Origin of the sequence: Haladaptatus litoreus (assembly GCF_900156425.1) — an archaeon.
In the GTDB taxonomy this organism is placed as follows: Archaea; Halobacteriota; Halobacteria; order Halobacteriales; family Haladaptataceae; genus Haladaptatus; species Haladaptatus litoreus.
The window spans coordinates 2000902-2055125 of record NZ_FTNO01000001.1 but is presented as its reverse complement, the minus strand read 5'-3'; the positions used below and the strand labels follow the sequence as shown (position 1 = coordinate 2055125).

Annotated in this window: 58 protein-coding genes and 2 pseudogenes (2 of these 60 only partly in view); 24 read left to right on the top strand and 36 right to left on the bottom strand. The window is 59.3% G+C overall.

Translation table 11 applies throughout. The annotated features are described in order from the left end of the window. Together BW974_RS10850 and BW974_RS10845 are read right to left on the bottom strand one after the other, a co-directional pair. Positions 1-176, bottom strand: the 5' portion of a protein-coding gene (locus tag BW974_RS10850; RefSeq protein ID WP_076430126.1) for a DUF7979 domain-containing protein. The gene continues 34 nt to the left of window position 1, outside the view; 176 of the gene's 210 nt are visible here — the first part of the coding sequence; it begins with the start codon at positions 174-176; the stop codon falls past the left edge of the window. 233 nt (positions 177-409) lie between these two features. Beyond that, on the bottom strand, positions 410-1657 hold the full coding sequence (locus tag BW974_RS10845; protein ID WP_076430125.1) for an NAD(P)/FAD-dependent oxidoreductase: 1248 nt from the start codon (positions 1655-1657) through the stop codon (positions 410-412). Positions 1658-1828: 171 nt separating this feature from the next. Here BW974_RS10845 and BW974_RS10840 point away from each other — a divergent pair, with 171 nt between their 5' ends. Next, the gene (locus BW974_RS10840) at positions 1829-2413 is read left to right on the top strand and encodes a DUF6149 family protein (RefSeq protein ID WP_076430124.1); all 585 of its coding nucleotides are present in this window, start codon (positions 1829-1831) and stop codon (positions 2411-2413) included. Between the two features lie 3 nt (positions 2414-2416). Here the strand turns inward: BW974_RS10840 and BW974_RS10835 are convergent, their stop codons facing one another. The 6 genes from BW974_RS10835 to BW974_RS10810 form a co-directional block, all read right to left on the bottom strand. Then, entirely contained in the window at positions 2417-2884 is a 468-nt protein-coding gene (locus BW974_RS10835) for a universal stress protein (protein WP_076430123.1), read from the bottom strand. A 92-nt stretch (positions 2885-2976) separates the two neighbouring features. Beyond that, complete coding sequence (locus tag BW974_RS10830; RefSeq protein ID WP_076430122.1) at positions 2977-3648, bottom strand: DUF5828 family protein; 672 nt, start codon at positions 3646-3648, stop codon at positions 2977-2979. 120 nt (positions 3649-3768) lie between these two features. Further along, the gene (locus BW974_RS10825; protein WP_076430121.1) at positions 3769-4938 is read right to left on the bottom strand and encodes an inorganic phosphate transporter; all 1170 of its coding nucleotides are present in this window, start codon (positions 4936-4938) and stop codon (positions 3769-3771) included. Positions 4939-5116: 178 nt separating this feature from the next. After that, positions 5117-6523 (bottom strand): NAD(P)/FAD-dependent oxidoreductase, encoded by a 1407-nt coding sequence (locus BW974_RS10820; protein ID WP_076430120.1) that lies wholly within the window; start codon positions 6521-6523, stop codon positions 5117-5119. A gap of 364 nt (positions 6524-6887) precedes the next feature. Then, positions 6888-7829: a GTP cyclohydrolase MptA gene (gene mptA / locus BW974_RS10815; protein WP_076430119.1), complete on the bottom strand. Its 942-nt coding sequence runs from the start codon at positions 7827-7829 to the stop codon at positions 6888-6890. Positions 7830-7877: 48 nt separating this feature from the next. Further along, the gene (locus BW974_RS10810; protein WP_076430118.1) at positions 7878-8702 is read right to left on the bottom strand and encodes an NAD(+)/NADH kinase; all 825 of its coding nucleotides are present in this window, start codon (positions 8700-8702) and stop codon (positions 7878-7880) included. A 173-nt stretch (positions 8703-8875) separates the two neighbouring features. On the opposite strand from BW974_RS10810, the pseudogene BW974_RS10805 reads away from it, so the two are divergent. Beyond that, positions 8876-10008 (top strand): annotated as a pseudogene (locus BW974_RS10805) (KaiC domain-containing protein). Positions 10009-10402: 394 nt separating this feature from the next. Here BW974_RS10805 and BW974_RS10800 read toward each other — a convergent pair. Further along, a complete protein-coding gene (locus BW974_RS10800) occupies positions 10403-10831 on the bottom strand; it encodes a universal stress protein (RefSeq protein WP_076430117.1) in 429 nt (142 codons plus the stop codon). A gap of 108 nt (positions 10832-10939) precedes the next feature. On the opposite strand from BW974_RS10800, the gene BW974_RS10795 reads away from it, so the two are divergent. Continuing rightward, positions 10940-11644, top strand: a complete 705-nt coding sequence (locus BW974_RS10795) for a DUF7504 family protein (protein ID WP_076430116.1) — start codon at positions 10940-10942, stop codon at positions 11642-11644. Positions 11645-11648: 4 nt separating this feature from the next. Continuing rightward, positions 11649-13721: a lyase family protein gene (locus BW974_RS10790; protein ID WP_076430115.1), complete on the top strand. Its 2073-nt coding sequence runs from the start codon at positions 11649-11651 to the stop codon at positions 13719-13721. Here the strand turns inward: BW974_RS10790 and BW974_RS26965 are convergent. Together BW974_RS26965 and BW974_RS10785 are read right to left on the bottom strand one after the other, a co-directional pair. Then, positions 13718-13852, bottom strand: a complete 135-nt coding sequence (locus BW974_RS26965) for a DUF7503 family protein (RefSeq protein WP_281247676.1) — start codon at positions 13850-13852, stop codon at positions 13718-13720. The two genes, BW974_RS10790 and BW974_RS26965, sit on opposite strands and share 4 nt — an antisense overlap. A gap of 163 nt (positions 13853-14015) precedes the next feature. Further along, a complete protein-coding gene (locus BW974_RS10785) occupies positions 14016-15833 on the bottom strand; it encodes an ATP-binding protein (protein ID WP_076430114.1) in 1818 nt (605 codons plus the stop codon). A gap of 230 nt (positions 15834-16063) precedes the next feature. Here BW974_RS10785 and BW974_RS10780 point away from each other — a divergent pair, with 230 nt between their 5' ends. Continuing rightward, complete coding sequence (locus tag BW974_RS10780; protein WP_076430113.1) at positions 16064-16399, top strand: DUF7113 family protein; 336 nt, start codon at positions 16064-16066, stop codon at positions 16397-16399. On the opposite strand, the gene BW974_RS10775 is transcribed toward BW974_RS10780, so the two are convergent. Further along, a complete protein-coding gene (locus BW974_RS10775; protein ID WP_076430112.1) occupies positions 16393-17646 on the bottom strand; it encodes a DNA double-strand break repair nuclease NurA in 1254 nt (417 codons plus the stop codon). The genes BW974_RS10780 and BW974_RS10775 overlap by 7 nt on opposite strands. 64 nt (positions 17647-17710) lie before the next feature. After that, positions 17711-18013, bottom strand: a complete 303-nt coding sequence (locus BW974_RS10770) for a hypothetical protein (protein ID WP_076430111.1) — start codon at positions 18011-18013, stop codon at positions 17711-17713. A 151-nt stretch (positions 18014-18164) separates the two neighbouring features. On the opposite strand from BW974_RS10770, the gene gpmI reads away from it, so the two are divergent. Continuing rightward, the gene (gpmI, locus tag BW974_RS10765; protein ID WP_076430110.1) at positions 18165-19682 is read left to right on the top strand and encodes a 2,3-bisphosphoglycerate-independent phosphoglycerate mutase; all 1518 of its coding nucleotides are present in this window, start codon (positions 18165-18167) and stop codon (positions 19680-19682) included. Here gpmI and BW974_RS10760 read toward each other — a convergent pair. From BW974_RS10760 to BW974_RS10740, 5 genes are all read right to left on the bottom strand, one after another. Then, entirely contained in the window at positions 19679-19879 is a 201-nt protein-coding gene (locus tag BW974_RS10760) for an HVO_0649 family zinc finger protein (RefSeq protein ID WP_076430109.1), read from the bottom strand. The genes gpmI and BW974_RS10760 overlap by 4 nt on opposite strands. Before the next feature lie 210 nt (positions 19880-20089). Next, positions 20090-20521, bottom strand: coding sequence for an ester cyclase (locus BW974_RS10755; protein WP_076430108.1), 432 nt, complete (start codon positions 20519-20521; stop codon positions 20090-20092). Positions 20522-20654: 133 nt separating this feature from the next. Continuing rightward, entirely contained in the window at positions 20655-21407 is a 753-nt protein-coding gene (locus tag BW974_RS10750; protein ID WP_076430107.1) for an inositol monophosphatase family protein, read from the bottom strand. 80 nt (positions 21408-21487) lie between these two features. Beyond that, positions 21488-21670 (bottom strand): DUF8143 family protein, encoded by a 183-nt coding sequence (locus BW974_RS10745; RefSeq protein ID WP_076430106.1) that lies wholly within the window; start codon positions 21668-21670, stop codon positions 21488-21490. Between the two features lie 25 nt (positions 21671-21695). Further along, positions 21696-23228: an amidohydrolase gene (locus tag BW974_RS10740; RefSeq protein WP_076430347.1), complete on the bottom strand. Its 1533-nt coding sequence runs from the start codon at positions 23226-23228 to the stop codon at positions 21696-21698. An 82-nt stretch (positions 23229-23310) separates the two neighbouring features. On the opposite strand from BW974_RS10740, the gene BW974_RS10735 reads away from it, so the two are divergent. Beyond that, the gene (locus BW974_RS10735) at positions 23311-23793 is read left to right on the top strand and encodes a hypothetical protein (RefSeq protein ID WP_076430105.1); all 483 of its coding nucleotides are present in this window, start codon (positions 23311-23313) and stop codon (positions 23791-23793) included. 48 nt (positions 23794-23841) lie between these two features. Here the strand turns inward: BW974_RS10735 and BW974_RS10730 are convergent, their stop codons facing one another. Continuing rightward, positions 23842-24075: a hypothetical protein gene (locus BW974_RS10730; protein WP_076430104.1), complete on the bottom strand. Its 234-nt coding sequence runs from the start codon at positions 24073-24075 to the stop codon at positions 23842-23844. A 48-nt stretch (positions 24076-24123) separates the two neighbouring features. After that, positions 24124-24627 carry a GNAT family N-acetyltransferase gene (locus BW974_RS10725; RefSeq protein ID WP_076430103.1) on the bottom strand — a complete coding sequence of 168 codons (504 nt, stop codon included), beginning with the start codon at positions 24625-24627 and terminating at the stop codon, positions 24124-24126. A gap of 85 nt (positions 24628-24712) precedes the next feature. Between BW974_RS10725 and hmgA the strand changes: the two genes are divergently transcribed. Together hmgA and BW974_RS25615 are read left to right on the top strand one after the other, a co-directional pair. After that, positions 24713-25924 carry a hydroxymethylglutaryl-CoA reductase (NADPH) gene (gene hmgA / locus BW974_RS10720; RefSeq protein WP_076430102.1) on the top strand — a complete coding sequence of 404 codons (1212 nt, stop codon included), beginning with the start codon at positions 24713-24715 and terminating at the stop codon, positions 25922-25924. A 127-nt stretch (positions 25925-26051) separates the two neighbouring features. Further along, the gene (locus tag BW974_RS25615) at positions 26052-26192 is read left to right on the top strand and encodes a hypothetical protein (protein ID WP_175609665.1); all 141 of its coding nucleotides are present in this window, start codon (positions 26052-26054) and stop codon (positions 26190-26192) included. A 23-nt stretch (positions 26193-26215) separates the two neighbouring features. Here the strand turns inward: BW974_RS25615 and BW974_RS10715 are convergent, their stop codons facing one another. Beyond that, on the bottom strand, positions 26216-26737 hold the full coding sequence (locus tag BW974_RS10715; RefSeq protein ID WP_076430101.1) for a DUF5817 domain-containing protein: 522 nt from the start codon (positions 26735-26737) through the stop codon (positions 26216-26218). Between the two features lie 136 nt (positions 26738-26873). Between BW974_RS10715 and BW974_RS10710 the strand changes: the two genes are divergently transcribed. After that, on the top strand, positions 26874-27209 hold the full coding sequence (locus tag BW974_RS10710) for a cupin domain-containing protein (RefSeq protein ID WP_076430100.1): 336 nt from the start codon (positions 26874-26876) through the stop codon (positions 27207-27209). 152 nt (positions 27210-27361) lie between these two features. On the opposite strand, the gene icd is transcribed toward BW974_RS10710, so the two are convergent. The 4 genes and pseudogenes from icd to BW974_RS25610 form a co-directional block, all read right to left on the bottom strand. Next, the gene (gene icd, locus BW974_RS10705) at positions 27362-28627 is read right to left on the bottom strand and encodes an isocitrate dehydrogenase (NADP(+)) (RefSeq protein WP_076430099.1); all 1266 of its coding nucleotides are present in this window, start codon (positions 28625-28627) and stop codon (positions 27362-27364) included. 110 nt (positions 28628-28737) lie between these two features. Next, positions 28738-29247: an outer membrane protein assembly factor BamB family protein gene (locus tag BW974_RS10700; RefSeq protein WP_076430098.1), complete on the bottom strand. Its 510-nt coding sequence runs from the start codon at positions 29245-29247 to the stop codon at positions 28738-28740. Positions 29248-29267: 20 nt separating this feature from the next. Continuing rightward, a pseudogene (locus BW974_RS27150) lies at positions 29268-29882 on the bottom strand (outer membrane protein assembly factor BamB family protein); the annotation flags it as partial. 86 nt (positions 29883-29968) lie between these two features. After that, positions 29969-30106: a hypothetical protein gene (locus BW974_RS25610; protein WP_175609664.1), complete on the bottom strand. Its 138-nt coding sequence runs from the start codon at positions 30104-30106 to the stop codon at positions 29969-29971. Between the two features lie 164 nt (positions 30107-30270). Here BW974_RS25610 and BW974_RS10690 point away from each other — a divergent pair, with 164 nt between their 5' ends. After that, a complete protein-coding gene (locus BW974_RS10690; RefSeq protein ID WP_076430097.1) occupies positions 30271-31119 on the top strand; it encodes an isoaspartyl peptidase/L-asparaginase in 849 nt (282 codons plus the stop codon). A gap of 84 nt (positions 31120-31203) precedes the next feature. Beyond that, the gene (gene map / locus BW974_RS10685) at positions 31204-32100 is read left to right on the top strand and encodes a type II methionyl aminopeptidase (RefSeq protein ID WP_076430096.1); all 897 of its coding nucleotides are present in this window, start codon (positions 31204-31206) and stop codon (positions 32098-32100) included. A gap of 89 nt (positions 32101-32189) precedes the next feature. On the opposite strand, the gene BW974_RS10680 is transcribed toward map, so the two are convergent. From BW974_RS10680 to BW974_RS10670, 3 genes are all read right to left on the bottom strand, one after another. Then, complete coding sequence (locus BW974_RS10680) at positions 32190-32390, bottom strand: DUF7835 family putative zinc beta-ribbon protein (protein WP_076430346.1); 201 nt, start codon at positions 32388-32390, stop codon at positions 32190-32192. A gap of 205 nt (positions 32391-32595) precedes the next feature. Further along, complete coding sequence (locus BW974_RS10675) at positions 32596-34269, bottom strand: TrkH family potassium uptake protein (protein ID WP_076430095.1); 1674 nt, start codon at positions 34267-34269, stop codon at positions 32596-32598. A 1-nt stretch (position 34270) separates the two neighbouring features. After that, positions 34271-34948, bottom strand: a complete 678-nt coding sequence (locus BW974_RS10670; RefSeq protein WP_076430094.1) for a potassium channel family protein — start codon at positions 34946-34948, stop codon at positions 34271-34273. Positions 34949-35419: 471 nt separating this feature from the next. On the opposite strand from BW974_RS10670, the gene BW974_RS10665 reads away from it, so the two are divergent. The 6 genes from BW974_RS10665 (at position 35420) to BW974_RS10640 (ending at position 40552) form a co-directional block, all read left to right on the top strand. After that, positions 35420-35956: an HIT family protein gene (locus BW974_RS10665; protein WP_076430093.1), complete on the top strand. Its 537-nt coding sequence runs from the start codon at positions 35420-35422 to the stop codon at positions 35954-35956. Between the two features lie 57 nt (positions 35957-36013). Further along, positions 36014-36949 (top strand): cation diffusion facilitator family transporter, encoded by a 936-nt coding sequence (locus BW974_RS10660; protein ID WP_076430092.1) that lies wholly within the window; start codon positions 36014-36016, stop codon positions 36947-36949. Between the two features lie 76 nt (positions 36950-37025). Then, the gene (locus BW974_RS10655) at positions 37026-37817 is read left to right on the top strand and encodes a plastocyanin/azurin family copper-binding protein (protein WP_076430345.1); all 792 of its coding nucleotides are present in this window, start codon (positions 37026-37028) and stop codon (positions 37815-37817) included. A gap of 224 nt (positions 37818-38041) precedes the next feature. Further along, a complete protein-coding gene (locus tag BW974_RS10650) occupies positions 38042-38776 on the top strand; it encodes a bacteriorhodopsin (RefSeq protein WP_076430091.1) in 735 nt (244 codons plus the stop codon). Positions 38777-38828: 52 nt separating this feature from the next. Beyond that, the gene (locus BW974_RS10645) at positions 38829-39539 is read left to right on the top strand and encodes a lycopene cyclase domain-containing protein (RefSeq protein ID WP_076430090.1); all 711 of its coding nucleotides are present in this window, start codon (positions 38829-38831) and stop codon (positions 39537-39539) included. After that, positions 39536-40552 (top strand): Brp/Blh family beta-carotene 15,15'-dioxygenase, encoded by a 1017-nt coding sequence (locus tag BW974_RS10640; RefSeq protein WP_076430089.1) that lies wholly within the window; start codon positions 39536-39538, stop codon positions 40550-40552. Before BW974_RS10645 ends, BW974_RS10640 begins: the two co-directional genes overlap by 4 nt. A gap of 64 nt (positions 40553-40616) precedes the next feature. Here the strand turns inward: BW974_RS10640 and BW974_RS10635 are convergent, their stop codons facing one another. Further along, entirely contained in the window at positions 40617-41870 is a 1254-nt protein-coding gene (locus BW974_RS10635; protein WP_076430088.1) for a tRNA (N(6)-L-threonylcarbamoyladenosine(37)-C(2))-methylthiotransferase, read from the bottom strand. 443 nt (positions 41871-42313) lie between these two features. Between BW974_RS10635 and BW974_RS10625 the strand changes: the two genes are divergently transcribed. Next, positions 42314-43057 carry a mechanosensitive ion channel family protein gene (locus BW974_RS10625; protein ID WP_076430086.1) on the top strand — a complete coding sequence of 248 codons (744 nt, stop codon included), beginning with the start codon at positions 42314-42316 and terminating at the stop codon, positions 43055-43057. Between the two features lie 24 nt (positions 43058-43081). On the opposite strand, the gene deoC is transcribed toward BW974_RS10625, so the two are convergent. Further along, positions 43082-43717 carry a deoxyribose-phosphate aldolase gene (deoC, locus tag BW974_RS10620; RefSeq protein ID WP_076430085.1) on the bottom strand — a complete coding sequence of 212 codons (636 nt, stop codon included), beginning with the start codon at positions 43715-43717 and terminating at the stop codon, positions 43082-43084. Positions 43718-43866: 149 nt separating this feature from the next. Between deoC and BW974_RS10615 the strand changes: the two genes are divergently transcribed. From BW974_RS10615 to BW974_RS10605, 3 genes are all read left to right on the top strand, one after another. Continuing rightward, positions 43867-44820 carry a ribose 1,5-bisphosphate isomerase gene (locus BW974_RS10615; protein ID WP_076430084.1) on the top strand — a complete coding sequence of 318 codons (954 nt, stop codon included), beginning with the start codon at positions 43867-43869 and terminating at the stop codon, positions 44818-44820. 91 nt (positions 44821-44911) lie between these two features. Beyond that, positions 44912-45724 carry a DUF63 family protein gene (locus BW974_RS10610; protein ID WP_076430083.1) on the top strand — a complete coding sequence of 271 codons (813 nt, stop codon included), beginning with the start codon at positions 44912-44914 and terminating at the stop codon, positions 45722-45724. A gap of 93 nt (positions 45725-45817) precedes the next feature. Next, positions 45818-46726: an ATP-dependent ribose-1-phosphate kinase gene (locus tag BW974_RS10605; protein ID WP_076430082.1), complete on the top strand. Its 909-nt coding sequence runs from the start codon at positions 45818-45820 to the stop codon at positions 46724-46726. Here the strand turns inward: BW974_RS10605 and BW974_RS10600 are convergent. Further along, the gene (locus BW974_RS10600) at positions 46723-47064 is read right to left on the bottom strand and encodes a DUF7968 family protein (RefSeq protein ID WP_076430081.1); all 342 of its coding nucleotides are present in this window, start codon (positions 47062-47064) and stop codon (positions 46723-46725) included. The genes BW974_RS10605 and BW974_RS10600 overlap by 4 nt on opposite strands. Before the next feature lie 168 nt (positions 47065-47232). Between BW974_RS10600 and secF the strand changes: the two genes are divergently transcribed. Continuing rightward, positions 47233-48087 carry a protein translocase subunit SecF gene (gene secF / locus BW974_RS10595; RefSeq protein ID WP_076430080.1) on the top strand — a complete coding sequence of 285 codons (855 nt, stop codon included), beginning with the start codon at positions 47233-47235 and terminating at the stop codon, positions 48085-48087. Further along, on the top strand, positions 48084-49649 hold the full coding sequence (locus BW974_RS10590; RefSeq protein WP_076430079.1) for a preprotein translocase subunit SecD: 1566 nt from the start codon (positions 48084-48086) through the stop codon (positions 49647-49649). Before secF ends, BW974_RS10590 begins: the two co-directional genes overlap by 4 nt. A gap of 93 nt (positions 49650-49742) precedes the next feature. Here the strand turns inward: BW974_RS10590 and rnhB are convergent, their stop codons facing one another. The 5 genes from rnhB to BW974_RS10570 all read right to left on the bottom strand — a co-directional run. Then, complete coding sequence (rnhB, locus tag BW974_RS10585) at positions 49743-50384, bottom strand: ribonuclease HII (RefSeq protein WP_076430078.1); 642 nt, start codon at positions 50382-50384, stop codon at positions 49743-49745. Positions 50385-50585: 201 nt separating this feature from the next. Then, positions 50586-50885, bottom strand: a complete 300-nt coding sequence (locus BW974_RS24635; RefSeq protein ID WP_139328850.1) for a hypothetical protein — start codon at positions 50883-50885, stop codon at positions 50586-50588. A gap of 81 nt (positions 50886-50966) precedes the next feature. Further along, complete coding sequence (gene tgtA / locus BW974_RS10580; RefSeq protein ID WP_076430077.1) at positions 50967-52439, bottom strand: tRNA guanosine(15) transglycosylase TgtA; 1473 nt, start codon at positions 52437-52439, stop codon at positions 50967-50969. Between the two features lie 41 nt (positions 52440-52480). Continuing rightward, a complete protein-coding gene (locus tag BW974_RS10575; RefSeq protein WP_076430076.1) occupies positions 52481-53854 on the bottom strand; it encodes a GntP family permease in 1374 nt (457 codons plus the stop codon). Positions 53855-54019: 165 nt separating this feature from the next. Next, a protein-coding gene (locus BW974_RS10570; protein WP_076430075.1) for an NUDIX hydrolase crosses the window boundary here: on the bottom strand, positions 54020-54224 show its 3' portion. It continues 362 nt past the right edge of the window; the window shows 205 of its 567 coding nt (coding positions 363-567); its start codon lies beyond the right edge, outside the window — the gene reads right to left on this strand; the stop codon is at positions 54020-54022.

Here is a 54224-nt window from a genome sequence, read left to right as displayed (position 1 = left end):
TTGACGAACTCGCCGTCGCTGAACTGGAGTGCGGTTTTCGCGTCGAGGGCTCGTTCGCCACGCTCGACTACGCTGGGAAACTGCTGTTTGGCACTTCCGTCGAGTTCGTCGTACTGTCTGACGTGCGCGTCGTCCGGAATCGTCTTCGTCGGTTTGACTGTTATCGTTGGGTTCACGATATCACTAGACTGGTGTGGTCTTTGATAACAATTAGCGGGTTACTGCTTAAATCTTCACTCCGTGACAACTATTACTATCAGAAATTCACAACGAAGTAGTAACTACTGTAATCGTTTGCTCGCCCGCAAAACGACTCACTCGGAACTGGTTTCCAACCGACAATCTCGAAACTGACCGACTCGAATCTACCGTTTCGACGCCTGACCGACTCGAATCTACCGTTTCGACGCTACTGTTCCTGCGGGAGTGCGAGCTTTTCCGGGTCGAACTCCTTTTCGAGCAGGATGTCTTTCTGGTCTGCGACCTCGACCTCGTTCCGGATGAGGTCTTTGTACTTGCCCTGCGGGGCGATGTCGCCGATGAGAACGCCGCCGATGAGTTTGCCGTCTTTGAACGAGAGACGCCGCCATTCGGTGTCGCTGTACTTCTCCTCGCATTCGTCGTCGCCCATCGTCGGGAAGCCGAAGGAGAGGAACGGGAAGTCGAAGTGTGTGATAGAGTAGGAGGACACCCAGCGGAACTCCTCTTTTTCCTCGTCGGAATCTGCGACCATGTTCTTGCCAGCGACGGCACCCTGCTGTTTCGCACTGCCCCACGACCCATTCTGGGCGTACTCGTCCAGAATCACGTCGTAGTAGCGCGTAATGTCGCCAGCGGCGTAGATATCTTCGACGTTGGTCTGCATATACTGGTCGACGACGACGCCGTTGTCCGTTTCCACACCGCTCCCTTGGAGGTATTCGGTGTTGAAGTTGAGACCGATTGCGATGCCGACGAACTCGCTGTCGTACTCGTTGTCGTCCGCGTCCAGCGTGGCGACCACGTTACCGTCGTCGTCCGTCTTGAACCCGTTGACGCCGCTTTCGAGAACCGGCGTGACGCCCTTCTCTTCGAGCGCGTCGTGGATGATTTCCGCACCGTCTACGCTCAGGCCGTAGCGCCACCAGCGATTACCGCGCATGATGTAGTGGGCGTCAACGTCCTGCTCGCCACAAATCGCGGCGAGGTCGATGCCGAGCAGACCGGCACCGACGACGACGCCGGTCTCTGCCTGTTCCGCGTTCTCTGCGATTGCTCGGGCGTCTTGGAACGTCCAAAAGTGGTGGATGCCGTCTGCGTCGCTGTTGTCCACCGGCAGTTGGGTTGGCGTCCCGCCTGTGGCCACGAGCAGTTTGTCGTATTCGAAGGTGCCGCTGTCGTGGGTGTGGACTTCGTGTGCGTCCGCGTCGATGTTCGTGACGAACGTGTTCAGTTCGAGGTCGATGTCTCGCTCGTCGTACCACTCGGGTTCGTGGATGGAAATCGGTGCTTCGGGGAGTTTGCCTTTGGCGAACTCCTTGATGAGAATCCGGTTGTAGAGGGCTTCGCCCTCGTCGGTAATGATGGCAACGTCAGCGTCGGGTTTGGCTTCGCGGATGGTCTCCGCCGCGGAACTGCCCGCGATACCGTCGCCGATGATTACGTACGATTCGCTCATGTGGGAGAAGTTCTGCGTCAGGGTTAAAGTGGATTGCTATCTCGATATTGGTGCCAAACGCCAACACGCTCATTTTCGTCGCGGAACGATGTCTCGATTCCACACAATCTCACTCGCCACCCCGACGAGTGTGCCGGGACGTTTTAGACGCTCGCGTTCCAAGCCTCGTCCATGAAAATCCGTCAGAACGCACGTCACTTCGCGTCGAGAAAGGCGCTCGAACTCCCCGTCGTGAGCGACGTGGTGAAGTCGAAACTGGTTGACCTGCACACGAAAATCTTTCTGAAGAAGGCCGCCCCCGAGCATCAAGAAGAACGCAGGGAACGCCTCGATGCCTTCTTCGGTGCGACGATGGACTCCTATCTCGCCGCACTTCAGGAAGGTGCCCCGGAGGCGGAAGCCCGCGAAATCACGCACATTCAGGCCAACTTCGACTTCTACAACCACGGCTGGACGGAGATGATGGAGTTCCCCGGCGACGAACTCGAAGACCACTACGAACGCTACGAGACGTTCTTCGAGCGCCACGGAATCACCATCGCCGACCCGCTCGGTGAGTTCGAACCGGAGGAGATGCCCGAAGCACCATCGACGCCGGAAAAATTGGATAACCCCGAACACCCTCACGCCGAAGGTGGCTTCGCGGACGACGTGTACGTCGAAGGCGACGACGGCGAGGTCAGAATCGGCGGCCAAGACGAACCCGACGACGTGGACATCTCGGATGCGGTCGGCGTAGACGAAGGAGAGGCGTAGAAATCAGTTTTCGTCTCCGTTCCCGCGTTCCCCGACCTCTTCCCCTTTCCCGAGTCGAACACAGACCACGGGAACCATCGCCCGCCGGACCACTTTTTCTGTGACGCTGCGGCGAAGCGGATACCGGATACCGCCGCGACCGTGCGTCCCCATGACGATGAGGTCGATGTCCCGGATGTCGGCGTAGTCGAGAATCGCCCGGTGTGGTTTTCCCTCGGCAATCGAACCGGCAGTCGTTCGGATGTTGCGCTCTTCCGCCCGCTGAATCACGTCTTCGACCATCTCCTGCGATTGGGCTTCGAACTCGTCGAACATCGCTTCACGCGCTTCGTTCTCGTCCGCTTCGTCCGTGTCCACGACGGAGACGGTGTACAGGCCTGCACCGTAGGTTTCGGCCAAATCGAGTGCGTGTGGAATCGCGTTTTCCGCCGCTTCACTCCCGTCGATTGGGATGAGTATTCGTTCGTACATCGGTATTCATTCGTCACTGTCTCGCATAGAATTGTTGTGTATTTGAACAGACTACAGCGGGTTTGAACCAACTCTTGTCGTTGTTTGGACAACTAATTCCCCGATTCGGGCGATTCGGGCGATTCGGTTCCTTCCGCGGCCTCCACCGATTCGGTTTCTTTTTCGGCCTCGCCGCGCCATCGCTTTTGCTCTTCGTACTCTTCGAGACGGTCGCGGACGCGGTCTTTGAGGTCATCCTGATTGACGTTCACCTCGAAGACGTATCGTTGGTCTGTGTCCCGCGTTCGCTCGACGTTAGCGCTAATGAGTTCGTTGTCGAAGTACACGGGCGAAACCTTCGTCATGACGTGTTTGTACACCGTTTCCTCGACCGCTCGCAGTGCTTTGCGCCCCGCCGTGTCTACCGCCCGAGTCGCACGCTCGACTGATTCTTGGCCCTCTTTCACTGCGTTTTCTACGTCCCCGTCCGCGAGTTCCGACATCGAATCTTTGAGTTCGTCTCCTGCAGCATCCACGTCCTCACTCGGGGATTTTCCCGCCTTCTCGCCCTCCCCTTCCGATGGACTCGCCTGCTCCGCAGTTTTCTCTTTTACGTCCTCTCGAAGGCGTTCGTGAACTTTCGGCCGCCAGTCGTTCCATTCTTCGAAGTCCGAGTCGGAGTCTTCGACGCCTTCCTCGGTTAGGGCTTCCGTGATTCGTTCGCCGTGTTCGACGATGGTGACCCAATCTCCCTGTTCTTTGAACCCCGCGACACTCTCCTCCATACTACGTGAAACGCTACCAACTGTCATCTACATTTCTGACACTGAATCGAACACTGCCGATTGATGCAAACCGAGAATACTGCGAAAGTAGTGGTTGGTGGTCGTCGTCCGAAAAATCGGTTACAGCATCTCCACAACCGTCAACAGCCCGAACGCCAACACGAACGAGAGGAGCAGTGAGACGACCCATCCGAAAACCGTGTAGAGGATTTTGCCGGTGCTCGTTTTCTCCCCGCCGACGGCGTAGCCGCTTCCGATGACTGCGCTCACGATGATTTCGTTGAACGAGACGGGAATCCCGAACAACACCGCGGTCTGGGCGATGGCGAACGCCGGAATCAGCGCGGCAGTGGCCCGTCGTGGACCGAGTGACGAGAAATCCCGTGCGAGCGCCTTTATCATCCTCGGTGCGCCCATCCACGCGCCGAACATGACACCCAACCCGCCGAAGACGAGGACGACGAGGATAGGCAGTTCGAGCGGAGTGAGCATCGGAACGAGCGGTCCAACCGCGAGGCCGACCTGACTGCCGCCCGCGGAAAACGAGACGAGCGCGCCGATGCCGAACAGCAGATGTCGCTGGCCTCGTCTGACGCTCGACCGGACTTCCAACAGGAGGATTCCGCCGAGAACGAGGCCGACGAGCAAGGTCACCACAGCAAGGCCAAGCAGTGGCGAAAGCGGCAGTTCCTCGGAGAGAACTGCCGCAACCGACGCCCCACCCTGCTCGGGCGCGAGCATGGTAAACGGCGAGTTTGCGAGGATGAGTCCCACCAAGCCACCGAACAGCGGAATTGTGTACTCGTCGGGCACGTCGTCACGACGAATCAGGCGGGCGAGTCCGTAGGCGGTGCCGCCGCAGAGAAACGGCGTCAGCACCCACAGCAGGAGAATTTGCTGATATTTCGCGTAGGCTGGCTGTCCCCCCAGTGCAAGTCCGACGCCGATAACCGCCCCTGTCGCGGTAAACGCAGTCGCCAGTGGATAGCCCGCGAAGACGCCGATTGCGACCAATCCCGCGGCGACAGTGAGCGCGATGACCGCCCCAATCGGCGAGATAGACACACCCTCGATGAGTCCGGCGGCCATCGCCTCCGTGACGTTCGCTCCTTGCAACACCGCCCCTGCGATGCCGAACAGTCCCGTGAAGAAAGCTGCGCGCATAATCGTCATCGTTCGCGCGCCGACGCTGGGTGCGTAGGGTGTCCACCCCGCCCCGACTGTCCACGCCATAAAGAAACTCGCTACCGCGCCCACGCTCAAAACCGCTATCTGTTCGACCCCCACCATGATAGGTCACCCTAGCGACGGACGGGCAAAAGTTCACGCATAGTTTCATATCTGCGTGATGATGATCGTGTTTGTGTAGTGGGCAACAGCGTGCGAAAAATCGTCCGGAGAAAATCGAGGGCGATGCCATGACCATGGCATCGCCCAACCGAGGCGGAAACGTCTCGTTGCCAGTAGTTTATTGCGGACTGATAACCTGTTTCTTGCCCGCGATTCTGTCGGCGCATTCGTAGCCAGCGACGATGCCGCCGTTCAGACTGCGTTCGGGGTACTGGGCCTTGCTCGCCATTCCGGCGTAGTAGATGCCCTCTGCGATGTCGTCGCCGAGGTCGTAGGGAACCACCAAGTCGAGATACCCGCGTTCGTACACCGGTGCGGCGCGCGGGTTGCGCGCGAGGCGGAACTGCTTCACCGAATCGCGGTTCCAGTCGGGGAACATCTCCGCGATGTGAGAGAGCCACAACTCCTCGATTTCCTCGTCGTCCATCTGCCACAGGTCTTCCTCGTAGTCCTGAATGTAGCTCGCGACGTAGAGCAGATGGTCGCCGCCGTACCGCTCCGACGGGATGTAGTTCGTGTGCTCGATGAGTGCGCCGAACGGTGCCTCGTGGCCGATGTTGAGCCAGTAGGTGTCGGTCAGCGATTCGTCCATCGTCACGAGCGCACAGACCGCGCCTTGGAAGTCGATGTCGCATTCGTAGCCCGTGAGTCCTTCGAGGACGTTGGGCATCGCCGCGACGACCACGCCGTCAACGTCGTGCGTTTCGGTGACGGTTTCCTCGTTTTCGCCATTCGTGGTTCCGTCGTCCACTGTTCCACCATCTGCGGTGGCAGTCGCTTCGACGGCTTGTGTCGCTTCGGTCGTGAGCGACCGAACTTCCCCGCCTTCCGTGTCGATGTCGCTGACGCGCACGCCGGTCGTGATGTTCTCCTCGCCGACTTCCTCGATGAGGGCGTCGATGAGGCGACCGAACCCGTCCCGGAGGTAGCCCAGCGGTTCGCCCCGAAGCAGGTCGCGCTCGCCGCGGAATTTGATTCGTCCGAGGAGCCACGCCGCGCTCACGTCTTCCTTTCTGCTCCCGAATTTCGCGTCCAGAAGCGGCCCGAAGAAGTTCTCGTAAACTCCTCGGGAGGTGTGTTCGATAAGGAACTCGTCTATCGGCACGTCCTCGAAATCCTCCAGTCGCTCGTAGGTGTCGAACTTCGGAATCCCGCCCCGAACGTCGATTTCCTGCGTGAGCAGGGCCAACCGGAACTTGTCGTAGGCGCTCATGTGCGGGTAGGCGAGGATTTCCCACGGCTTGTCGAGCGGGTGGACGACGCCATCGACGTAGTAGGCGTTCTTCCCGATGGGCCACTCCAAATCGTCGCCCAGTCCGAGTTCGTCCATGAGGTCGATGATGGTTTCCTCGGACGCGGAGAGGTGGTGGTAAAATTTCTCGATTCTGTCCCCGTTCGTCTCGTAGGTCGCGGCGAGTCCGCCGAGGTCGTCGCTCGCTTCGAACACCTGCACATCGTAGTCGTGCTGCTGGAGGCGGTAGGCGGCGGCCAATCCGGCGATTCCCCCACCGACGATACCTATCATGACAGTCAGGTTCGTCGGCCCGTGGAATACGTGTTACGACCGCGCGTTCTGATACCTTCGGACTGTTGAACTGGTCTAGCTTGCAACAGCAGAGCGGGAAATAGACCGCGAAACCGCTAGCAGTTTCGCGATTAGACTGAATGTGTAGATTTCGAAAACAGCAGACCGACCAACCCACGGGACGCGCCGACTGGACGCCGAGCCAGCGGTCGGCGCACTCGTCCGCATGCAGTGGCGGTCGTTTATTGTCGTGATTTCAGTTTCGGTAGATCTGGAACCAGTAGTTACGCTAGAACAGTACTAGACACCATCCAACATAACGACCGAATCCAATTAGAAACAGGGACTGAAATTTCCGATGTCGCTACTCGTCGCGTGATTCGGCGACTTCCTCGCGCAACATCCCAACCTCCGCAACACGCTCCGCGTGGGCGTTGTGCTGGTGAATGGACTCGTCGTTGCTCTGTTTCATCGTTACGACTGCGTCGTCCGGCAGGTCGGGGAACTGTTCGACCACGCCGTGGGCCATGTCGCGCACGCAGTCTTCCACGAACTTCGCGTCGGCGTGCGCCTGAAACGTCATGTGGTCTTCGTCGGGGCGCTTTGCGAGGTTGTAGATTCGGGCGCTCATGGAATCCCGCGCGACTTCGATGAGTTCGTGGAGGTCAACCTCTGGTGCACCTGCACTTTCGACGGTGAGGGTGGCGTGTCCGCGCTGGGAGTGGCCCGCCTGCGGGATTTCGCGCAGGAACTCCTTGACTTCTTGTTCGCCGACGCCGAGGTCGAGGAGTTTCTTTTTTGCCCGCCCGCTCATCATACCCTGCGAGCAAGGACAGACGGTCATGCCGGTTACGCGCGCGCCGATTTCCTCTTTCGTTTCTTCTTCCTCGGTCGCTGTCGCGCTGGCGATGATGTCCACGGTTGCCTGCGTCGGGCGACCGCTTTCGGGTGTCGTATCGCGCACCATGAACTCCGCTTCCATGCTGACCTCGGCCTTCGTCGTGTAGTCGTGTTTTTCGAGCAATCGCTCCGCGGCGTCGCCACAGACGTCCTCGACGCGGTAGGTCGGTTCGCTGACGGCGTCTTCGAGGACTTCGTCTACGACCTCCATGTTTCGGCTCATGTCCGCGCCTTTGCGCCAACTTGGCAGGTCAACGAGCACGTCGAACTCGGCGGTCAGCACGTAGGGTCGTTTGTCGGGACGAGCGATTTCGACCAGTTTTTCCACACCGGTCACGCCGACTCGGTTCAACCCGACCGTCACGTCGGGTGCCGTAGCCTGCACGTCGGGGAGTTGCTGTTTCATTGTCCCTCTGTTGTGAGCAACAGAATTAGAGGCTTCCGCTTCCGGCAGTCAATCTAATTTCGAGAGCGCCCCGAAGAAGTTCGTGGACGGCCCGGCGATGTGGGCCGGTTCCGGCGCGAGCGACACCGTAATCGTCTCCGGCGGTTCGATTCGAACCTGTGTCCCGTCGCTTCCGACGACTGCGAACGGTGCGTTTTCGACCCGAATCACGACATCGTGGTCGGGGTCGAAAACGAGCGGCGGCATGGGATTGTCGGCGCACATTTCGGTAAACACCAGTCCATCGACGCCGGGATGCACCAACGGGCCACCCTCGCTCAGGTTGTAGGCCGTACTTCCCGTGGGCGTCGAAACCAGCACGCCGTCGGCGTGGCCCTCGCCGTACTCCACGCCGTCGATGTGGACTTCGTAATCGAGTCCCTGTCCGTGGCCGCGCTGTGCGCCCTGAATCACGATTTCGTTCAGCGCCGGGTGAACCGACCAGTCACCCTCTCCGCTCGCGCGAAGGCGGGGTACTGCTCGAGACGGGATTTCTCCGAATTCGTGGTACTCTGCAACGACTGCGCGAACCTCGTCCACTGCCTCTTCCGGCGCGACGGCGTTGAGAAAGCCGACCTCTCCCAGATTCACGCCCAGAATCGGCGTCCCGCCTGCTCCACTGGCGGCGAACAGGAAGGTGCCGTCGCCGCCGATGCTCACGACGAGGTCGTTTTCCGCCATCCGTGAAACATCGACTCCGTCGATTCCTAACTGCTCGGCGGTCGCGGCGTCGATTCGAACTGTGACGTTCTCCTCGGCAAGCGTCTCTTGCAATCGCCCTGCGAGTGTCGCGGCCCGTTCGTTTCCCCTCTGCGCGACGATACCGACGTTCATCACGACTCCGTTCTCGCCGGGCGCTCAAAAAGCCGCCGACACGAACATTAATTTGCGTCGGGTGCCAGTGACAGGATGATGAGAACTCTCGCTCGAACTCCGTTTTCGGTGCGCACGAGCGAAGTGAGTGCGAACCGGACTCCACGCCTTCGAATCTTGAAGGCGGTGATAGCGTGACCGAGGAAGACGACTGGTTCGAGGCCGCACTTCGTGACGACGATGAGGAGGCAGACAGTACTGACGACGATCCGACAAATGGGTCGGATTCGCCCGACTTCCCCGACGCGCCCGATTCGTCGGAACTCTCGACCGAAGAATCCGAAGATGCCCCCGCGGGCAAGCCGGGATTCGGCGCTGACGAGATGGCGACACCCAGTGCTGAACGAGATACGAAACCCCCCGAAACGCCGGACGAGTCGAATCCGGACGAATCGAACAGCGACTCTCTGTCGACGACGATTTCGCTTCCGCGTTTTCGAACGCACCCGGCGCAGGTTCCGGCGGCGAATCGGATTTCGGTGGCGGGTTCGGCGGCGATAGCGACGGTTTTGATGCTGGCGGCGGGTTCGACACCGGCGGCTTCGACGACGAGGAGTTCGAATCGGACATCCCCCGAACCGACATCGGCATCGACGGCCTCGACAGCATGATTCAGGGCGGCGTCCCCGAACGAACCCTAATGGTTGCAATCGGTAACGCCGGAACCGGGAAAACCACCTTCGGACTCCAGTTTTTAGACCACGCACTGTCGCGCGGCGAAAGCGCCGTTTACGTCACGCTGGAGGAGAGCCACGAGCGAATCGTCAACAGTGCGACGGAGAAGGGGTGGCCCTACGACGAGTACGTCGAAGACGACCTACTCGCAATCGTGGATTTAGACCCAATCGAGATGGCCAACTCGCTGTCGAGCATCCAGAGCGAACTCCCCGGCCTCGTCCGCGATTTCGGCGCGACTCGTCTCGTTCTCGACTCCGTCTCCCTGCTCGAAATGATGTACGAAGCGCAGTCGTCGCGTCGAAACGAGATTTACGACTTCACCCGAAGTTTGAAAGAAGCGGGCGTGACGACCATGCTGACGAGCGAGGCCAGCGACGAGAACCCCTACGCCTCCCGTCACGGTATCATCGAATATCTCACCGACGCCGTGTTCGTCCTCCAGTACGTCCGAAGCACGGACGATTTCCGCGAAACCCGACTCGCCGTCGAAATCCAGAAGATTCGAGACGCGAACCACTCCCGCGAAATCAAACCCTACGACATCACTGAGGAAGGAATCAGCGTTTATCAGCAGGCCAATCTGTTCTAAACCACCACCTTTTACGACGGTCGCAGGCAGGAACGACGACCGCCGTCGTTCCTGCTGGCTTCTTCACGGGCGAGGCCCGTGAAGGAACGAGATAGCTTCGCTATCTCGCATTCCCTGTAAAAGCTGGACCAAAAGCACTCCTCCCTCGCTTCACTGCGTTCCGCTCGGTCGTCGGCCCGCTCACTCGTCACTGCGTTCCTCATTCGCGGTAAACTGGTGGCCGCTCGCGGTTGTGTAGATTGCTCGTTTCTGGCGGTTGCGTAAATTCTCGTTTCCGGCGGTTGTGTCAATAGCTGACTCTGGCGGTTGCGTCGAACGCCTATCGCTCCCGACGAACGACTCGCGTCGCTCGTCTTCGCCGGTCGCTGTCCGAAAAATCGTGGTCGGATTCTGATTATCGAACGACCGTCACGGGCATCGGCGAGCGCCGAACGACGGTTTCAGCGACGCTTCCCAAGAGGATTCGGGAGACGCCGGAGCGACCGTGACTGCCCATCACGATGTGGTCGAAATCGTTATCCTTGGCGTAGTCCACGACGACCTGCGACGGGCGTCCGACTTCCGTCGCCGTCGAGAGGGTCGCACCGTGTTCGTCCGCGGTTTCGCGCGCCTCCGTGAACAGTGCTTCCGCGCGCGCTTTCGAATCTTCGTACCACTCCTCGGAATAGCCGGGCATCCCGACCGTCGAACTGTAGCCCACGTCGATGGGGTCGATGACGTTGATGACGGTGGTTTCGGCGTCGGGAAACTCGGTCAGTACGTAGTCGAGTGCTTTCGTGGACTGCTCCGACCCGTCGATTGGAACGAGAATCCGCTTTCCCATGCGACTACCCACGAGTGGCGTTGTCATAGTATTTCACCCGTGGGGTGGTTTCGCGACACCATCACAACCCGAGTATTTTTATCTTATTACTATCATCAGTAGGGTAAAATGGGGTTCGACGGTATCGAGTTCCGCGGCGACGAAAGCGTCCCCGGATTCTCGAATCTGCTCGCGGAACTCAAAACGGGCGGATGTAACCTCCTCGTCACCGGGCAGGTGTCCGAACGTGTCAGTGCCCGAGCGACACGAACGCTTCTCGGCGACCCCGCGGCCGACCGCAAACGAATCGTGGCGCTGACCGATTCGACGACGCGACACGTGGAACCGTGTCTGCCGACCGGGGTTCGACTCGACAGCTCCGACGTCTGGGTTATCGACCAGCGAAACGGCGAGCGGTCGACACCGACCAGCGCCAGCGTTTCAGACGTCGAACTTCCGACCCGGCAGGATGGCCAAAACGAACTGTGGAACCTCGCCGAGGAAATCGTTCTCGCCATCGGCTTTTTCGACACGACGACGGACGGACTGGAACCGGCTGGACTCCGTCTGTCGGTCGATTCGTTGAGTTTTCTGGCCGAACAGCACTCCCGCACGGAGTTCGAGTGTTTCCTGCGAATGCTCACCGCGATTATCCGCGGCGTGCGAGCGATGGGTCACTACCACCTGCCGATAGCGGACGACGACCCGCTCGTAACGGAACTGTCGCCCCTGTTCGACGCGCGTATCGAACTCCGCCAGCGCGACGGACTGGTGCCGGAACAACGATGGCACGTGCCCACCTACGAACGAAGCACGAACTGGGTACGACTCTGAGACGATGCAACCAGCATTCGAACCACCACCGACCCGACCGGGATTGCTCATCAACGACCCCATCGAGAGTGTCAGGTTCGCCCTGTACACGCCCGACCAGTCGCCGATTTGTCCTACTAATCCGGAAGAGTTTCATTTTCCGGTCGATGCCGCCGTCGAATTTGAAACCAAGAAAATAGAAATCCCGAGGCTGACGGGGGTGTACGTCCGAACACAGGACGGCGACCTCACGGCGAGCTACAGCGTCACGGACGACGAAACGACAGTTTCGGCTGGCGCGTACAATCTCGAACTCAACACGGCACCGATGAAGCTGTACCTCGCCGTCGAAAGCGGGGTGTGCATCGAAAAACGAGACCAATCGGTCGTTCTCGACTTCGACGAACGGATTCCGGTCAGAGTCGGCGCACGCTCGTTTCACGAGCAACCGGCGGGAACTATCACGGTTACGGACGACATCGAAGATTCGATGCGGGCGATTTCTCTGTTCGGGTCAGCACTGAAAACCACGAGTCCGGAACGCTCGTTTCCGACGCTGCGGGGCCATCCGCCGCTCATCGAACGAGGTGACGAATTTTCCGCCCCTGACGGTATCGAGCGTCCCGAAACGGGCGTCGAACTCGTCGTGCCGCGAGAGCGTGCCGCCGTTTATACGGCGACGCCGCTCGCGTACTACCTCGGTGCGGAAGTCGTCCCCGGCGAGTCGCCGCACCTCGCCGCGAGCGGATTCGAACAGTCGCTTGCGAGTTCCGATAGCTTCGGCAACACGGTCGCAAATACGCTCCAGCAGGTGTTTTTCCTCGACTGTCTCGTCCGAACGGAGGGTTACTACCGAGTCGATTTACACGAGCGCCAGCAGGTAGAACCGCTGGTCGATTTGGACTTCGCTGCGCTCTACGACGCATCGCTCGCGGAGCGACTGGCGGCGTATCTCTCGGTGCCGTTCGAGACGCTCGAACCGCACCTTCCGGACTGGCATCTCACGACGGACGTGGTGCCGACGGCGGACAATGCCGAGAGTCTCCCGTTCGTGGCGAACGACCTGTCACTGGTTCGGTGTCCACCGAATCCGACCACGCGGACGGTTCGGTCACAGCCCAAACCGCTGACGGAGTTCTATCGAGCCGACTTCGTTCGGAGTACCGGCGACACCGCGTCGGTGAACGACATCGTGCAACCCGACCCCTCGAACTCGGTCGAACACGCGTGGATAGGGGACGGCTACCCGCTCGGAAGCAACAAAACGACCGTCAAATCCTGTCGCCGTCGAATCGAAGGGACAGCGCCGGACGATTCAAACATCGAGATTCACGTCGTCTGTAACGACGAACGGATGAAAGAGGAGGGCGTCGTCAACGAGTTCTACGGCTTCCGCGACCTGCTTGAGTTCGACGTGGACATCTCCTACGATTTGACGACGGACGAACTCGCGGAACTGTTCGCCCGTCCGCTCGATTTCGTCCACTACATCGGCCACGTCGATGACCAAGGGATGCAGTGTTCCGACGGCTATCTCGACGTGAGAACCCTCGATGTCGTTCGCACGAAGGCGTTTTTGCTCAACGCTTGTCGTTCATACGAGCAGGGAATGGCGCTGGTCGAGAAGGGAAGCCGAGGCGGCGTCGTCACGCTGTCGGAAATCGCGAACGTCAGCGCGACGAAAGTCGGGCGGGCGCTCGCTCGTCTGCTCAACATCGGGTTTTCGCTTCGAACTGGACTCGAAATAGCGAAAAACGAGATTTTGACCGGTTACCGGTACATCACGGTCGGAGATGGTGGGCTTGCGCTGGTGCAGTGTGAAAGCGGGTGCCCGATGCACCTCCGAGTGAAGCGTGAGAGTGGGGATTCCTTCGAAGTCGATATCATGGTGTACCCCTCGCAAACCCGCCGTATCGGGGCTTTATTTCGGCCGCATCTCAATGACGAGGATACGCAGTATCTCAACTCGGGAGTGCTCGACAGTTGGGTCGTGTCCGAAGCGGAACTCGATGAGTATCTCAACTGTGGCGTGTTGCCGGTCACCTTCGAAAACGAACTGTATTGGAGCGACGAAATAACTGCGGCTGACCTCCGTTAGGGACCGTTTGTCGTGTCACCACAGCACGCAAGAACTGTTCCGGCCTGCATCAACAGCAAACTCGCCGAGAACAGGACGCCAATCATTCGGGGATGCGATTCGAGGTATTCCGCCAGTGCTGTTTGGTTCATAGTACAGTAAATATTATCTGTTACAGTTATTTTAATTTATCTAAAAAATACTAATATGAAACAAATTACAGCAACGATATTACGAGTAAAGAAATTGGTACTGCGCTGTGATAACTACTTGCAGAACTGGTTGAAACCGATAAAATATCAGTATTTCGATTATTCAATCCCGTCCGTGGCGGGTGACGCATTTCGGCAAACCGATGAGCTCGACCGGTTCCGAGTTGTCCGGGGAGTAAACGACCATCTGGCCTTTCTCCATGTACGGCACTTTCTTCTCCAAATTCGGCGGGATGTTTACGCTCTTGATTGCGTCCTCGTCGCCCAGATTCAACACCACGGTCGTGTTTATCTGTTTGAACACCGAATCCGCGATGTCCTGTGGGTCTTGCGTGATGAGGAACAAGCCGAGTCGTTCCTTTCGTCCCTGTTTCGCTGCGTCGGTGAACTTCCCGATGACCTTCTGGGCCTGCACGCTTTCGGCATCCGAGAGGAAGTTATGGGCTTCGTCCATCCCGACGACCAGCGGCGTTTCCTTGATTGCCGGGTGGTCTGGTGAGTTCGACAGCTTTTCATCGACCAGCAGACTCGACACCGCGAGGACGACCATCTCCTTCGCTCGACTCGTCGGCAGGTGGTACGTCGGAACCACCGACAACCGCCCCGAGCGAACGAATCGCGGGACGAGGTCGGTAATCGGTTCGGCCGACTGGTCGAACACGCTGCTCGGAACCGACCGAACGCGACGTTTGACGGCATCGAACGTCGCCTCGTGAACCCTACCGCTTTCGTCCAACTCCTCGCGCAGCGCCGGGTCGTCCAGATAGGAGAGGAACTCCTGATAGGTTCCGTTATCTCCGCGACTGCGGAAGAATCGCTTGAGCAGGTAGGTGAGCGCGCCGTACTGGTTGTCGTTGAGTTTCGCACCCGCGACGAGCCACGGATTGTCGCCCACCATCGAAAACGGAATCGTGAACTCGATCTGCTCCGCGTTGTGGTGGCTGGCGGAGTACGAGACACCGCTCACCTTCGGCACGAACGCCTTCGTCTCGGTATGCCCACCGTGGGCGACTCCCTCGCGTTCCCACTTGCGCTCGTCTTCCGTTTCCACCTCGGGGTTGTCGTCGTGCATCTGGGCGTACTCGTCCTGCGGATCGAACTGCACGACTGCCATTCGGGCGTCGCGCCCGTCCTCCATCGGATAGGTTCGCTCCTCGGAGAGATACTGCCGGAGCATGTTCTTCGCGCCGTGAGTCTTCCCCGACCCGGTTCCGCCCGCGACGAGCGTATGCCGGAAAACCAATGGGTCGCCCGACTCGTAATCGTCTTTCACTCGGTAGTCGATGGTCGGCGGCTCGGCCGCGGTTCTGACCTTCTCGCCACCGACCGAGAGGTGGCCGAGGAAGACGCCGTCTTCCGGAATCTTCAGCCCGGTTTTGATGTCGCGCTTGTCGCGAGCCTGTCGGACGACGGTTTCGGGCTTCGGAACCCGGTCGGTCATCCGCCGCTTCAGGTCGCCGTCGTCTTCAAACAGAACAGCAATCGGCTCCAACGTCGCCATAAATTTGTAATCGGCCTCGTCTATCGGCCCGCTTCGCATAGCCCGGCGCGCGTGAATTTCGGTGGCGTCGTCGCTGTGGAACTCTTGTGCGTATTCGAGGGTCGTAATCCGACAGAACAGCTTTTCGCCGTCGGGATACGGAACGAGCAGATACTTTCCGATTCGCACGTCGGCCCGGTTCGGCGCGGTCACGTAGGCTCGGAGTCGTGTATCGTCTTCGTCTTCACCGATTGCCAACCCCTCAGACACGGCGAGACTTCCGATTCCGTGGTCGTCGCCGACCGGATCGAGTTCCATCTCGCTAAAATCGTCGTTGCCGGTTTTCGTCTCGCTCGATTCCGTCTCCGCGGCGGACGAATCGTCTCCCGATTCGTCGCCCGAATCGAAACCCTGCTCTGAAAAATCCCCGAGTTCGCTCATGGGCCTGTCATCTCAAGCCCGCGTAAAACGTGTTTCGCACGCCGCTTTCGAGACTTCCCAAATCCGGCATCCGAAATCCGGCACCGGACTACTGGATTCCCGAAGAGACGGATAAGAATTCGCTTGCGAATCGAAACTCAACGACACTACTACCGAGTTTTCCATACGACAGTGGTTGTCACACTCACGTCCCCGCGTTCCTTTTATGTTCACACGTCGTATTTCAGCCTATGTTACTCGTTCGCGGTGAAGCAGGGGGGACTACCCTCACTGGGTCGTTGTACGAACGCGGCGAGCGTGCTCCCACGTTCAAGGGCGCACCAGACGAAGACGCTCCCTACGTGTGGGTGTGCGACGAGTTCTATCAGGTCGAAAGCGGCGGCACCGCGCAAGTCGTCTCCGGCAAGGAGGTTCACGTCGCTTTCGAGACGCCGATGCCCCGTGGGTTCGACACCCGCGAGCAGGCGATAGACGCCGCGGAAGAGCACATCCGGACACAGTTCGCCCGTATCGGCGTCGATATCGACGACGTAGAAATCTCCGTCGAAAAGAACGACCCTCAGTAGTTTCGGCCCCAGCGAACCGCGTTGTAGTTCGCGTCCAACTCACTGTCGAACGACCGCTCGAAACTCCGTATCAGTGACCCCGTGCTCTGCTGTCCGATTTTGGCGAGCGAATCCGCTTTCGAAATGGCGACCGGCGGGCCGTTTGCAATGGCGACTTCTTTCAGAATCTGGTGCTCGACTTTTTCGCGGCAGGTTTCGTCCTCGGTGAAAACCCGCGGTGCTTCGATTTTATACAGCAAATCCCGTCGCGGGTCGTAGATGACGCAGAACGTCACTTCGTACTGTTCCGGCGCGAACTCGCGTTCGACGTAGCGGTCTGCTTCCCTGCTTCCGAAAAAGGAATCAGACCCCGCTCGGGAGACGAACCAGTTCGTCAGGGTTAGGTCGTCCGTGTGTCGCTCGTACTCGCCGTTTCCGTACTCTCCACGTTCGAGAACCTGCGAGAAAAATGCCGCGTCGTGCGCCCACGGCGCATTTACGCCGTCTTTTTTCCGAAGCGTTCGGATTATCGACTTCGCGGAGATGTTCTTGACGAATCCCGCGAGGGGAACCTCGCGCTCCGCGAATCGTTCCACTAGTTTGACGTAGTTTTGGAGGATTTTCTCAACTTCTCCGGAGTTCTCGAACAGGTCGGGAAGTACGGAACCGCGGTCACGCCATCGAAGAATTCCCTTGGGGTACATCGGCCCGTCTAGCAGGAGGAAATCCGATACGTCGTCCGCGTGGTCGAGCGCGTGGCGACTCTCGGCGCGGTACAGTGCCAGCGCGTGAACGATGTCCTCCTCGAAGTCGTCGCGGCGCGGTACGTGAACGATTTTTCGTTTGCTGCCTTCGTTGTAGGTTTCCCAGTTCTTGTCGAAATTGCGCTCCACGTCGTTCGTGTGAACTGCCTTGACGACCGTGCGCGAATCGTGGAGGTCGAGGTCGGAGGGCGACGAACTCATCGCGGCGTGTGCCACGTCCACCACTAGTCCATTTTTGAACGGCAGTGGGTTGGTCGTTCCCGAGTCGAGTCCGTGCATCGTCTCGAATCGGTCGCTTTCGAGCGCGAGGTCTTGCATGTTCGCCCGCCGCCGTTTCAGCGTTCCGAGCGGTTCGAGCACTTTCGTCCCCTCGTGATACAGCGGGTCGAGGTAGTTTTCCCAGACGTTTCGGGCGAGTTCCTGATGATTGCGTTCTTCGCCCTCGTACTCTATCTCGTCCGCCAACGTGGCGATGCCATCGAAGTGGACGGGGTCTAAGGTCATGCACGCCCCATCCCGTCGCACCCGGAAAAAAGGTCACCTTTCGAAACCGCGAGCAGTGAGTGTGCTATTCGGTCTGCATCGCGCGTTCCGCTCGCTTTCGGTGGATGATGACGCCGCGCGCGAACGAGAGTATCGCAATTCCGACACAGCCGATGACGAGCGCGTTCGGAACGAAACTGTCCGGAAACATTCCCTGTGCCATGCCGAACTCGACACCGCCAGCGGCGCAGACGAAGACGCCGCTGAGGAACTGGTGATTAATCCGGCCACTGGTCCGGTACTGCCAGATGAGGGACACCGCGAGCACCGACGCAATACCGAACCAGAGCGCAATCCAGAGCACGCCGGTATCGAAGGGAACTGCCATCGTCTTCCGATTCGCCACCGAAACCAAAATAGATTGTGCGGGGAGCGATTGCGTGACTGAATTTCCTTCCGGTAGGATGTTTTTCGAAAATCACCTCCATCGCCGCCGTTCGGGCGAAGGGTAATTACCCCACGACGACGACGATTCGCCCATGCAAGCGGGACTCATCGTTCTCGACGGGTGGGGACTTGGAAGCGAAGACGGCGGGCGAAACGCTATCGAGGCGGCCGACACGCCGAATTTCGACCGACTCGCGGGAGCAGGTGCATACGGAACGCTCACCGTGTCGGGTCGCAGAGTCGGCCTTCCCAAGGGACAGATGGGCAACAGCGAAGTCGGCCACCTCAACATCGGCGCGGGCCGGGTCGTCAGACAGGAGTACACCCGAATCAGCGACGCAATCGAAGCGGGCGAACTCGGCGAGAACGAAGCCATCAGCGACGCCTTCGACTACGCGAACGACCACGGCGGGCGCGTTCATTTCGTGGGATTGGTCAGCGAAGGCGGAGTTCACTCCGCACAGGAACACCTCTACTCGCTCATCGAACTCGCTGGAGACAGGGGCGTCGAGGCTGTTACCCACGCCTTTACCGACGGGCGTGACACGCCGCCGAAAAGCGGGGCCGGATTTCTCGCGGACTTGCAAGATGTCATTGAGGAGAATGGAACGGGACACGTCTCGACAGTCACGGGGCGCTACTACGCGATGGATCGCGACCAGAACTGGGAGCGCACGAGACGCGCTTACGACGCCATCGTGAACCGGGAAACCGAGTTCGTCGCCGAAACCGCAGTCGATGCTGTCCGAGAGTCTTACGAGCGCGGCGAGACGGACGAGTTCGTGGAGCCGACGCTGATTTCCGGTGGAAAAGCACTCGACGACGGCGACGCAGTCGTGTTCTTCAACTTCCGCTCCGACCGTGCCCGGCAACTGACGCGGATGCTTTGTGACATCGACCCCGTCTGGGTGTTCGAAACGAATCCGCCGGAAATCGACTTCGTGATGATGACGCAGTACGACGCGGAGTTCGACCTGCCGGTCGCCTTCCCGCCGAATCAGCCGAAGGATACGCTCGGCGAAGTGCTCGCAAACCACGGCAAGACACAACTTCGACTCGCGGAATCGGAGAAGTACGCCCACGTCACCTACTTCTTGAACGGCGGGCGCGAGGTCGAATTCGACGGCGAAATCCGGCGCATCGTGGAGAGTCCGAACGTGCCGACCTACGACCAACAACCCGAGATGAGTGCGGAGGAAGTGACCGACACGGCCATCTCGGTCATCGAATCCGACGACCCGGACGTGCTCGTGCTGAATTACGCGAACCCGGACATGGTCGGCCACACCGGGGATTTCGACGCTGCGGTCGCCGCCGTGGAAGCGGTGGACGAACAACTCGGACGACTCGTGGAAACCCTCCGAAATCACGGCGCGCACGTCTTCATCACGGCAGACCACGGCAACGCTGACGACATGGGAACGCCGGACGACCCGCACACGGCCCACACCTACAACGAGGTTCCGCTCGTCTACCTGTCGCCCGAAGGTGACGATGGCAAGAAGAAAATCCGAGAAGGTGGGTCGCTCTGTGACCTCGCGCCGTCGCTGTTGTCGGTCATCGGGGTAGAACAACCCGAAGCGATGACGGGCGAGTCACTGCTTCGCTAGCGCCCGTACCGAAGCACTCGCGTGTCGATAGCATCGCAACGCGGACAGATGTGCTGGAAATGCAACTCCCCGCCGCGCGCGGTGACGCGCCACTCTCCCTCGTCGTCCACGAACCCGCATTTCGAACACCGTCGTTCCGTTTTTTCGTAATGTTTCCGGAGTCTATCGAACGGTGAACGACTCTGTTTAGTTGCCATGTGATACCATATGGCACAATACGCAATAATTGTAACGATTGTTCAGGAATTTTGAGTTGGTCGTTTGATGTGACGGCTCGTTCTCGCCCGATCGGCGACTCCCAGCGCTGAAGAACCAACGAGCCAACGAGGAGGCTCGAAAACAGTAGTAGTTCGTGGCGTCAGGTCGGAAACCGTTCCCGTCGTACAGCGCTACCAACTGCGGGCGGATTATTCGGCGACTTGTCTGGGAATCGCGTCGAGTTGCTGGAGCATCCCCAGCGCGTCGAAGTTCCCCCACATTTCCGTGATTTTACCGTCTTCGAGGCGCATCTCCACCATCCCCGTAATATCGACCTCGTTTCCGGTCGGTTCGACGCCCATTATTTCACCCTCCTGCGTTCCGTGCATCGTCCAGCGATACATCACGGTATCGTCTTCATCGACGATACTCTCGATGGTTTCGTGGTAGTCAGGGAACGCAGTTCGGTTCATCTCGACGAAATTCTTGTATCCATCACGTCCACGAACGTCCTCTGCGGCCGGGTCGTGGCGGACGAAATCCTCGGCGACATACTCATCGACCGCGTCGAGATTCCCGTTGTTGAACGCTTGCTCGACGAACTGTCGAACGATTTCGCTGTTTTTGACTGTTTGTGACATTCTCCTCCCCCAAGCCGTAGAGTCGATGTGTGTCTGCATAAATGAAACTGAATCAGAATGTTCAGGTCTATTATTTGGACTATAGGATGTCACGAGACGGCGGTCTACCTCTCCAGATAGTCAGATAACTCCGTCAGAACAGCGATTCGAGTTCCGCGAACACCTCGTCGTTCGCAGCCGCGACGAACAGGTCACCCTCGTTTGCCAATCGCGCGTCGCTTTCTTCAGCGAGCAACCAACCGGCGTGCTGTTCGACAGCGTCCGGATGGAAGCAGACGACTGCTTCGAGTTTCCCGCGCGCCAGCAGTCCCCAGTCGAGAACCGGTGCCCAACTCTTCCAGATGCGCTTTCCGTACCCCGACAGGTTCGATTCGAGTTCGTCACCCCGCGCCTTCAACTCCTCGTCCCGGAGCACGTCGATGCCGATGACGTAGGCAATCGTCGCGTGGTCGCTCGTCACCGAACTTTCGGCGCGAATGGGTTCGCCGTTCAGTGTCGCTCCCTCGCCGCGCCTTGCGACGTAGGTGTCGTCGTGAAGCGGGTCGTGAATCACCGACAGAATCGGTTCGTTTTCGTGGAGAAGCGCGGCCGCGACTCCGAAGTACGGAATCCCCGAACAGAAGTTGTTGGTTCCGTCCAGCGGGTCTACCACCCAGCGATAGTCGCTTTCGCCGTCTTGTTTTCCCGACTCCTCCGCGAAAATCCCGTGGTCGGGATAGGCGGTCGTGAGCACGTCGAGAATCCGTCGCTCGGAACCGCGGTCTGCGACCGCCTTCACGTCGTCTGGCCCGTAGTCGGCGTCGAGCGATTCGCGTTCGAACTCCGAGACGAGGTACTCGCCTGCGACTCGACACGCCTCCACTGCCGTCTTCTCGAACGAGTCCATACGACTACGTTTCACTCTGCTGTATAATTCTTCTCGGTTCTGCCGGTTCGAAGCGGTCGGCGAAACCGTCCAGTCGGGTATCATTTCTCATGCGTGTCGCGCCGAGCATTCCGCTCGGCGCTCTCCCAGTCGGCATGTTGGGTTTGCTCTCGGTCGCTTTCCGAGTCAACCAGTAGCCACAGAACGAGCGGCGCACCGACCGCAAACAGCAAAAACAGCACGAAGACGCCGCCGAATGCCGTGCTGAGGATGGTCGAATACATGACAAATAAATATCAGACGAGATGCTTAGTCGTTTCGCCCGTCGAACACGACTTTCCCGTCTACGACCGTCATCGCCACGTCGATAGTTTCGATGTCGTCTGACTTCTCCCACGGGGAACTGTCGAGGACGACGAAATCCGCCTTCTTCCCCTTCTCGACGGTTCCCAGCCGATTTTCGTCGAATCCGGCGTAGGCCCCCCCGTGCGTATACGCGCGGAGAGCTTCGGTAACGCTCAACTGCTGTGCTTCGACCGGCGCGTTGACGGTCTGATGAATCCCGAGCAGTGGGTCGAGGGGCATGCAGTCGCTTCCGAACGCGAGGTGTGCCCCGGAATCGAGCAGGGTTCGGAAACGATTCGTCTGCTTTCGTCGTTCCTCGCCCAGTCGGGCGTCGTACAGGCCGTCCTCCTGTGCCCACTTCAAGAAATTCGGTTGGACGGACGCGACGATGCCGGTTTCTGCAAATCGTTCTATCTGCTCGTCCGTCACGAGTTCGACGTGTTCGACGCGGTGACGCATCGCGCCGGGGTCGTCGGTTTCCTCAAAGGCGTCGAGTGTCTCCTCGATTGCCTCGTCGCCGATGGCGTGAACCGTGACCTGCAATCCGGCGTCGTCCGCTCGCCCGACGATTTCGTTCAGTTCCTCCGGGGGAACGACCCACTGACCGGTTCCGTCGCCGTCAGCGTAGGATTCGGTGAGCTTTGCGGTTCGTCCGCCGAAACTCCCATCGGTAAAGGATTTTATCGCACCGGTTCGGACGAACTCGCTTCCGTGGTTCGTCTGGAGACCGATTTCCTCGACTGCGTCGAGATGGTCGCTCCAGTAGTTGATGCGCACGCGCAGGTCGAGGTCGCCGTCGAGTTCGAGCGACCGGTACACTTCAGGTGCCCGCGAGCGCCGAACCATGTCGTGAACGCCAGTAATTCCCTTTTCGTGGGCGTCTCCTTGTGCCGCTAACAGGAGTTCGCGCATCGTCTCGGCGTCGGGTTCGATTGCTTCGTAGATTGCATCGACGGCTTCCTCCACGATGACGCCGGTTGGTTCGCCGCCCTCGGTTTCGACGTCCTCGTCCGGCATTTCGTCGCGGAGTCGGGAGAGAGCCTCACTGTTGACCGAAGCCGTGTGCATGTCTTCGCGAAACGCGACCACGGGTCGCGTTTCGCTCACCGAATCGAGGTCGTCGCGGGTGAGATAGCGCGATTCTTCCCACGTGCTTTCGTCGAATCCGTAGCCCAAAATCCAGTCGCGGTCGTCGTCCAACTCCGCGAGCAGTTCCACGCAGTCGTCGGGCGAATCGGCGACGGAGAGGTTGGCGTTGACGAGATAGCTCCCGACCATCATCAGGTGGGTGTGGGCGTCGATGAATCCCGGTAGGAGAACTCGCCCGCCGAGGTCAACCACCTCGGTTTCGACGCCCTCCAAGAAATCCACTTCGTAGGCGTTGTCCACACGAACGATTTCCCCGTCGCGGACGGCGACCGCGTCCGCCGTCTCGTCGGGTTCTGCGAGGGTGTGTACCTCGGCGTTCGTGAAAATCACATCCGCTGGCGCTGTCATGCTTTCGTGGTGTCGTCCGACGGCGATAACTGTTCGGGGAGCGGCAGAACACATTTGATAGTTCGCTGTGATTACACGAACGATGCCCTCGAAACTCCCCGTCCTCACACTCTTCGTCGCCACGCTCGTCCTCCTCGCTGGGTGTTCAGACGCCGGGTTCCTCGGTGGAAAGACCGATGTCGTCACCGAGAAAAAGCCAGAAGAACCGGAACTCGTTGATGCGGTGCTGTCCGGCGGTGAGTGTGTCGATTCGCCCGAAAACCGAGTCGAAATAGCGAAGCGAACGGGAGGCGGTGAGAGCCATCTCGTCGTCGCCGGAAACGTGAGCGTTCCCGACGCCGCCTACTCGCTCGAACGACCGGAACTGGTCGAAACTGGATGGAGCAACTACACGCTCCGAGTGTCCAGCAATCGAACGACCGAGAAACCGAAGCGGAACTGCGCGGGACTGGCGAACTACACCGCCACCGTCCGAATTCCGGACGGTGGCCCGCACAAGCAGTTCACCTTGACCGTCGTCCACGATGGAAAAGTCATTCACCGAGAGAACGTCACGAGTCAGTGAGTCGAAAACGAACTGACCGAAAACCGCCGAACTGACCGAAAAACGCGGTTATTCCGGCGGAACGGCGTGTACCGTTCCACCTCTGCGATTGCGTTTTTGGAGATAGAACGCGTACACTGCGATTGCCCCGATGAACGGCGGGACGAAGAACCCGACGAAGAATCCCACGGCCCACATGTCGGCGGTGTCCATCTCCCGCTTTTTCGCATCGTGGTATATCCACGCGGAACCGAGGAGGGCGAGCGGGACGGCCAAATAGACGGACATCGTGATTTCGACCATACTCCTCCACTGGATTTCACATAGTTGTCAATTTCGATTCGGCGTGTGCTACGCGAAATCGTGATAGTACACCTGCTGGTACGCAGTTCCGCCAGTAAACAGGTCTTCGACTCGTTCCTCCACGCGCTCGAAGCCGTTCGATTCGAAAAATCGTCGTCCTCGTTCGTTCTCGGTGAGCACTCCAATCGACAACTGCGTGAATCCGCGCTCACGAATCGCCTTTTCCGTGGCGTCGAGCAGGATGGTTCCGATGCCCTCTCGCCACCGATTCGGTCGGACGTAGATTCCTCGAAGTGACCCCTCTCCGACGGCGTCGGCCCGGTTGATAGCATCGACGTGTGCGTAGCCGACGAGTTCCCCGTCCGCAACTGCGGCGATGAGTATCACGTCGTCGTCGGCCAGCGCGGTTTCGAGGCGGTCGTCGCTGAACCGCTCCCTTACGGTCGCTTCGCGCTCTTTTTCGGGGAGGAAATCGTATGCCGTGTTCACCGCTTCGTGCGAAACGCGACGAATTTCTGGGATGTCGCTCGCTGTCACGTCCCTCGTTTCCATGGTGGCTATTCTCACAGGGAAGGCAAATCCTTGATGGCTCGTACAAATGGGCAACTGTTAGGGGCCACGGGAGAAATTCCGAACCATGACCGACGCAGACGAACTCGCGGAACAGGTTCGGGCGGGCGACCTGCGCCTCCACGAACTCGAAGACTACGCCGACCACGACACCGCCGCCGAGGCGCGCCGGACACTCCTCGAATCGGAAACCGACGCGAATCTCGATACGGTCGGCGACTACGCCTTCGACGCGGAGATGGCCGAACCCAACATCGAGAACATGATGGGAACTGCCCAGATTCCGATGGGCGTCGCAGGCCCCGTCGCGGTCAACGGCGGGTCGGCGGAGGGCGACTACTACCTCCCGCTCGCGACGACCGAGGGCGCACTGCTGGCCAGCGTCAATCGCGGATGTTCCGTCATTAGCACCGCGGGAGGCGCGGATGCCCGCGTCACGAAAAACGGGATGACTCGCGCCCCGGTTTTCCGCGTACAGGGTATCGCCGAGGCCGAGAAAGTCGTGAACTGGGTTCGCGACCACCGCGACGAACTCGCCGAGGCCGCAGAAGCCACGACCAACCACGGCGAACTCGAAGACGTGACGACCTACGTCGTCGGCGACTCCGTCTTTCTGCGATTCGTCTACGACACGAAAGACGCGATGGGAATGAACATGGCGACCATCGCGACCGGCGAAGCCGCGTCGGTGGTCGAGGAAGAAACCCCGGCAAACCTCGTCGCGCTTTCGGGCAACCTCTGCTCGGACAAGAAACCTGCCGCAATCAACGCCGTCGAAGGGCGCGGGCGGAGCGTCACGGCGGACGTTCGAATCCCACGCGAAACAGTCGAAGAACGCTTGCACACCACCGCGGAAGCAATCGAGGAGGCGAACACGCGAAAGAACCTCGTCGGAAGCGCGAAGGCAGGAAGCCTCGGGTTCAACGCCCACGCCGCGAACACCATCGCCGCGGCGTTCCTCGCGACCGGGCAGGACGCCGCGCAGGTGGTCGAAGGGAGCAACGCGATTACGACCGTCGAAGCACGAGAAGAGGAGTTGTACGCAAGCGTCAGCATCGCCAGTCTGGAAGTCGGCACCGTCGGCGGTGGCACGAAACTTCCGACCCAATCGGAAGCCCTCGACGTACTCGGACTCCGCGGCGGCGGCGACCCTGCCGGAAGCAACGCCGACGCCCTCGCGGAGATCATCGCGGTCGGCGCGCTCGCAGGAGAACTCTCCCTGCTTGCGGCGCTCGCATCGCGCCATCTCTCCAGTGCGCACGAAGAACTCGGTCGGTAGGCATTCCGCCAGCAACTAAAATCCAAAACAGTTTTACTATAATTTTATCATGGGGCGAAGAGAATATCCAACTGGCACGTGCGATTGACGGAATCTCTCGCACCGTGCCGCCCGATGGTGACCTTCGATGGCTACAGCATCCTCCGATAGGGACGTACCGATTACCGATTCCCGAGCATATCGTGTCCTGAAGTTCCTGAAACTGTTGCTCACCGTCGTTACGCTGGTCGTTGCCGTTTGGAAGGGACTGAACGGTGCGCTCCCGTAGTTGGCGTCATTTCACCCCCATTTTTACAGACGACGATATCGGCCCTGACTTTCACTGACCTCGCCGCGCCGGGCGAGCTTTTCGAGTGATTTTTCGACGTACTCGCGGGAGACGCCACGCTCGTTCGCATACGTGACGATTTCCTCTTCTTCTGGCCTATCGAGGGTAGACAGTGAATCCAATATGATTTGCTTCTTGCTCTTGCTGGTGGTTCCGCGCTTGGAACGCTCCTCTACAGCGGACACTTCTTCGGTGTCGATCCCGGAGCGGTCTAAATACTCCTCGTCGTCCATTCCCACGTGGTCGGTTTGGGCGTCCATCTCGGCGAACGAATCGAGTTCCGCGAAGGCGTCGCCGTGTCCCTGTCGGTTGGCGAGCATGGACGCGCGAATCTCTCTGGCTTGGTCTTCGTCCTCGGTTTCGACGAACTTTTTGAGCTTTCTGAACTTCTTCCGCTTGCCACAGCGCGAACACTGCGTCGTCTCCGGGTTTCCATCGACTATCCACAGGTTGCTACACGCGCTACACCCGACGACGCTGTACATGTCCTTGTCTCCGATTGCCGCCGTGTTTAACTCTGCGTTCGCTCGCAAATCGAACTGCCATCGTGCCGAACTGGCTCCGTCTTCGTATTTAAATGCTCGCCGGGAGATTTACCGTCTCTGCCTGATAGTGTCTTTCATGGAAAAGGATTCCCTTTCAGACCACGAGACGACTGAAGCCGTCGATGGCGTCCATCTCGCGCAACTGGCCGCCGGAGAGGAGATGAGCGTCCAGCATTTTCACATCGAACCCGGCGCGACGGTGCCGGAACACAGCCACGAACACGAACAAACCGGTTTCATCCACAGTGGCGCGTTGACGTTCGTCGTTGACGGCGAAGAAATCGTTATCAGAGAAGGCGACTCCTATGCGATTCCGGGGGACGAACCGCACTCCGCCAAGAACGAGGGCGACGAACCGGTTCGTGGAATCGACATCTTTAGTCCGCCGCGACTGGACGTGCCGTGGAAGTGACGAGGTACAAATTCGACCAAACTACGTTCGGCGTGGAAACAGATTCTCCGAGAAATGTTACTGTTTTCGCGGAGTCGCCGTGGTGGGTCGAAAAACTCTCGTAGAGGGTTCTTCGATAGCACTGAGCAAAGCGCAGTTAACCCACGACTCGCTTACGCGAGGTCGTGGATGTTCTCGACGATGGCGTCGGCGTACTCGCTTGTTGCGAGTTTCTCGCCGCCCTCGATCTGGCGTTCGAGGTCGTAGGTGACCTTGCCGGACGAAATCGTCTCTTCGACGGCGTCACGGACGAGTTTGCCTGCGTCCTTCCATCCCATGTATTCGAGCATGAGGCGGCCGGACAGAATCATCGCAGTCGGGTTGACCTTGTCCTCGCCTGCGTATTTCGGTGCGGAACCGTGAACCGGCTCTGCGAGACAACGGTGGTCGCCGAAGTTCGCACCGGGTGCGATGCCGAGGCCACCGATTTGGGCACCTGCGGCGTCGGACATGTAGTCGCCGTTCAGATTCATCGTGGCGACGACGTCGTACTGGTCGGTGCGGGTGAGAATCTGCTGGAGCATGTTGTCCGCGATGCGGTCTTTGACGACGAGTTTGTCGTCCGGTTGTTCGCCGTCGTACTCGTCCCACAGCTCGTCTTCCGTAATGGTCACGTCGGCGAACTCCTCCTCTGCGAGTTCGTAGCCCCAGTCGCGGAACGCGCCTTCGGTGAACTTCATGATGTTGCCCTTGTGGACGAGCGTGACGGAGTCACGGTCGTTTTCGAGGGCGTACTCGATTGCCTCGCGGACGAGACGTTTCGTTCCGAACTCGGTAATCGGCTTGATGCCGATGCCGACCGGGCCGTCGTGGATGGTCGAATCGTAGCCCATTTCGTCCTCGACGAATGCCTTGACTTGCTCGACTTCGTCGGAGCCTGCTTCCCACTCGATACCGGCGTACACGTCCTCCGTGTTCTCACGGAAGGTGACCATGTCCATCGCGCCGGGGTTTTTGACGGGCGACGGAACGCCGTCGAGGTGGTACGTTGGGCGAACGTTCGCGTAGAGGTCGAGCGTCTTACGAAGCGCGACGTTCAGGCTGCGGAATCCTGCGCCGACTGGCGTCGTGAGCGGCCCTTTGATGGCGATGTTGAACTCTTTGATTGCTTCGACGGTGTCGTCCGGCAGGTTCTCGTCGTAGGTTTCGCGTGCGCTTTCTCCGGCGTAGACGCGCATCCAGTTGATTTCGCGTCCTGTCGCTTCCGCCGCGGCTTCGAGAACTTTCTGTGCCGCTGGACCGACGTCGGTTCCGATACCGTCGCCGTGGATAATCGGAATAATCGGGTCGTCGGGAACTTCCAACTCACTCGTCTCCTCGTTATACGTGATTTGGGACCCTTCCACAGGTACTTCCACCTTGTCGTACTCGTAGCTCATAATCGTTCGAACGATGTTTCGAGGAGGGTAAAAGCCCTGCCGTTTCCCCCTCGTATGAGCCTTATACACCCTTAAAGAATTAGGTGGGTCGGGAGGATTGGTCGATGTAGTTAACAGTCATCAGTATCGTCGCCGTCCGAATCCTCGCCATCGGAATCACTGTCGGATTTGTCACAGAAGGCGACCAGCGCATTGTCGGACACCGTGTACAGTTTTCCACCAGCAGGTGTGAGATAGTTGGTTGCGTCCAGCACGCCGTCATCTTGGTCAGCGGTCGTCGGCAGTTCGTACGTGCCGAGATGGTCGCCGGTCGTAGCATCATAGAGAACTAGTTTGTCGGCAACTGCATCGTCTTCCGTAATCGAGCAGTAAATCGTGCCCCCGGCGACGACTACATCCGTGCTTTCACGACGATTTGTTTCGACCTGCCATCGTTCGTCACCCGTCGCGGAATCCACTGCGGCCAAAACGTTCCCGTTGGTGACGTACGCCATATCGTCCCCGACTGCGTTGACGGTGTCTCTCGAATCGTCTCTCCACTTTTCGTCGCCCGTTTCGGGGTCGAGGACGAGGAGTGAGTCACTGAGCGGCACGTACAGTTCGCTGGCGGTAGCGACCATATTGCCTGTAGACTGGTGTTCTCACGTGACCACTCTTCCTCACCGCTGTCGAGGGAGAGAGAGCGGAGTATCGGGTTTTTCTCGATGTCAACGGGAGCGCACCGGGCATACACCGACTCATCGGCAACGACGATGTTTAGCCTCGGCTCGGCCATGGTCTGCCCTCTTCCGCGGAAGTCGTGCGTCCATTCGACGCTTCCATCCTCACGGGAGAGTGCCAATACACGATGTCCTATTTCGAGGTTGCTGTCATCGAGAATTGTACTGTCCACGACGAGTAGTTCGTCCGTGACTGCGATGTCACTCCCGCCCCGTTCCACGGTCCACAATCGGTCACCTGTCTCCGCGTCGAACACCTCCGTTCTATCGAGTCGGCTGGTGTACACCATTCCGTCGGCAACGGCGGTGTTTCGCATCTCGTACGTGTAGTGCGGAACGTCGTCGTGGCGGGCGTTCTGTTCGTAGTCCCCTTCCAACTCGGCGACCCACTGCTCCGTTCCGTCGTCAGCGGAAAGGGCGTACAACTTCTGTGTGTCGTACAGGGGAGTGCCTTGAATGGTGTATGCGGTTCCATCCGCAACGATTGGAATCTTGCCTGAGAACGACTCCTCGCCGAATTTCCACGATACCGACAGCTCGCCGGTCGGACCGCTCGCGGCCGCATTGTAACTCGTTTTACCGTTATCGTACCCGACCTGCGGCCATGCGTCGGTATCCCAGTTTACGCTCGAATCTTCGTCGTACTAACGAATGCGTCGTCGCTGGAGGACTGTGCGGCGATGGCGGTGGAACTACCAGCGAGGCCGATAGCTGTTAGCGAGAGCATCGTTCGGCGGCTGAATTTAGGCTTTTTGGACATAATTCAGTTAGAAAAGAAGAACGATGCAGTATAATTATCGGGATTATATTTGATATTATCAGGAAAGCTAATCGGGCTATCAATCAGCTAAGCCGACAAATCGCTATTTCGTCTGGACTGCCGTTTGACGTGAACTTAAGCTGTCTCACGCGAGAGCAGTCGGCATGAAAGTCATCGTTCACGGCGGCGCTGGCGGCGAACCCGACGAACCGACACCTCGACAGGCGGTACTCGACGAAGCCGCGGAAACCGGCGGAAAGGCGGATACGGTCGTTGATGCGGTCGAAGCCGCGGTTCACGTCCTCGAATCGTCGCCGCGATTCAACGCGGGCGTCGGCGGTGCAGTCCAGAGCGACGGCGAGGTTCGAACTGACGCCGGAATCATGACGAGTGACCGCGAAGCGGGCGCGGCCTGCTCCATGCCCGGCGTCGAACACGCAGTCAGTGCGGCCCGCGTGGTGATGGAGGAAACGCCGCACGTCCTCGTCAGCGGCGACCACGCGGTCGAATTGGCGGCGGATTTTGGCGTCGAAACCGAAATCGACCTCTGGACGGAAAAGAGCCAAGAACGGTGGAACGACTACGACGCACCGGACGGCAGTCCGAGCGAGCATCTCGAATGGCTCCGCGAGAAGTTCGGCGGGGCGGATACGGTCGGCGCGGTCGCCTACGACGGCGACGAATTTGCGGCGGCGACTTCGACCGGCGGGCGGTGGCTCGCACTTGCGGGTCGAGTCGGCGACGTTCCGCAAATCGGCAGTGGCTTTTACGCGGCCCCGGCAGGTGCGGCCAGTTCCACAGGCGCGGGCGAAGACATCGCCAAATCGACGCTCACTCGGCGGGCGGTTCGCCACCTCGAATCCGGGTACGACGCACAGGAGGCCGCAGATCGAGCAATCGAGGAGTTCGCCGAACTCACCGGTTCGACCGCGGGCGTCATCGTCCTTGACAACGACGGGAACGTTGGAAGCGCGTTCAACAGCGACGCAATGCAAATCAGCATCAATCGGTAACGATAGATTCGGACCGGATCAGTCCACCTCGCCGCGTTTTCACGTAACGCAAACTCTTTCCGGCATTCGGGCGAACATCGAGACATGAGCGACCAGTCAATCGACCTCTCGGCGGAGAAGTACGAAAAACACCGGGAGGCCGGTGAAATCCTCGCACAGGTTCGCACGGAAACCGCGGAGCGCGTCGAAGTCGGTGCGAGCCATCTGGACATTGCGGAGTACGCAGAGGACCGAATCCGCGAACTCGGCGGCAAACCCGCGTTCCCGGTCAACATCAGCATCGACGAGGAAGCGGCCCACGCGACGCCGAGCATTGGCGACGAAAGCACGTTCGGCGAGGACATGGTCAACCTCGACATCGGCGTCCAAATCGACGGCTGGCTCGCTGACACCGCGATTACGGTTGACCTCTCTGGCCACGATGACCTCGCGGAGGCGAGCGAGGAAGCGTTGGACGCCGCGCTCGAACTAGTCGAACCCGGCGTGGAGACGGGCGAAATCGGTGCCGAAATCGAGTCCGTCATCGACGGCTACGGCTACAATCCGGTCGTCAACCTCTCCGGGCACGGACTCGCCCACTACGAACAGCACACCGAGCCGAACATTCCGAATCGTGCGGTTTCGCAGGGAATCGAGTTGGAGGTTGGCGACGTGGTCGCCATCGAACCGTTCGCTACCGACGGCAGTGGCAAGGTTCGAGAAGGTGCAGAAGAGGAGATTTTCTCCCTCGAACGCGAGGCGTCGGTTCGTGACCGAAGCGCCCGAAAGGCACTCGACCAGATAACCGAAGAGTTTCGCACGCTTCCGTTCGCAACCCGATGGCTGGACAGTTCCCGCCCCGAGATGGCTTTGCGCCGCTTGAAGATGAAAAACGTCGTTCACGGCTACCCGGTGCTCAAAGAAGAGGAGGGCTTCCTCGTCAGCCAGAAAGAGCACTCGGTCATCGTCACCGAAGACGGCTGTGAAGTGTTCACGAGATAGTCGCCTCGAAATATCAATTACGCTTTAGTGATAACTCGGTAACGAATCTTCCGCGAGAACGAGAACAGCTGACAGGTATCCCGAACAGATTACGCGTTGTTCATCCGCTGGCTCTTCTCTTCGCCACACGTCTGACAAGTCGTGATACGGTACGGTTCACGCGAGAATTCGGCGTTCTCCCGCTTTTTGCTCTCGGTACGAATTTCGACTGATACCTCGTGTGAGGTTTCGCGGCCGCAGTTGTCGCACAGTTCTACCATTGCTTGGAACCCCTGATTTTTTGTTGCCATGGTGACTTCCTGCTCAGTCCATACAACCGCTGACACGAGCATAAAAACCCCTCTCTGTTGGGGGACGTTCGAACCGTTTATTCGGGTGCAGTCTTGCGTTTTTACCATTTGGGGGCACGAGAGTGTCCCATTTCGTTTATCGTGCCCTATGAAGCGTTAATGAGGGCGGAACGCTCTACAACAGCCGAATTATTTATATACTTGTTCAGGGATTGAGTCCGAACAGAGCAGACCGGATAAAGACCAGTATAGGAATTATTTCGAGTCGTCCGACCCACATATTTAGAACGAGCATTCCCTCGCCGAGGGGCGACATCGCCGGACCGACGATACCGGTCGAGAGGCCGACGTTGCCCTGCGCACTGGCGACTTCGAAGAGGGCGTCAGCGTAGCCGAATCCGGGAGCGACGTTCACGAGGACGACGCTTCCCGTAATCAGCAGGATAATCCAGAGCATGCTGACGATTGCCGCCTCGCTGAACTCCTCGTACATTTGGTTTCGGTCTAGTTTTCGGCCGTTGACTCGGGTGTTGACGACCGCAGATGCCGGAAGAAACACCCGTGAGAACTCCCACTGAATACCTTTGCTTATCATGTAGCCGCGAATGATTTTGATGCCGCCAACCGTGCTCCCCGCCGCACCGCCCAGCACCATCGCGCCGCTGATGATGAGTTTCCCGCCCGCGCTCCAGTTGCCGATGTCCGACGACTGAAAGCCGGTACAGGTGAGGGCGCTGATGAACTGGAAGACGGAATCCCGTGTCGCATCGCCCGCCACCGCCGACACTCCGAGGTTTTGTGTCCCAAGCCACCCGGTTTGGGTGAACGCCTCGCTCGCCATCGGGAGCGCGATGATGTTTTGCACCGACAGCACGAGACTTCCCGCGACGAAGAGGAAGAACAGCCAGCGCGTTTGGAGGTCGGAAAACAGTTCGTCGAAATCGTGGTCATGAAGCACCAGATAATGAATCGGGAACGCGATTGCCCCGAGTGCCATAATCGGGAGCAAAACACCCTCGACCAGCGGCGAATCGTATGACTGGATGGAGTTGTCCGTAACGCTGAACCCGCCCGTCGAAAGCGCCGTCATCGCGTGATTTAACGACTGCCAAAACGTTTCAAACAGGCCCTGTTGTGGCTCGCTCCACCAAATCGCGCCGAACAGGAGGACGACGGCGAGAATCGTGTACAGCAGGAAGATTCGCCACACCGTCTGCACCGTGTGGACGATGCTCGGATGAATGCGCTCCTCTCGGGTTTCTGCACGGTAGAGTGCGTAGCTACCGCTCCCGGGACGGGCGAGAATCGCCGTCGTGAGAACGATAACACCCACGCCGCCGACCCATTGGATGAGTGAACGCCACCACTGAATCGCCCGCGGAAGCGACGGTTCGTGAACCGCCATCGTCAGGCCGCTTCCCGTCCACCCTGACATGCTCTCGAACACCGCGTGGAGGGGATTGCCGTAGTAGGCGAGGCTGGAGAACGTCGTCGCGCCGCCGATTCGAATCGGTTCGTAATTCGCGCCCGCCGGAACGTAGCTGTTCATCACGGAAGCGGGCGTCAGATGCGCAGCGAGGAAGAACGGAATCGCCCCGAAAATCGCGGTGGCGAACCACCCGCCTGCTGCGATGACCATCCCATGTTTCATGACCGGATTCGGTGCGTTTGCGAACAGCTTTCGGGCAGTACCGCCCGCTCCCGCCGTGATTCCTGCCGCGATGAGAAACGCGAGCGCCACGTAAAACTCCTCGAACGCGAGCGCCAAGAGGACGGTGAACGTCATCAAGGCCGCCTGCATCAGCACGAGCGCGCCGATGTCTCGCAGAATGACCGCGAGGTCTGCCGGAACCCCGGCAACCGTTGGACGACGTGGCATATCAGTCGTGGTCCTCGTAGTGGCCGAAAACGTCGGTTACCTCCGGCGTCGCACCGTTTTCGGAGAAGACGGTGATGAGGTCGCCGCCTTCTATTCTCGTGTTCCCGCGCGGGGTGATGACTTCGTCGTCGCGCTCGATTGCGACGACCAATATTCCCTCGCCGAACAGGCCCTCATTCGCCGCTTCGGAGAGGGTGAGGCCCGAAACCGGCGCGTAGGAATCGGCCGTGATTTCGAACACTTCCGCCGTCTCGCCGACCTTCATGTAGTCCTTGATGGACGGGCGTTTCACGGCGCGATAGAGGTACTCCGCGATGAGGCGTTGGGGGTTCTCGATGACGTTCACACCGATTTGGCGGAAGATGTTCATGTGTTCGGGGTTGTGAACGACCGAGACGAGCGACGGCACTTCCATCTCCTGTCCCAGCAGACAGACCATGATGTTCGTCGCGTCTTGGTCGGTCGTGCTGATGAGGGCGTCTGCCCGGTCTGCACCTGCTTCTTCCAAGGTGTCGATGACGGTTGCATCGTCGTGGAGGACGAGGCAGTCGAACTCCATCGACGCGCGTTCGGCGCGTTCTTTGTTTTTCTCGATGACCACCACGTCGTTGCTGTTCTGGGTCGCAATGCTGATGAGTTGCGAGCCGATATCGCCCGCACCGACGATGATGAGATACATTCGTTGGTTCCCCTGCGAAGCCAGCGTTTGAAAAGATATTGTTGTGGAATGAGGGTGTTGTGTTGGTGGTCTGGCCGGTGAACGATTCCGGTAGGTCACCGTTTAATCACCGTTATGCAGTCGTTAAATACGCTGTAATGGCTGTTTTTCGGGTTCTGAGTTTGGGTTGCCGTTGTTTGATTCGGCAGGAGTTTCGAGTCGTTTGTGTCGAACTCGATGTTCCCGGTTTTACGCGAACGGCACGATAGAGAGTGATTCGAAGTTGAATCGGTGTGGGTTCGTCGGGATTACCTAGCACGAGATTCATGAAAACACACCAAAGGAAGACGTTCACGAACCACTGGACAGCGCGTATCTCACAAAACCACAGAGAGCACGGCTCTCACCAACCGCTACAAAGCGAAACTGGAACGAAACCCGAAACCAGCCAACCCGTACAAAATAAATCACCACGCAACTACACATCCACGCATGCAACAGGTGTTCGCACCGTGGCGAATCGAATGGGTTGAACGCGACGAAAACGACGTCGAAATTGAGGAATGCGTGTTCTGCGAACTCCCGAATCGCGGTGAAGACCGTGAATTTCTCGTCGTGGCGCGAAACGACCACGCCGTGGTGATGTTGAACAACTACCCCTACAATCCGGGCCACGTCATGGTCATCCCGAACCAGCACACCGCGGACTACCGGGAGTTGACGGACGAATCTCTGCTCGGGCACGCGAAACTAAAACAGCGCACCTTCGACGCGCTGGAAACCGCCATCGGGCCGGACGGCTTCAACGCTGGGTTGAACATCGGCGAGGGAAGCGGTGGTTCCATCGACCACCTCCACACGCACATCGTCCCGCGGTGGGAGGGCGACACGAACTTCATGCCGGTACTCTCCGACACGAAGGTCATCGTGGAAGCCCTCGAAGACACCTACGAGCGGGTTCACGCGGCCTTCGCGGAACAGGAGGGGGCGACGGTTCCCGATTCCGACACGGCAGTTTCGTTCGAGTAGCTAGGTGAGTAGAATCCGCCGATATAGCCATAGGGAATCCGACCCAATGCTGGCGTAATGAACCGCTCGTCCGCCGTCCGCACCGCGGGAATCGTCGTTCTCTCGGCGAACCTCCTGCTGGCAGTTGCGAAGGGCCTCGTCTGGTTTCAAACCGGCAGCCTTGCGGTCGGTTCCGAGGCGGTCAACAGCCTCTCGGACGCGGTCTACAGCGTCGTCGTCCTCGCGGGCCTGTACCTGACGACGCAGCCCCCGGATTTCAACCACCCACACGGACACGAGCGAATCGAACCATTCGTCTCGCTGTTGGTCGCGCTTGGCGTGTTCGCAGCGGGTGGCCTGATTCTCTGGCGCTCCGCTACCTCGCTCATCTCGGGTGACGTTTCGGCAACGACGAGTCCGCTGGCGGTCGGCGTCCTCGCCGGGACGACTATCGTTAAGTACGGACTGTACCGGTACTGTCTCCGAATCGGCGGGAACACCAACTCGCCCGCGGTGGAGGCAATCGCGCTGGACAACCGCAACGACATCCTCACCGCGGGTGCCGCCCTCGTCGGCGTTCTCGGCGCGTCCGTTGGAGTTCCGGAACTCGACCCCCTCGCGGCGGGCGTCGTCTCGCTCGGCATTTTGTACACCGGGTGGGAAATCGTGGAGAGCAACGTCGATTACCTCGTCGGCCGCGCCCCACCGGAAGACCTTCGGGCGACAATCGTCCAACGCGCGCTCTCCCACCCCGACGTGGAAGGCGTCCACGACGTTGTCGCCCACTACGTCGGCCCGGAAATCGACGTGAGCATGCACATCGAAGTCGAAGGAGACAGGACGCTCATCGAGGCTCACGATATCGAAACCGAGGTGATGCATTCGATTCAGGCGATTGCCGAGGTTGACGACGTGTTCGTCCACGTTGACCCGAAGGAACTCGGGGAATGGAAGATGGACGACGAAGCTGACCGGTTGGCTGACACGCCGATTCGGGACGGAGAGAGCCGGTAGAACGCCGTTTTCAGATGATGGGAATCGGGTTCCGGTATTTTTTACCACGGTGGTGTAGGTAAGGATGCAGGTTCCCATGACCTCCCAACACGACAGACGGACGTTGCTGAAGGCGACCGGCGCGACACTCGTGGTTGGTTCCCTCGCTGGATGTATCGCAGGTGGACAACTCGGGTCGGGTGGCGAATCCCAATCCGACGAACCGAAGGTGAACCACGAGGTTCGGGCGGACAGGACGCTGAAAGTCGGCCCCGCCGGGGAGTTGGCGTTCGTTTCCGACGACATCACCGTCCATCCCGGCCAGACCGTCGCGTGGGAGTGGAAGTCCGACACCCACAACATCGTGGTCGAAAATCAGCCCGAAGGTGCAAACTGGGAAGGAACACCTGGCCCCGCATCGAAAGTGTACGACACGGGCTATCGCTACACCCACACCTTCGAAACGCTCGGCGAGTACGAATACTACTGCCAACCTCACCAGTCCGTCGGAATGGTTGGAAAAGTAACCGTCGCACCGGTAGAGGAAACGACCGAGAAACCGACGGAGACGCCTGACGAAGAGTCGCCAGCGACAGAAGACGACCTCCCGATAGAAGTCGGTCCCGGCGGGAATCTGGAGTTTTCCCCTGACTTAGTCAAAGTTCCAGCAGGAACTGAAGTCACCTTCGTCTGGAAGTCGGATTCGCACAACATCGCCGTCGAAAGCCAACCCGACGGAGCGAACTGGGAAGGAACGCCGGACAGCGAAAACACAGTATTCGATGCTGGCTACGAGCACTGCCACACCTTCGACGTATCCGGGAAATACGAATACTACTGCGTGCCACACCAATCGGTCGGCGAAAAAGGAACCATAATCGTCGAATAGTTTTCTCTGTCGCGTCGATGCCTACCTGAATTGGTTTCAACTGACGCATCTTTTTTATGCAATCAACTTCCCTGCGCGACCGATACCATCGGCAATCGATGAGAGAGTGAAAAAATTGTATGAATTAAAAGTAACCAACCATATCAACCCGTCTAAATCAAAAAAATGTAGTACAGATTTGATAAGAATCCTATAAATGGGCTGCGTTGTAAGGTTCCTACGTTATGCCGCAACCAGGTCAAGAATCACTCTGGCTCTGGATAGGAGCTATCGGAATGGCACTGGGAACGATTTACTTCGTCGCACGGGGGTGGGGCGTTCGGGAAAAAGAAGAACAGACGTTTTTCATCGTCACCTCGTTCATCACGCTGACGGCATTCGCGTCGTACCTCTCCATGGCGACAGGATTTGGCCTTACGGAAGTCACCGTCGGCGGGCGAACGCTCGATATATACTGGGCGCGGTACGCCGATTGGCTCATCACGACACCGTTGTTGCTCCTTGACCTCGCACTCCTCGCGCGTGCCGACCGAAACACGATTGGGACGCTCATCGGACTCGACGTCTTCATGATTGCCACCGGACTCATCGCGGCCCTGACGACCGTCGCCTCGTTCCGCCTCGTTTGGTGGGGCGTTAGTTCCGGCGCGTTGCTGGTGCTTTTGTACTTCCTCGTCGGGACGCTGACGACACAAGCAGAAAAGCAAGACGAGTCCGTCAGCAGTCTGTTCTGGACGCTTCGGAACCTGACCATCGGACTGTGGGTGCTGTATCCCATCGTATGGATTCTCGGCACCGAGAGCACGCTTTCGTTTCTCCCACTGTACTGGGAGACAGCGGTGTTCATGATTCTCGATTTGAGCGCGAAGGTTGGCTTCGGCGTCCTCCTCCTCCGGAGTCGGAGCGTCCTCGCCACGGCCCGGAAACCGATAGAAGAACGCGAACGGGCACCAGCGTAATCGCGGTGTTCGAACTACTATTCGGTCGTGCTTTTCAACGAGCGTGACGAGCATGTCGCTTACCTACTTTCAGTTTCTATCGGTGTTTGTCGTCCCAGTCCTCATCATCGTCGCCGCTACGACACCGAAACCACTCGCAGGGCGAGGGAAAATTGCAGGCGTCGGCATCGGAATACTCACGCTCATCGCACTCGGCTACACCATCCCGTGGGACAACTACCTCATCGAACAGGGTGTCTGGTGGTATGGAGACCGAACGGTTCTGTTTCGAATCTGGAACGCCCCAATCGAAGAGTACCTTTTCATCCTGCTCCAGTCCCTACTCACCGGACTGTGGGTTTCGCGCTTCATCGGCCCTCGAAAGGAAGCATACGACATCCGCACTAGCGTTCCGGGTGCTGGAATCGGAATCTCTATCGCAGTCGTCGGCGCGCTCTTGCTCCAGTTCCCTCGGGGGTACTATCTCGGCGCGATTCTCCTGTGGGCCGGGCCGGTGCTGGCGGTTCAGTGGGCCTATGGCGGCGGGTATCTCTGGGTGACGAAACGACGCTGGGCAATCGGCGTCCTCGCTCCGACGCTCTACCTCTGTCTTTCGGACAGAATCGCCATCGAACTCGGTATCTGGCACATCTCGCCAGCATTCACGACGGGCATCACGGTTGGAGGACTACCAATCGAGGAAGGCGCGTTCTTCTTCCTGACGAACCTCCTGTTGGCGCAAGGACTCGTGTTGTTCCTTCGAGTGACTGACCGATGGCGATGACCGCAATACGAACTGCTCCCGCGGTTCGGGACACGCTCACGCGCGTTGTGCGCCCTTCGTGGGCCATTCTCGGCGCACTTGCATTCGTCACCCTTCTCGGCGTTTCGATTCCGGTTCGGTGGCAGTACGCTCCACTGGTCGTGAGTATCCTCCTCTTCGGTCTCCCACACGGCGCTATCGACCACCTGACGATTCCTCGTGCCCGAACACATTCAGTGACGACGAGGTCACTCGCCACGGTTGGTCTGCTGTATCTCGTTCTCGGCGGCGCGTTCGTCGCGGCGTGGTTCGTCGCTCCCGTGGCATCGTTCGTCGCGTTTATTCTGCTCACGTGGTTCCACTGGGGACAGGGTGACCTCTACGTTCTGTACGAAATGACGCCGAAAACGCGTTTGTCGTCCGTTCATCGTATCCTACTCGTCGTGGTTCATGGCGGCCTTCCGATGCTGGTGCCACTGCTTGCGTTTCCTCGAATCTACAGACGAGTCGCTTCGCTCCTCGTCGGAACTTTTCGCCCCGGCGGTGTTGCCGACATCGAGTGGCTGTTTCAGCCAGAAATGCGGCTCCTGCTCGGTGTCGGATTTTTCCTCCTCGTGCTCGCAACGCTCGCACTCGACTGGCGACGAAGTAGAAGCCTCTGGCGAATCGACGCCGTTGAAACGACACTGCTCACGGTCTACTTCGCCGCAGTGCCGCCGATTCTCGCCATCGGGGTCTACTTCTGCGTTTGGCATTCGCTTCGACACATCGCTCGCGTCGTCTGTTTGGACGACGCGAGCGTTCGAGAACTCGCCGAGGGAAACCTGAAATCTCCACTTCGGCGATTCGTTCACGACGCCACGCCGCTGACCGTCGGTGCGCTCGTCCTGTTGGCTGGACTCGCAGTGGTCGTGCCTTCCTCGCCGGCAACGACGCCGGAAGCGGTCGGTCTCTACCTCGTCTTCCTCGCGGCGCTGACGCTTCCCCACGTCGTCGTCGTGACGATTCTCGATAGAGTGCAAGGAATCTGGTAACGATGCTGTGGCTGTCAGGGTGCGGCGAGAATACAGAAAATCAGGCTGACCCGCCGATACCCACTCAGACCGGCTTTCCGAATGCGTACACCGTCTGATGCCCGGTGATTTCCACGTCGAGGAAATCACCGGGTTCGATGCCGTAGTCCGTGGCGTTCTGCACGATGACTTGCCGGTACGCTTCGTCCCGGCATTTGACCGAATCGCCAGTCCCCTCCTCCACGACCATCACGCGCTTTTCGGTGCCGACCATGTCCTCGTAGGCCGACCCGACGATGTCCATCTTCAACTCGGACATCTCCTTCGAGCGTTCTTTCTTGATGGTTCCACCCAGACCCTTCATCTTCGCGGCGTCCGTGTTCGGCCGCTTCGAGAACCGGGTGACGTTGAGCTTTTCCGGCCGGGTTTCGCGCAGGAGGGCCATACTCTGTTCGTGGTCGTCGTCGGTTTCCGTCGGGAAACCGACGATGAAGTCCGTCGAGAGCGTCCAGTAGTCGAGATACTCGTCGAAGGTCTCCACGATTTCGACGTACTCGCCCACTTGATGCTGTCTGCGCATGTCACCGAGCACGTCGTTCGACCCCGACTGCACCGGCGCGTGGATGAAGTTGTACAGTTCGTCGTTTTCCGCGAAGACTTGCGCGAGTTCTTCCCGGATGCCGTGAACGCCCTTCGGATTCGCCATGCCGACCCGAACCCGAAAGTCGCCGTCGATTTCGTTGCAGATGCGGTCGAGCAAAATGTGCAGTTTTCGCTCGCCCGTATCCCACCCGTACACGCCCGTGTCCTGTCCGGTTATCCGGAGTTCCTTCGCACCCGCGTGGACGAGCGCGCGGGCTTTTTCTACGTTCTCTTCGACGGAGGGTGAGTCGATTTTCCCGGTCGCGTGCTTCGTGATGCAGTACGAGCAGTCGGACATGCAACCGCGGGCGATGGGAAGAATGCCGACCACGCCGTCCAAAACCGGTTCGACGCCTGGCCCCGGAGTCGGACACTCGCCGTTCGTCACGGCCGTCGGCACGTCGTCCCAGTGGAGGATTTGGGCGTCGATTCCCTCCGTTTCGAACTCGTCGCCCTGCGCGAGCGCCATACAGCCCGTGATGATGAGGTCTGCCGTCTCCGCTTCGAGTTCTTTGGCCCGGCGAACCATGTTGCGTTCCGTCTTCTCCACCACCGTACAGGAGTTCATGATTGCGACGTCCGCCTGCTCGGGTGCCTCCACGCGATAGTGACCCGCGTCACGGAGCGCGGACTCTATCTGACGGCTCTCGCCGCGGTTCGAGGTACACCCATACGTCTCGATGTGATACCGGGCCATTCGGTGTTCGATTTCGCCTACGCGGGCAAAAGGGCGACGATTGTTGGTGGATGGGATGCTCTTTGCGACCGCCGAATCAGCCGATGGGCCGAGTATGCTGTACGCATTCGAAGAAGTATGGATACTACCGGGCGCTCTCGTGCCGGACAGATGGGAAATTTCATCAGAAATATTATGATACAGTTTAACGGTTCGTGTCTTTTCGTTCGAAAAGTACGTTCTGTGGTGGGAGAATCCCGGTTTCCCTGCTACTGTGTTTCTCGAAGATAGTAACGATACCGTCATAACCCGTCTCCATGATGTCTATGTTCGAATCTTTTTGAAGAAAAATAAATCCTGTATCATTCGTCGTTACCCGATTGCCGATTCGGTTTAGGGGGCCAACAACAAATTGACTGTAGTCCATTCTTCTGTTGCCCACGCAGTAGTGGGGGAGAAAACCAATGACTCAACACACACTGGTCACGGATACGGTACTACAAATAGGGGGCCTCCCGGGATGGTTACAAGATCCAATCTCCGGATTTATCGCACTGCTCCCGCGACTCGTCGGCGCAATCGTCATCCTGCTCATCGGATGGGTAATCGGCCGCGGCGTGGCGGCGGTCGTCCGCCGCGTTGCCGACCGAATCGAACTCGATAGAATGGTACTCGATACGCCACTGGGCAGGATGCTCGGCGGCACCGAGAGCGCGGTGTCCGGTGCGTTCGGGAAACTCGCGGCGTGGTTCATCTACGCACTGGCGATTCTCGCCGCCGCGAACGTCCTCGCAATCGCAACGCTCTCCGAGTGGGTGGCGACCGCAGTCTCGTACCTGCCAGCATTAATCGCGGGACTGCTCGTCATCGTGCTGGGCTTCGTCGTCGCCGACTTCATCGGTGACGCCATCATGCGAACTCGGGCGGCGACGCACACCGCGTACACCAACTGGTTCGCCTCGGGAACTCGGATGTTCCTGTACTTCACCGCTATCGTCATCGGTTTGGACACGATGGGAATCGACGTTGGTATCCTGTACGTCTTCGCGCGAGCACTCGCGTGGGGCCTCGCCGCGGCGGTCGCAATCGGCGTCGGCGTCGCCTTCGGCTGGGGTGGCCGGGACTACGTTGCAAACCACATCGACGGCTGGATGAGCAGTGCGAGTCAGGGAACGCCGAGTCCGCAACCGAGCGACGACGACGACTGAGCGACAGAATCGAAAACAGTCCAACTAGCCGCGGAAATCTTTCACGATTTCGACGCCACTGCTCGCACCGATTCGTTCTGCGCCCGCGTCGAGCATGGCCTGCGCTTTTTCGTAGTCGCCGATACCGCCGCTCGCTTTGACGGGCAGGTATTCGGCCATCAGTTCCACGTCCTCGATTTCTGCCCCACCATCCGCAAAGCCAGTCGAGGTTTTGACGAACGCGGCGTCTGCTTCCTTCGCTAATTGGCAGGCGTCGTGTTTTTCCTCGTCAGTGAGCAGTGCGGTTTCGATGATGACTTTCACCGGAATCGGCACCGCCGCGACGAGTTCCTCGATGTCGGCTTTCACCGCGTCGTGGTCGCCTGCCTTCAGTCGCCCGATATTGATGACCATGTCCAGTTCGTCCGCGCCGTCGTCCCACGCGCCAACGGCCTCGTCGCGTTTCGCGTCGATTGCGTGCTGTCCGTGCGGGAATCCGACGACGGTCGCGAGGGTCACGTCCGGTGCGTACTCCGCCGCCTCCGAAACGTAGCACGGCGGGATACAGGCGTTCATTCCGTATTCCTCGGCTTCGTCGAGAACAGATTCTACAGCTTCGAGCGTCGTTTCCGGCCCGAGAACGGTGTGGTCGATTGCGCCAGCGAGTTCGGTTTCGTTCATAGCGGGGCGGATGAACCGGCAGGGTAAAAATCCCGCTATCGACCGAAAATACACGACGAGAGTTTGAGATTCCGGACGTTTCCGTAATTGCCACCATCACGGACGTTCCGCCGGACTATCTTTTTGTCGCCGAACGTTCTAGTGTGGATATGGAACGCGACATTCACCCCGCCGTCACCGACGCCGCGGACGACATCGCCGAGATGGAGATTCGCGGTGCGGCGACAATCGCCGACGCCGCCGCGGCGGCGCTCGGCGAACAGGCAGAGGCGAGCGAGGCCGAAACGCCGGAGGCGTTCCGAACGGAAATACGAACCGCGGCCCGGGAACTCCACGAAACCCGCCCGACAGCGGTGAGTCTGCCGAACGCCCTCCGATACGTCCTCCGCGGAATGCGTGGCGAAACTGTCTCGGAACTCCGAGCGAGCGTCATCGAGGGGGTGGTCGAGTTCCGTCGGGAACTCGACCACGCGCAGGACAACCTCGGCCAAATCGGGGCGAACCGCCTGCGAGACGGCGACACCATCATGACGCACTGCCATTCGACTGACGCCCTCTCCTGCGTTCGCCACGCCCTAGAAGATGGCAAGGAAATCAGCGCTATCGTCAAGGAGACGCGCCCGCGGAAGCAGGGCCACATCACCGCGAAGCAACTCCGTGACTGGGACGTTCCGGTCACGCTCATCGTTGACAACGCGGCCCGCCGGTATCTGGACGACACCGACCACGTCCTCGTCGGAGCGGATTCGATTGCCGCGGATGGCAGTGTTATCAACAAAGTCGGCACCTCCGGACTGGCGGTCAACGCCCGCGAACGCGGCGTTCCCATCATGGTCGCGGCGCAAACCCTGAAATTCCATCCGGGGACGATGACGGGCCACACCGTCGAAATCGAGATGCGGGACGAGGCGGAAATTCTGCCGGACGACGAACGCGAAGAAATCGGTGACGTAACCGTCGAAAACCCGGCGTTCGACGTGACGCCGCCGCGGTACGTGGACGCCATCGTCACGGAGCGCGGCCAGTTCCCGCCCGAAAGCGTCGTGACGCTGATGCGCGAGTTGTTCGGCGACTACCACGCCAGCGAACCGTGGGAGCGATAGGTCGGCACCGAACTGGTCACCGTCGTTAAGCTATCACGGGTCTTGCAGACAGACCGCAAACCTTTCCATACCTCCGTTCACCTGTCGGAGTATGGTACTGCCGGAAGGATTTGCACTCCCATCGCTGGTTTATCTTCTCCCACTTTTATTGGCGGTCGGTTCCGTCGCGTGGGCACTCTGGCGCGTGAAACCGACCATTTCGGAACGGACAGTCGTCGCACTCGCCCCGTGGATGGTCGTCGGAGCAGGACTCCACGCGCTCTATCAAGTCCAGTTCGTTCCGAAAAGCCTCGCACCCCTGCTCGGAACGCCCTCGGTGTATCTCACGACGTTCGTCGTCGCCGGGCTCGTCTGGCTGTTTTCGCTCCAACGGCGAAGAAATTCGGTTCCGCAGACGCTCGCAGGAGTCGGTGTTGCGGGTATTCTGCTCGTCGTCGCCGTGGCGCTCTGGTACGGGATTCAAAACGATAGCCTTCGCCTCTTTTGGCCTTTCGTCGCCCTCGTCGTCGCCGTGGTGCTGACCGGCCTGCTCTGGGCCGGAACGCAGTTCTTCTACCCCCACGTCGCCGTCATCACCGGCGCGGTCGGTGTCCTCACCCTGTTCGGCCATGCGGTCGATTCCGTCTCGACCGCGGTCGGTATCGACGTTCTCAACTTCGGTGAGCGAACGCCCGTCTCCCGCGCTATCCTCGAATTTGCGGAAGTGTTGCCGACCGCCGACGCTATCGGCGTCGGGTGGTTGTTTATCATCGTGAAACTGGCCATCGCGGAGTTCGTCGTGATTCTGTTCGCGGATTACGTCGCGGACGAACCGGCGGAAGGGTATCTGCTGCTCGGCGTCGTCGCCGCGGTCGGTTTGGGGCCGGGAGCGCACAACCTCATTCTGTTCGCTATCACGGGATAGCAATCTGCGGATTCCGGCACAATCATCAGGATTTTTTACTAGTACCGTCTATCGGAACAGTATGCCGTCCACGAACCGCGAGGGGGAACTACTTTGGTTCGAGTCGTAACTGCTGGCCACGTCAACTGGGACGTGACGCTTCGGGTGGACGCCCTCCCCGTTCCCGACGGCGAGGCGCGCATCACGTCCCAACGACGCTCTGGGGGTGGAAGCGCCGCAAACGTCTCTGTCGCCCTGTCGAGAATGGACGTTTCTACAGGACTCGTCGGGAGCGTCGGCACCGACGAACACGGGTTGCTCGTCCGTCGGGAACTGAAAGCGGAGGGGGTAGACTGTGAACACGTCCTCGAAGTCGAGGGGAAAGAAACGACGACGAAGTACCTCATCGTGGACGAAGCGGGCGAACTGATGGTGCTCGGCAACGATGGCGCGAACGAAGCGGTTTCGCCGGACGACGTGAACGAAGCATACGTCCAAAACGCGGAACATCTCCATCTGACCAGCCAACGCCCCGACAGCGCGGCGGAACTTGCTCGAATTGCGACCGAAGCGGGAGTTCCAGTCAGTTTCGACCCGGGGCGCAGACTCACCGACCGGGATTTTTCGCGGGCGCTCGCCTACTCGGACATCGTTTTTTTGAACGACCGCGAGGCGAAAACCCTGCTGGACGAGGATTTAGAACATCCGTCGTCGGAACTTCACGGCCGCGTCGTCGTCATCAAACACGGAAGCGACGGCGCGCGCGTGGACACGACGAAAGGAGTGTACACCCACCCCGGATTCGGCGTCAAATCAGTGGACACGACCGGTGCAGGTGACGCCTTCGCCGCGGGATTCATCACCACGTTCCTCGATTCAGCGGATTACGAACGGGCGTTGGAGTTCGCCAACGCTTGCGGTGCGCTCGCGTCGATGGCACCCGGTGCTCGTACCGCGCCGACGAAAGAGCTCGTCGGACGATTCCTCGACGAACAGTTTTCCGGCGATGCTAAGCAGGGCTAAAAGTCAGTCGGCCCGTCTGCGCTCTGAACTAACCACCCTCCTCGAATGCCGCAGGCCTCTCGAACCTCGTAGACGATTTCGGTTTCGTCTCCCATTCTGTCGCCGCCCTCAACCGATTCGACGCGGAGCGGAACGTCCAACGTGTCGCCACAACAGCCAACGTCGAGGAATTCTTCCCATACGTCGCCCTCGTGAACCTCGCCCTTCGTCTTCCTGAGGTAGGCGCGAAACGGACGCTCGTTGAGTTGGAACTCGCCCCAACTGCTCAGGTCTTCGGGGTACGAGACGGCGACCCGGGTCGCCGTCTCGCCCGCCGGTACGGCCGCTTTGGTCGTCATACGACCAAATAGGGCGTGAGGACGTATATCGGTTTTCGCGGGTTTGGTGGATTTCACACGAGTTCGATTTCCGCGTCCTTTCGATTCTCACTCTTTCCGTTTTCACGCGACACCTCTGGCCACAGTAATTAAGAAGGCTTATTCAGGGCCATCACGCACTCCCCCATCATGGTAGAGTTTCAAGTACCGGAGGTCGATTACACCCGGTACTCGAACCGGCAACTCGCGGCGGTGCCGCTCGCCGTTCTCGTGCTGGCCCTCCTCGTGCTCGCCGGATGGTGGTTGACCACTGGCGCGCCGGTGACGCCCGGCATCGAGTTCACGGGCGGAACCGAGATGCGTATTCAGGCGACTGCATCGCAAGCGGAGATAGAACAGTCGTTGAATCCCGTCTCGATTGCACCCGCCCAATCGGCGGACAACGTCTACATCGTAACGTTCCAAGAGACGAACACGCAGGCGCTCGAATCGCAAGCCCAACAGCAGGGTTACGAGGTGACTTCAGTACAAAGCACCTCGGCTAGCTTCGGCGCTAATTCACAGCAACTCGCGCTGTACGGCCTCGTCGCCGCGTTCGTGGGCATGAGCATCCTCGTCTTTCTCATGTTTCGGACGTTCGTCCCGTCCATCGCAATCGTCATTTCGGCGTTCAGTGACATCGTGATTCCGCTCGCACTGATGAACATCTTCGGTATCAAACTCTCGTTAGGTACCGTCGCGGCACTACTGATGCTCATCGGTTACAGCGTGGACTCCGACATCCTACTCAACAATCACATCCTGCGGCGGTCGGGTGACTTCTACGAGAGCACCTACCGCGCGATGCGAACCGGTGTGACGATGACGCTCACCTCCATTTCGGCGATGACCGTGATGGCGCTCGTGGCGTTCTTCTTCGGCATCGACCTGCTCACGTCCATCGGCGTGGTGCTCGTGCTGGGGCTGGCAACTGACCTGATGAACACGTACATGCTCAACTTGAGCCTCCTTCGCTGGTACAAATACGAGGGGATAGCACGATGAGTCTTCGAGAACAGTGGCGAGTCATCTTCCTCGTCGTCCTCCTGCTGGGAAGCGCAGTCGCGCTGTTTGCACCGCAGGGAACCATTTCCGGTGGTAGTCAAAACGAGGCGCTAGCGACGGACGACGGCCCGACCAACTTAGAATACGGGCTCGAACTGGCGGGCGGAACGCGAATCCGAGCGCCGGTTCACGGCGTCACCGCCGAGGACGTTCAGCTTTCGAACGGAACGAGCGAATCCGAGATTCAGAAAGCCGTCGCCGGAAACATCGCCAACGCAGAGCAGAGCGACGTGATGATTCGCCAGAGCCAAGAGGGTATCACCGTCGAAGTGCTCACGAACAACGTCACGGTGAACCAACTGGAATCCGCGCTCGACGAAGCGGGTATCGAACACGGAACGGTTCGTGACGGCGTGACCCAGCAAACACGCGACGAAATCGTTCGCACCTTGCAAGACAAGATTTCGGAGTCCGGGCTTGCCGGTGGTCGCGTTCAAGAGGTAACCTCGTCCGGCGACCACTTCATCCAAATCGAGATGCCGAACACGAACCAGTCGGAGATGAACGACTTGGTCACCGAACGCGGCAAAGTGACTGTCGTCGCACACTACCCGACTGGCAACGGTAGCTACAACAACACGACGGTGCTCACGCAGGATTCCTTTACGAGCATCGGCCAAGCGGAACAAGATCCCGGTAGCGACAGTGCGTTCGTCTCCGTTTCCCTCAACGACCAATCTGCGGAGCGATTCGTCCGCGTGATGAACGAACGAGGATTCACGAGCAGTCAGGGGATTGGTGCCTGTAACTATGCGAACTCGGGAGCACCCGAAAGTGAAGGTGGCTACTGTCTCTACACGGTCGTAGACGGCGACGTCGTCTACGGCGCGAACATGGGTTCCGACCTTGCACCGTCCATCCGAAACGGCGAGTTCCAACAGCAACCCACGTTCCGGATGCTGACCACGAACATGTCCGACGCTCGCCAACTGCAAATTAACCTCCGCGCTGGTGCGCTCCCGGCGGCCCTCGACACGCAGGCAGGGACAACCACCTACCTCGCGCCGAGCCTCGCCACGGAGTTCAAGATGTACTCGCTCGTCGCGGGTATCGCCGCGGTGCTGGCCGTGAGCGGCACGGTGTTCCTCCGGTACGGAAAACCGAAAGTCGCGCTCCCGATGATAGTCACCGCGCTCTCCGAGGTAGTCATCCTCCTCGGAATCGCGGCGGCAATCGAGTTACCGCTCGACCTGTCGCACATCGCGGGATTCATCGCCGTCATCGGAACCGGGGTGGACGACCTCATCATCATCGCCGACGAGGTGATGAGCGAGGGGAACGTCCATTCCTCGCGCGTCTTCCAATCGCGCTTCCGCAAGGCGTTCTGGGTCATCGGGGCCGCCGCCGCGACGACCATCATCGCCATGAGCCCGCTGGCAGTGCTCTCGCTCGGCGACCTCCAAGGGTTCGCCATCATCACCATCCTCGGCGTGCTCATCGGGGTGCTCATCACCCGTCCGGCCTACGGTGACATCCTGCGCTATCTGCTGACGAACAAATAACCGGACAACTGCGTTTTACGATTCGGTTTTCTGCTGTTTCTCCACTGACCTTGAGCCGTCGCGCTCGGTCACGATGTTTCGAAAAAACAAACCTCAGAACTGGTCGAGCGCGGACTGCTCGCGAGCCGACAGCGCGTCCTTGCTGGTCTGCCACGAGGCGCGCGCACAATCCGGCAGTTCGCCGTGGGATTCGACGTAGTCGCGGAGAAACGCCCGTGTTTTCGGGTCGCTGGGGTAGCCGCTTCCGACCTCGCCGTGTTTTTCGGCGAGTTCGGCGACGTGGGCGTCCCGTTCGACTTTGGCGACGATGCTGGCCGCGCCGACGATTGCGTGGGTTTCGTCCGCGCCGTGCTCCGCCGTGATTTCGACGGGATAGGCTATTTCCTCGGTGACCCGCCGCGCGAACCGCGATTCGCTGGTGTCGCAGGCGTCCACGATTCCCTGCGCATCGTCTTCCGCGACCTGTAAAATCGCCTCAGCGTGGGCTTCGACAGTTAGGGTGTTCATGTCCGTTTCCGGGTCGTCGATTCGATTCGTCGGGATTTCGGCCAAGCCGATTTCGATTGTGTCGTCTTCCCGGAACTGCTCCGCGAACGCCTCTCGGCGCTCCGGCGAGAGCGTTTTCGAATCGCCGATTCCCGACGGGAGGTCGTCCACGTCCTCAATCACGACTGCCGCGGCGAACATCGACCCTAACACTGGACCTCTACCCGCTTCGTCTACCCCGAACACGATTGGAGGGTTGGCGGGGCGTTACATGGGCGTTTCTGATTTGGATGGGATGTGATGGTTGCTACGCTTCTGGAGCTTTGAGCCGACAGCGTGACAGAATCAGTGACAAGACTGGTGTGATAGAAATCACGAGTCGTAGGCCACGCCTGCGAAAGACTCCGTCTTTCGCGGCCCAGAGAACCTCCGATTTTCCCCGGCCCGCCCTTACTCTCCTCTCAGCGGCGCTTCGCGCCGCATTCGGTCTGCTCGTTCGGTCGCCCGTTCCCACTGGAAGAGGCAAGCTCTTCCGAGCTTCAAAATCGCTCCGCGATTTTGAAACGACCCAACCGCAGGGCGGGCAGGCCAGCGGCCTGCCCGCCCAATCCAAAGCCAATCAGCCGCTTTCGGTGGAAATTCGTCCTTCCGAAAGCTGTGACTAGTTCGTCCAGTCACTTGGCGGGCGAGTGCGGCGCACTCGCCCGCCTGCTGATTTGGCCGTGGCTTACAGTCGTGATTTGCAACCACATTGTCTTCACAACCAGTCTATTCTCAAAAACCCACAAACCAATTGGAAAAGCAAATGGACAGATTTTCTCAGGCCGTCTCTTACACGTCGTCTAAATCGACCAGATGAACCGACTCCGGAATCAGTTTCACCGCCGATTCGGGCCACCCGCGGTGGGCCAGCGTGAACTCGGTTTCGGGGTTCTCCTCGACCAGTCGAACCACGCCGCGGGCCGCCATTTCGAATGCGTCCGTGTCCATTCGGTCGGGAACCTCCGCGGTCAGAGGATACGTCTCGGAGAGCGCACGGGGGAACGGGCCGAACGGCGGGACGACGTTCCACGATTCGTCGTAGCGACTGCTCGGGTTGCCCTCCGTCAGGAGAACTCTCCCGTCTGGATTCAGGCGCGACAGGCGCTCGTGGTGGCGCACGACTTCGGGTCGGTACGCACTCTCGCTGGAGAGGTAGAAGAAGGTACCTTTGGAGGCGGGGTCGGCGCGTTCGAGTTGGTCCGAATGTTCGACCAGCGCGCGGTAGCCGTCCAACATGGCTGGATGAGCGCGGGCGCGGTTTTCGACCAGTTCGAGCAGATTGCCCGACCGAATCGCCTGCTTGATGGTGCGAATCTCCTCGTAGGTGACGTGGAGGTTGTGCTCCGCGAGTTGTTCCTCGCGCTCTCGGTCGCCCAACTGTCGGATTTCGTCGGGCGTGTTGTTCGCGCAAATGGGACACGAACACGGGAAATATTCGAGGTCGTCCAACTGCTCGGTTCCGCGAACCGTCAGATAGCGGTCGTCGCGGGCGTACAGCGCGTAGGCCGCCGAATCGAACAGGTCACAGCCCATGGCGACCGCCAGCGCGAACATCATGGGATGGCCCGCGCCGAACAGGTGAACCGGGGCGTCCGCGCCCAGCCCGCGTTTCGCTCCGGCGACCATGTCCACCATGTCGCCGTAGCGGTACTCGTTCATCAGGGGGACGACTGCACCAACGGGGAATACATCCAGCGTGGTTCCGTAGGCGTGTTTTCCCGCCGCCTCCCGCAAATCGGGGTAGGTCGAACCCTGCACTGGTGCATTGACGAGCATGTCGCCGACATCGACGGTTTCGGCCAGTTCGAGGCGTTCCTGCGTCGTGGCCAGTTCTTCCTCGGCCTGTTCGCGGTCTACGTCGGGTGGCGTCGGAATGTCCACGGGCGTTCCGATATCCGAACCAACATCGTGTTGGAACTGAAGGATTTCTTCGGTCGTCACGCTGATTTCGCCGTACTCTGCGAGTTGGAACGACCCGGAGTCGGTCATGATTGCACCGTCGAAATCGAGCAGTTCGTGCAGTCCGTCATCCAGTGCTTCCTCGCGGAACTCGTCGCTCTTGTAGAGGATGTAGGAGTTCGTGATGAGGATTTCCGCGCCGAACTCGGATTGGAGTCGGGACGGCTCGACCGTTATCACGTGCGGGTTCACGACCGGCAAAAGTGCAGGGGTTTCGACCGTCACGCCAGCGCGCGGGACGGTGAGTTCCCCGATTCGTCCCGCCCCATCTTGGGCGCGGAGTTCGAAAATATCTCGTTCCATTACCGCGTCGTTGCCACGGTGGCGGTGTAAGAATTGCGCTGTTAGGTCAGGGGAACCAGCGTCGAGGCGATCAGGACGGTGATGAGCCCCGTGACGGAGATGATTGTCGTCAGCGCCGTCCACGTCTTCAGCGTCTCCGCCTGCGTGAGGCCGCCGATTTCCTTAACGAGCCAGAATCCGCTGTCGTTGTACCACGAGAAGATGTTGCCACCCGCGCCAATAGCCATGACGAGGTAGGCAGGGTGAACCGAGAGGGAGGCGACGAGACCAGAACCGGAAACGATGCCCGCCGTCGTGAGCATGGCGACTGTCGCCGACCCCTGTGCGATACGAACCGCGGCGGCGATGAGCCACGCGGTGACGAGCAGCCCGATACCTAATCCGGCGAGTGCGTCGGCGATGTAATCACCGATTCCAGCCGCAGCGAGCATCGCACCGAACGCGCCGCCAGCGGCGGTGATGGCCGCGATGTTGCCGCCGGATTTCAGCGACTCCGTCAGTTCGTCGGACCACTGTTCATCGCTCATCGCACGCATTCGTCGGAAAGTCAGCGCGGCGGCGATAGCCGCCATCGTGAGCGCGAAATTCGGGTCGCCGAGGAAACTGGTGACGGAACCGATAGGGGCATCTTCCGGGAGGAACGTGTCTACGATCGTGTTCGACGCGACGAGGACGACCGCAAGCAGAATCGGAAGACTGGCCTCGAACATGCCCGGCAGTTCGTTCGTCGAGCGGTGAGCGATATCTTCGAGTTCCGCGCCGCTCGTGTCCATGGAATCGCGAAGCGGGATGTCCAGTCGAGCGTTTATCCACCGGCCGTAGAAAATCCCGGCGACGAGGGCGGAGGGAATCGCCACGATGAGTCCGACGATGATGGTCATTCCCAGATTGACGCCGATTTCGTCGGCCACCGCCAGCGGTCCCGGCGTCGGGGGAACGAAGACGTGCGTCGTTGCCGCACCCGCGCCGACGACGACGAGGTACAAGGCGTAGTTTTTCCCGACGCGAGCGCGCATCGAGCGCGCGAGCGGTGCCATCAGATAGAACACGTTGTCGAAGAACACCGGAATGGCCAAGAAGGAACTACTGCCCCACAATGCGAACACCGACCCTTCCGACCCGGTCAACCCGCGAAAACCGCGAACGATTCGTTCGGCCGCCCCACTTCCCATCATCGACTTCCCGATGACTGCCGCCATCAGGATGGGGATTCCAATTCCCGTCATCCCCTCGCCGAACGCGGCCGCGGTTTCCGACGCGATATTTCCGAACGCGACTTGCGGCGCGACGAGACCGACGACGAACGTCGCGATGACGAGGCCGATGAACGCCGGTAAATCCCAGTAGACGAGCAACAGAATGACTGCCACCAATCCAACTACGAAAGCAACCAGTGGGCTGTGTGGATATGCCATACCGTGAAAAGTAACGTCCCTCATTTATAACTTATGAGCGTATAAAATGGTATTATTACAAAAACTTTGCTTGAATATGGGATGGTAATGCAAAATAGTAAAGAACACAACTGAGAGCGGGGTGAAACTACTCGGTCGAAGGCGGTACGCCCGCCCCCGAGACGGTTACTCACTGAACGCTCGGTCGCTGAACGCCTCGTAGTAGAGGATACCGAGGACTGTTCGACCGTCGTAGACGCTGTCTGATTGGATTTTTTCCTTCAGGGCATCGAACGTGGTCGTCGACGGGCGAATGCTTTCGTTGTGGTCGAGTTCCTGTTTCCCGGACGGAACGCAGTCGCGTGCCACGAAGTAGTGAAGAACGGAATCC

Bases quoted from the DNA above. Each gene is read 5' to 3' on its own strand.
- BW974_RS10845 (WP_076430125.1), bottom strand. From the start codon at position 1,657: ATGAGCGAATCGTACGTAATCATCGGCGACGGTATCGCGGGCAGTTCC.
- BW974_RS10840 (WP_076430124.1), top strand. From the start codon at position 1,829: ATGAAAATCCGTCAGAACGCACGTCACTTCGCGTCGAGAAAGGCGCTC.
- BW974_RS10835 (WP_076430123.1), bottom strand. From the start codon at position 2,884: ATGTACGAACGAATACTCATCCCAATCGACGGGAGTGAAGCGGCGGAA.
- BW974_RS10830 (WP_076430122.1), bottom strand. From the start codon at position 3,648: ATGGAGGAGAGTGTCGCGGGGTTCAAAGAACAGGGAGATTGGGTCACC.
- BW974_RS10825 (WP_076430121.1), bottom strand. From the start codon at position 4,938: ATGGTGGGGGTCGAACAGATAGCGGTTTTGAGCGTGGGCGCGGTAGCG.
- BW974_RS10820 (WP_076430120.1), bottom strand. From the start codon at position 6,523: ATGATAGGTATCGTCGGTGGGGGAATCGCCGGATTGGCCGCCGCCTAC.
- mptA (WP_076430119.1), bottom strand. From the start codon at position 7,829: ATGAAACAGCAACTCCCCGACGTGCAGGCTACGGCACCCGACGTGACG.
- BW974_RS10810 (WP_076430118.1), bottom strand. From the start codon at position 8,702: ATGAACGTCGGTATCGTCGCGCAGAGGGGAAACGAACGGGCCGCGACA.
- BW974_RS10800 (WP_076430117.1), bottom strand. From the start codon at position 10,831: ATGGGAAAGCGGATTCTCGTTCCAATCGACGGGTCGGAGCAGTCCACG.
- BW974_RS10795 (WP_076430116.1), top strand. From the start codon at position 10,940: ATGGGGTTCGACGGTATCGAGTTCCGCGGCGACGAAAGCGTCCCCGGA.
- BW974_RS10790 (WP_076430115.1), top strand. From the start codon at position 11,649: ATGCAACCAGCATTCGAACCACCACCGACCCGACCGGGATTGCTCATC.
- BW974_RS26965 (WP_281247676.1), bottom strand. From the start codon at position 13,852: ATGAACCAAACAGCACTGGCGGAATACCTCGAATCGCATCCCCGAATG.
- BW974_RS10785 (WP_076430114.1), bottom strand. From the start codon at position 15,833: ATGAGCGAACTCGGGGATTTTTCAGAGCAGGGTTTCGATTCGGGCGAC.
- BW974_RS10780 (WP_076430113.1), top strand. From the start codon at position 16,064: ATGTTACTCGTTCGCGGTGAAGCAGGGGGGACTACCCTCACTGGGTCG.
- BW974_RS10775 (WP_076430112.1), bottom strand. From the start codon at position 17,646: ATGACCTTAGACCCCGTCCACTTCGATGGCATCGCCACGTTGGCGGAC.
- BW974_RS10770 (WP_076430111.1), bottom strand. From the start codon at position 18,013: ATGGCAGTTCCCTTCGATACCGGCGTGCTCTGGATTGCGCTCTGGTTC.
- gpmI (WP_076430110.1), top strand. From the start codon at position 18,165: ATGCAAGCGGGACTCATCGTTCTCGACGGGTGGGGACTTGGAAGCGAA.
- BW974_RS10760 (WP_076430109.1), bottom strand. From the start codon at position 19,879: ATGGCAACTAAACAGAGTCGTTCACCGTTCGATAGACTCCGGAAACAT.
- BW974_RS10755 (WP_076430108.1), bottom strand. From the start codon at position 20,521: ATGTCACAAACAGTCAAAAACAGCGAAATCGTTCGACAGTTCGTCGAG.
- BW974_RS10750 (WP_076430107.1), bottom strand. From the start codon at position 21,407: ATGGACTCGTTCGAGAAGACGGCAGTGGAGGCGTGTCGAGTCGCAGGC.
- BW974_RS10745 (WP_076430106.1), bottom strand. From the start codon at position 21,670: ATGTATTCGACCATCCTCAGCACGGCATTCGGCGGCGTCTTCGTGCTG.
- BW974_RS10740 (WP_076430347.1), bottom strand. From the start codon at position 23,228: ATGACAGCGCCAGCGGATGTGATTTTCACGAACGCCGAGGTACACACC.
- BW974_RS10735 (WP_076430105.1), top strand. From the start codon at position 23,311: ATGCCCTCGAAACTCCCCGTCCTCACACTCTTCGTCGCCACGCTCGTC.
- BW974_RS10730 (WP_076430104.1), bottom strand. From the start codon at position 24,075: ATGGTCGAAATCACGATGTCCGTCTATTTGGCCGTCCCGCTCGCCCTC.
- BW974_RS10725 (WP_076430103.1), bottom strand. From the start codon at position 24,627: ATGGAAACGAGGGACGTGACAGCGAGCGACATCCCAGAAATTCGTCGC.
- hmgA (WP_076430102.1), top strand. From the start codon at position 24,713: ATGACCGACGCAGACGAACTCGCGGAACAGGTTCGGGCGGGCGACCTG.
- BW974_RS25615 (WP_175609665.1), top strand. From the start codon at position 26,052: ATGGCTACAGCATCCTCCGATAGGGACGTACCGATTACCGATTCCCGA.
- BW974_RS10715 (WP_076430101.1), bottom strand. From the start codon at position 26,737: ATGTACAGCGTCGTCGGGTGTAGCGCGTGTAGCAACCTGTGGATAGTC.
- BW974_RS10710 (WP_076430100.1), top strand. From the start codon at position 26,874: ATGGAAAAGGATTCCCTTTCAGACCACGAGACGACTGAAGCCGTCGAT.
- icd (WP_076430099.1), bottom strand. From the start codon at position 28,627: ATGAGCTACGAGTACGACAAGGTGGAAGTACCTGTGGAAGGGTCCCAA.
- BW974_RS10700 (WP_076430098.1), bottom strand. From the start codon at position 29,247: ATGGTCGCTACCGCCAGCGAACTGTACGTGCCGCTCAGTGACTCACTC.
- BW974_RS25610 (WP_175609664.1), bottom strand. From the start codon at position 30,106: ATGTCCAAAAAGCCTAAATTCAGCCGCCGAACGATGCTCTCGCTAACA.
- BW974_RS10690 (WP_076430097.1), top strand. From the start codon at position 30,271: ATGAAAGTCATCGTTCACGGCGGCGCTGGCGGCGAACCCGACGAACCG.
- map (WP_076430096.1), top strand. From the start codon at position 31,204: ATGAGCGACCAGTCAATCGACCTCTCGGCGGAGAAGTACGAAAAACAC.
- BW974_RS10680 (WP_076430346.1), bottom strand. From the start codon at position 32,390: ATGGCAACAAAAAATCAGGGGTTCCAAGCAATGGTAGAACTGTGCGAC.
- BW974_RS10675 (WP_076430095.1), bottom strand. From the start codon at position 34,269: ATGCCACGTCGTCCAACGGTTGCCGGGGTTCCGGCAGACCTCGCGGTC.
- BW974_RS10670 (WP_076430094.1), bottom strand. From the start codon at position 34,948: ATGTATCTCATCATCGTCGGTGCGGGCGATATCGGCTCGCAACTCATC.
- BW974_RS10665 (WP_076430093.1), top strand. From the start codon at position 35,420: ATGCAACAGGTGTTCGCACCGTGGCGAATCGAATGGGTTGAACGCGAC.
- BW974_RS10660 (WP_076430092.1), top strand. From the start codon at position 36,014: ATGAACCGCTCGTCCGCCGTCCGCACCGCGGGAATCGTCGTTCTCTCG.
- BW974_RS10655 (WP_076430345.1), top strand. From the start codon at position 37,026: ATGACCTCCCAACACGACAGACGGACGTTGCTGAAGGCGACCGGCGCG.
- BW974_RS10650 (WP_076430091.1), top strand. From the start codon at position 38,042: ATGCCGCAACCAGGTCAAGAATCACTCTGGCTCTGGATAGGAGCTATC.
- BW974_RS10645 (WP_076430090.1), top strand. From the start codon at position 38,829: ATGTCGCTTACCTACTTTCAGTTTCTATCGGTGTTTGTCGTCCCAGTC.
- BW974_RS10640 (WP_076430089.1), top strand. From the start codon at position 39,536: ATGACCGCAATACGAACTGCTCCCGCGGTTCGGGACACGCTCACGCGC.
- BW974_RS10635 (WP_076430088.1), bottom strand. From the start codon at position 41,870: ATGGCCCGGTATCACATCGAGACGTATGGGTGTACCTCGAACCGCGGC.
- BW974_RS10625 (WP_076430086.1), top strand. From the start codon at position 42,314: ATGACTCAACACACACTGGTCACGGATACGGTACTACAAATAGGGGGC.
- deoC (WP_076430085.1), bottom strand. From the start codon at position 43,717: ATGAACGAAACCGAACTCGCTGGCGCAATCGACCACACCGTTCTCGGG.
- BW974_RS10615 (WP_076430084.1), top strand. From the start codon at position 43,867: ATGGAACGCGACATTCACCCCGCCGTCACCGACGCCGCGGACGACATC.
- BW974_RS10610 (WP_076430083.1), top strand. From the start codon at position 44,912: ATGGTACTGCCGGAAGGATTTGCACTCCCATCGCTGGTTTATCTTCTC.
- BW974_RS10600 (WP_076430081.1), bottom strand. From the start codon at position 47,064: ATGACGACCAAAGCGGCCGTACCGGCGGGCGAGACGGCGACCCGGGTC.
- secF (WP_076430080.1), top strand. From the start codon at position 47,233: ATGGTAGAGTTTCAAGTACCGGAGGTCGATTACACCCGGTACTCGAAC.
- BW974_RS10590 (WP_076430079.1), top strand. From the start codon at position 48,084: ATGAGTCTTCGAGAACAGTGGCGAGTCATCTTCCTCGTCGTCCTCCTG.
- tgtA (WP_076430077.1), bottom strand. From the start codon at position 52,439: ATGGAACGAGATATTTTCGAACTCCGCGCCCAAGATGGGGCGGGACGA.
- BW974_RS10575 (WP_076430076.1), bottom strand. From the start codon at position 53,854: ATGGCATATCCACACAGCCCACTGGTTGCTTTCGTAGTTGGATTGGTG.